The organism is Streptomyces sp. NPDC032091 (assembly GCF_055580265.1).
Window position 1 is genome coordinate 1 of sequence record NZ_JBVILR010000021.1, and the last position, 55,379, is coordinate 55,379.

Consider the following 55,379-nt stretch of genomic DNA (forward strand, 5'->3'; position numbering starts at 1 on the left):
CTGATCGCCTACGACCACTGACCAGGACTTCGGACTTACTCGTCTAGGGGGTGTCCGCAAAGTAGCGTCGTCCGCCCGCAGGGCGGGCCCCGCGGCGTCCGGTGCGGCGAGAGTGCGTGCCGGGCGTCGCGGGGCAGGCGGGACTTTGCGGACACCCCCTAGAAGCGGGCCCCTTGCGGGCTACTCCGGGGCCCGGCGGGTGCGGGTCCAGTCCAGGAGGGCGTCGGCGGGCCAGGTGTTGACCACGCGCTCCGGCGGGACCCCGCACTCCACGGCCCGTCCGCAGCCCAGGATCTGCCAGTCGAGCTGGCCCGGGGCGTGGGCGTCGGTGTCGATCGCGAAGAGGACCCCCGCCTCCACCGCCAGGCGCAGCAGCCGGCGGGGCGGGTCCAGGCGCTCGGGGCGGCTGTTGACCTCCACCGCCGTACCGGACTCCGCGCAGGCCGCGAACACGGCCTCCGCGTCGAACGTGGACTCCGGACGGGTCCGGCCGGTCACCAGCCGGCCCGTACAGTGCCCGAGGACGTCCATCAGCGGGTTGCGGACCGCCGCCAGCAGCCGCCGGGTCATCGCCGGCGACTCCATCCGCAGCTTGGAGTGCACGGACCCCACCACCACGTCGAGCCGCTCCAGCAGTTCCGGCTCCTGGTCGAGCGAGCCGTCGAGGAGGATGTCGCACTCGATCCCGGTGAGCAGCCGGAACGGCGCCCACCGCTGGTTCAGCTCCGCCACCACCTCCAGCTGCTCGCGCAGCCGCTGCGGCGTCAGGCCCCGGGCGACCGTCAGGCTCGGCGAATGGTCCGTCAGTACCGCCCACTCGTGCCCGAGCCCGGCGGCGGCCCGGCCCATCGCCTCGATCGGGCTCCCGCCGTCCGACCAGTCCGAGTGCAGGTGGCAGTCCCCGCGCAGGGCCGCGCGCAGCGCGACGGCGGCGGGGCCGGGCGGCGGCCCCGCGGGCAGCGCCGCCGCCTCGTCCTCCAGCGTCCGCAGGTACTGCGGGACCTCCCCGCGCAGCGCCTCCCGCACCACCTGGGCGGTCTTCGGCCCGATGCCCTTGACCGCCTCCAGCGTGCCGGCGGCGGCCCGCTCGGCCGCCTCCCCCTCACCCATGCGGGTCAGCGCCGAGGCGGCCGTACGGAAGGCGCGGACCCGGTACGTGGGGGCCTGCGCGCGCTCCAGCAGGAAGGCGATCCGGTCCAGCGCCGCCACGGGGTCCATGGGCGCACCTCCTCACGGAGTCAGTGTCCCCACTGACCCGCGCGGCGGCGAGCGCGCGGCGCCGCGCGGGCGGGTGCGCGATCATGGACCCCATGTCCGACCGATTCACCACCCGGATCCTCGACCTGACGACCGGCCGCGCCGAGACCGTCACCGACCTCACCCGCGCCTGCGAGCGCTTCCTCGCCGAGGAGGCGGCCGGCCGCGACGGGCTGCTCAACGTCTTCGTCCCGCACGCCACCGCGGGCATCGCCGTGATCGAGACGGGCGCCGGCAGCGACGACGACCTCCTGGAGGCGCTGCGCGCCCTGCTCCCGGCCGACGACCGCTGGCAGCACCGGCACGGCTCCCCGGGCCACGGCCGCGACCACGTCCTGCCCGCCTTCGTCCCCCCGCACGCCACCCTGCCGGTGGTCGGCGGCCGGCTCATGCTGGGGACCTGGCAGTCGGTCTGCCTGGTCGACACGAACAGGGACAACCCCGACCGGCAGGTGCGGCTGAGCTTCCTCGGCTGAGGAGGGCGGGCCGGGGAGTCAGGCCGTCGGGCCGGCTTCCGGGTCCGTGACCCGTTCGGTGAGGGTGAACAGCGCCCCGTCCGGGTCGCGCAGCATGACCGAGCGCTCCCTGCCGTCCGAGGTGACCACCGAGACGGTCCGGCCGCCGAGGTCCAGCGCCGCCTCGACGGCGGGGTCCAGCTCCGGGACGCGGAAGTGGACGTGCCAGCGCGGCCGGGTGTGCGGGGTGTAGGCGCCGACCTCCACGGGGCCGCTGTTCAGCCGGGCGACCGGTTCCCCGCCCTGCCGCAGGACGACCTGCTCCTCCTCGTAACCGACCTCGCAGCACCCGGCGCGGCCCGTGGCCCACTCCAGCACCTCCCCGTAGAACAGGGCCGCGTCGAAGGCGTTGCGGGTGCGCAGCTCCAGCCAGGCGGGTGCCGGGCCCAGCCCCACCCGCCAGCCCGCGGAGACCGGCCCCTGCCAGATGCCGAACACCGCCCCGTCGGGGTCGGCGACCAGGGCCGCCCGTCCGCCGCCGGGGAAGGACACCGGGCCCACCGCCACCGTGCCGACGCGCTCGCGGATCCGGGCCGCCGCCACGTCGACGTCGTCGACGGCGAAGTACGGGGTCCAGGCGACCGCCACGGCCAGGTCTCCGGCCAGCGCCCCGATCCCCGCGACCGGTACGCCGTCCAGCACGGCCACCGAGAAGGCCGACCCGAACCGGGCCGGACGGAAGGTCCAGCCGACGACCGCCCCGTAGAAACGCTGGGACCCCTCCAGGTCGCGGGCCATCAGACTGACCCAGCAGGGGGCCCCGAACACGTCCTTCGTCGAAATCTCCACGGACTAGGAGTAGCGCCCGGGCCCCCTCGGTGCGGCGCAGGCGCGCCAGCGGGTCATCACCACCAGTAGGCGGGGTACCTCGGGGCGGTGCGGCGGATGCGGGACCCGGCGTACCCGGTGAGCACCAGGAGCACGGTCGAGCCGAAGAGCAGCGGGACGAACCGCGCCGGCGCCGGGGCCTGGAGGACGGTGACGACGGCCGTGGCCACGGCGGGGGAGTGCGGGGTGCGGGCGAGGGTCAGCAGGGCCAGCGTGAGCCCGGCGGCCACGGCGGCGGCCCAGGCGGAACTGCCCGCGGCCGCCAGCACGGCGTAGCCGCAGGCAACCCCGATCAGGTGGCCGACGATCACCCCGCGCGGCTGGGCCAGGGGCAGGGTGGGGGCGCTGTGCACCAGCGCGGCGCTGGCGGCGAGCGGAGGTATCAGCACCGGCTCGTGGATCGCCGCGCCGATGGCGACGAGGGCCAGCAGCACCGTCGTGGCGGCGCTGACGCTGTGGAACGCCGCGAGGGCACTGGGCCGGGGCGGGGCACCGGGCGCGCCGACGGACGGGGAGACGGGCGCGGCGGGTGCGGCGGTGGGCGTACTGGTGGTGGCGGCAGGCATGCGGAGGCGGGGTTTCGGTGCGGGGCCGGGGACGCGGAGGGCGGGCGGCCGCACCCGTCGCGGTGGTCGACCGGAGGGCGGGGCCGCGCGGCCGGCGCGTGTGCGGCCGACGCAATCCGGACATGAGTGTATCGGCCACGCGTGCCCGGCCCGGCACCGGGGGGTAGGTGCAACCCCGGAGGGGCCGGCGCGGCGAGCCCCGGCCGGGCGCCGGACGGGCGGAGGACGGCGGCGGCACGCCGACGGCCAGGGAAGGAGCAGCCCGCATGACGACCCACCCCCGCCCCGACGGGGCCCCGGCGGACCTCGACGCGGTGATCGCCGAAGGCCCCGAGGACGCGACCGGAGCCCTGTGGCGGCTGACCGGGGCCGGGCGCGGCCTCGATTCCCGCCTGGTCCGGCTGCGTCCCGGCGCCGTCGCGGAGCACACCGAGCCCGCCCTCGACGTCCTGCTCGTGGTCCTGGCGGGCGGCGGCCGGCTCGACACCCCGGACGGCGCGCACCTCCTGCGGCCCCACGCGGCGTGCCGGCTCCCGCGCGGCAGCCGGCGCTCGCTGACCGCGGGGCCCGACGGCCTCGTGTACCTGACGGTGCACACCCGCCGCCCGGGCCTGGGCACCGCCCCGGCCCCCACCCCCGCCCCGGCCCGCGTCGCCGCCGAGGGCGGTGAGCCGGCCTGCCTCCTGCACCGGGTCTGCCCCGACTGCGGCCGCCTGGCCACCGAGGCCGCTGCCGCCTACTGCTCCCGCTGCGGCTCGGAGCTCCCCGAGTAGGCCGCCGTCCCGTCCCGTCCCGCCGGTCGGCGGGACGGGACGGGACGGGCGGCAGGGGTGCGGCGGGTCAGAAGCCGCAGTTCGTGACCCACTTGTGGGAGGAGATGCGGTCGTTCCACTCCCACGGGATGTTCCCCGCGGAGCCGTTCGGGGCACAGGTGGAGGCGCCGCCGTAGTTGATGTCCTCGTAGACGCGGACGTCGCCCAGCGCGCCCGAGTAGCCGTTGTTCCACCAGGACGAGGCCCGGTCGTTCATGTTGTAGCTGTTCCCGGCGCCACAGGTGCGCCAGTCCGGGTCGTTGCCGCTCCAGCCGCAGCGCGGGCCGCCCTGGTTGGTGTCCGCCCAGACCCAGTAGTTGCCGTCGGCGGCCACGCCGGCCGGGTCCGCCGGGGCGGCGGTGGCGGGCAGGGCGCCGGGGAAGGCCAGCAGCGGCAGCGCGAGCGCGCAGGCCAGCATCGTCGTACGGAACTTATCCACGGGAACCTCCGGAAGGTGTCGGTCGGTCGTACTGGGACACGACGCGCTCCGCGAGCGGGAGCGCGGCGTTCTGGAGCCGGTGGCCGAGGTCGATGTCCGCGCGGTGGCGCGCGCGGACCTCCTCCCCGTAGTCCCGGTCCAGGGCTCGGGAGACCCGGCCCAGCGGGGTGCTGGTCGCGCAGGTCGCTTCGGTGACGGCGAGGGCGGTCTCGGCCGCGTCGGCCCGGTCGGGCGCCTGCCCCTCGCCGAGGGCGGCCGCCGCCTGCCGGGACTCGGCGGGGGAGGCGTACGGCCGGCCCGCCTCCTTCATGCAGGCGGCCCACCGGCCGACCGCCTCCGCGTAGCGGGCGTCGCGGCGCACGCGCTCCTCCTGGACGGGGCGCAGGTTCATCGTGACGACCTTGACGCGGAACCAGGAAGCCAGATCCCCATAGAGGGTGCGCTGCGCCCCGGCGATGCACCCGTCGGTGCTGGCGGTGAGGGTCATGCCGGTGGGGGCGGTGGCCGACAGGCCCGTCGGGGAGGCGCCCATCAGCGCGCTGCGGGCGGCCGCGCGCTGAGGGGCCGCCAGCCCGTGGAACCAGCGCTGGTTGGGATCGGCCGCCCGGGCCGCGGCCGCGGCCCGCTCCGCCCGGCCGCCGTAGCCGTGGGCACGGGCCCACGCCACGTCGTCCAGCCCGTACGGGAAGGACCGCTCGGCCCCCTCCTCCCGCACGGGCTCGGTCACGGCGTACGCGAAGCCCCGCGCGGACATGCAGCGGCTGATCAGGATCTGCTCGGCCCGGGCCAGGACGCGGGACTGGCCGGCGGTCGGCTCCGCGACCTCGCCGGCGGTCGGCTCCGCCGCCGGGGCCACGGCGCGCTCCCGCTCCGGCGTGCCGCCCGTGCCGCAGCCGGCCGCCGCCAGGACCAGCGCCGCCGCCAGGGCGGCCGCCGCCGGGACCGTTCGTCCTCGCCTCATCCGTCCGGACCTCCTTCGACCGTGTGTGCGCCGCGCCCCCCCGCCCGCGGCCCGCCGTCCGGACACAGGTGTAGCCGCCGGACGTTGTTCGCCGTCGGCGCCCTGGAACTGAACAAACAATTGCTGAACAATCCACCCCGGCAGGTCGAAAACGGGCCCGGGGGAAAGGGACGCCGCATGGCACGCAAGGAACGTCCGCTGGAAGGCGAGGACGGACCCCTGCTGGCATTCGCCACCGCCCTGCGCCGGCTGCGCCACGAGGCCGGCTCACCCCCGTACCGCGACATGTCCGCCCGTGCCCACTACTCCGTCGCGACCCTCTCGGGCGCCGCCGCCGGGCGGCGGCTGCCCAGCCTGGACGTGACCCTCTCCTACGTCCGCGCCTGCGGCGGGGACCCGGGGGAGTGGGAGCGCCGCTGGCACGCCGCGGCGGCGGAACTCGCCGGCGCCGGCGCCGGATCCGGGCCCCCGGAGGGCGGCCCGCCCGGGGCGGGGGCCGCGCAGGGGCTCCCGTACGTCGGCCTCGCACCCTTCCGCACCGAGGACGCCGGCCTCTTCTTCGGCCGCGAACGGCTCGTCGAGGACCTCTTCACCGCCCTGACCCGGCACCGGGTGGTCGCCCTCGTCGGCGCCTCCGGGGCCGGCAAGTCCTCCCTCCTGCACGCCGGACTGCTGCCCCGGCTGCGCGCCGACACCCGGCCCCCCTCCGTCACCGTCCTCACCCCCGGCCCGCACCCCCTGGACCGGGCCCGCGCCGCCCTCGCCGAGGACGCCGGCACCGGCGCCGTGACGGCGGCCGAACGGGTGCTGGTCGTCGACCAGTTCGAGGAGGTCTTCACCGTCTGCGCCGACCCCGGCGAACGCTCCCGCTTCGTCACCGAGCTGGTGGGCGCCGCCCGGCGCCCCGGCTCCGGCCACCGGGTGGTCCTCGGCGTGCGCGCCGACTTCTACGCCCACTGCACCCGCCATCCCGAACTCGTCGACGTGCTCCGCGAGGCCCAGGTCGTCGTCGGCCCGATGAGCGCCGCCGAACTGCGCCGGGCCGTCGTGGAACCCGCCCGCCGGGCCGGGCTCACCGTCGAGGGCGGCCTCCAGGCCACCCTCGTCGCCCACGCGCACGGCCAGGTCGGCGTCCTGCCCCTGCTCTCGCACTCCCTGCTGGAGACCTGGCGCCGGCGCCGGGGCGCCGCCCTCACCCTCGACGGGTTCCACGCCGCCGGCGGCTTCGAGGGCGCCCTCGCCCAGTCCGCCGAAGCCCTGTACGACTCCCTCTCGGCGCCCCAGCAGCGCCTCGCCCGACAGGTGTTCGTCCACCTCATCGCCCTCGGGGAGGGCACCGAGGACACCAAACGGCCCGTCGCCCGCGAGGAACTCGGCCAGGACGCCGACACCCGCACCGTCCTCGCCCGGGCGGCCGCCCTGCGGCTGCTCACCCTCGACCACGGGGCCGTCGAACTCACCCACGAGGCCCTCATCCGGGCCTGGCCCCGGCTGCGCGGCTGGCTCGGCGACGACCGCGAGCGGCTGCGCCGCCACCGGCAGCTCGCCGAGGCCGCCCGCGCCTGGGAGGCGGTGGGGCGCGACCCCGGGGCCCTGCTGCGCGGGGCCCCGCTCGCCCTGGCCCGCGAGCTCACCGCCGGCGCCGGCGACGTCCCCGTCCTCACCGCCGGGGAAGCGCGGTTCCTGGCCGCCTGCACCGCGGCCGAGACCGCCGCCGGGGACGCCGCCCGCCGCCGCACCCGCCGGCTGCGCCTGCTGGTCGGCGCGCTCGCCGCCCTCGTCGTGGTGGCCGCCGTCGCCACCGGCAGCGCGGTGCGCGCCGAGGACGAGGTCACCCGGCAGCGCAACGACGCGGTCGCCCTGAACCTCGCCGAGACCTCCGCGGACGTGGCCGCCGCCGAGCCCGGCCTGGCCGTGCAGCTGGGCCTGACGGCCTACCGGCTCTCGCCCACCGCCCGGACCCGCGACGGCCTGCTGTCCGCGCTGATGACCTCGCTCCCCGCGCACGACAAGGAGGTCGTCGCGGTCGCCTACCGCCCCGACGGCGGCCAGCTCGCCACCGCGAGCGGAGACCGCACCGCCCGGCTGTGGCGGCCCCGGGGGACCGGCCGCCCCACCCCGGTGGCCACCCTCACCGGGCACGGCGCCCCCCTGCGCGCCCTGGCCTACCGGCCGGACGGCCGCACCCTGGCCACCGCCGCGGCCGACGGCGGGGTCCGGCTGTGGGACGTCTCCGACCCGGCCCGGGCGGCCGTCGCGGCCGAACTGCCCGCGCGGGAGACGGACGTCCGCGCCCTCGCCTTCAGCCCCGACGGCCGCACCCTCGCCACCGCCGGATCGTCCGGCGGCGTCCACCTGTGGGACGTCACCCCCGACACCGACGCCCCGGCCCTGCGGGTCGTCGACGCCGGGGTGGTCCCCGGGCACCGGGACACCGTCCGCGCGGTGGCCTTCAGCCCCGACGGGCGGGTCCTCGCCACCGGCGGGGAGGACGCCACCGTCCGGCTGACCGATGTGAGCGACCGCGCCCGCCCGGCCCCGCTCGCGGTGCTGGGGGGTCACGACCCCGCCGCGTTCTCCGTCGCCTTCGCCCCCGACGGCCGCACCCTCGCCACCGCCTCCGGCGGCCGCACCCCCGTCCGGCTGTGGGACCTGGCCGATCCGCGCCGGCCCGCGCCGCTCGCGACCCTGACCGGGCACACCGACGTCGTCGGCGCGGTGGCCTTCAGCCCGGACGGCCGCTCCCTGGCCAGCGCGAGCGACGACCGCACCGTCCGGCTGTGGGACGTGGCCCGCGGCGCCCGCCCCGCCCCGCTCGCCACCCTGGCCGGGCACGTCACCGCCGTCGGCTCCGTGGCCTTCAGCCCCGACGGCGCGGTGCTGGCCTCCGGGGGCTACGACACCACCCTCCGGCTGGCGGACACCGGCCTCGACCGGGCCCTCGCGGGAGCCTGCGCGCACACCGGCCCGCGGATCACCCGCGCGCAGTGGGCCTCGTACCTGCCCTACCTGGACTACGCGCCGCCCTGCAGCGGCCTCGAACGCACCCCCGGCCCCGCACCCACCCCCTGATGTCGCGACTCCCTTTTTGAAAGGCAGGCCCCCATGGCGAGCTCCCGTTCCCAGGTACCCGTCATCGATCTCGCGCCGTGGCGCTCCGGCGGCCCCGCGGAACGCGCCCGGATCGCCGGCCGGGTCGACGAGGCCCTCCAGGCGGCCGGGTTCCTGCTGGTCACCGGCCACGGGGTGGACCCGTCCCTGCCGGCCCGGATCCGGGAGGCGGCCCGCTCCTTCTTCCGGCTGCCGCCCGAGGCCAAACAGCCGTACGCGGTCGGCGTCGGCGGACGCGGCTGGCTCGGCCCCGGCGCCGAGGCGAACGCCTACGCCGAGGGGACACCCTCGCCGCCGGACCTCAAGGAGTCCTGGTCCTTCGCGGCCGACGAGCCCACCGGCGTGCCCTCGGTGGACGCCGAATGGTTCCGGCCGAACGCCTGGCCCGCCGAAGTACCGGGCCTGCGGGAGCCGGTGACCGCGTACCTGGGGGCGATGCGGGCCCTCTCCGACGAGCTGCTGGAGCTGCTCGCGGTGGCCCTGACCCTGTCCGAGGACCACTTCACCCGCCACACCGGCCACCCCACCTGGGGGTTCAACCTCAACTGGTACCCGGGCGCCGAGCGCGTGGGGGAGCCCCTGCCCGGACAGTTCCGCATCGGGCCGCACACCGACTTCGGTACGGTCACCGTCCTGGACCGCGAGCCGGGCGCGGGCGGCCTCCAGATCCACACCGACGCCGACGGCTGGCAGGACGCCCCCTGGGATCCGGCCGCGCTCACCGTCAACATCGGCGACCTGCTGGCCCGCTGGACCGGTGACCGCTGGCGGGCCGGCCGCCACCGGGTCCTGCCGCCGCCCGCGCACGCCCCGGCGGAGGAGCTCGTGTCGCTGGTCTACTTCTACGAGTGCGACGCCCACACCCGCGTCGAGCCGCTGCCCGCCCCGGTCGGCCGGGTGGCGCACGACCCGGTGGACTCGCACGCCTACCTGCGCGCGAAGCTGGACCAGATCACCGTCGCCTGACCCCGCCCACCGGTCCCGGCGCCGCCCCGATTACCCCTGGTCGGGCCCGGTTCGGCAGGATGGGGGCATGACCGAGATCCGCACCCCCCGCCTCCTCCTGCGCCGCTGGACCGACGACGACCTCGTACCCCTGTCCGAGATCACCTCGGACCCGGACGTGATGCGCTGGATCGGCGATGGTTCCGTGCTCGACATCGACGGGGCCGCCGAGGCCATCGAGCTGTGGGAGGAGGAGTGGGACGACGAGGGCTTCGGCGTCTTCGCCGTCGAGCTCCTCGCCTCCGGCGAGCTGATCGGGGCCGTCGGCCTGTCCGCCGCCGACGAGCTGCCCGAGACGCGGCACCAGGTACAGATCGTGTGGCGCCTCGGCCGGCCCTTCTGGGGCCAGGGCTACGCCTCCGAAGCGGCCCAGGCCACCCTGGAGTTCGCCCTCCAGGACCGCGGTCTCGACCGGGTCGTCGCCATCAACCGGGTCGGCAACGAGGAATCCGCCAACGTGCTCCGCAAGCTCGGGATGGAGCGGATGGGCGACGCCGTCGACCCCGAGAGCGGGGCCCCCGTCACCCTCCACGGCATCGACCTCACCGAGTACGCGGCCTGAGTGTCGACCCAGAAGCACGGCTTTGGCATGTCATAAGACTGCCTTATGGGGGCATAAACAGGAGGCGGGTACGGGGTTAGGGTGGCCTTAGTTTAGGGTTTCCGTGATCAGTCCGATTTTCGGTCGAAGGGAACCCATTCATGCCTCGCCCTCTGCGGGTAGCAATCGTCGGTGCCGGCCCCGCCGGTATCTACGCGGCCGACGCGCTGCTGAAGTCCGAGGCGGCCGCCGACCCCGGCGTCTCCATCGACGTCTTCGAGCGCATGCCCGCCCCCTTCGGCCTGATCCGCTACGGGGTCGCCCCCGACCACCCCCGCATCAAGGGCATCATCACCGCCCTGCACCAGGTCCTCGACAAGCCGCAGGTCCGCCTCTTCGGCAACGTCGACTACCCCGGCGACATCTCCCTGGACGAGCTGCGCTCCTTCTACGACGCCGTGGTCTTCTCCACCGGCGCCACCGCCGACCGCGCCCTCGGCATCCCCGGCGTCGAGCTCGACGGCTCCTACGGTGCCGCCGACTTCGTCTCCTGGTACGACGGCCACCCGGACGTGCCGCGCACCTGGCCGCTGGAGGCGGAGAAGGTCGCCGTCCTCGGCGTCGGCAACGTCGCCCTCGACGTCGCCCGGATCCTCGCCAAGACCGCCGACGAGCTCCTGCCCACCGAGATCCCGCCGAACGTCTACGACGGCCTCAAGGCCAACAAGGCCCTGGAGGTCCACGTCTTCGGCCGCCGCGGCCCGGCGCAGGCGAAGTTCAGCCCGATGGAGCTGCGCGAGCTCGACCACTCGCCCACCATCGAGGTCATCGTCAACCCCGAGGACATCGACTACGACGAGGGCTCGATCGCCACCCGCCGCTCCAACAAGCAGGCGGACATGGTCGCCAAGACCCTGGAGAACTGGGCGATCCGGGACACCGGCGACCGCCCGCACAAGCTGTTCCTGCACTTCTTCGAGTCCCCGGCCGAGATCCTCGGTGAGGACGGCAAGGTCGTCGGTCTGCGCACCGAGCGCACCGAGCTGGACGGCACGGGCAACGTCAGGGGCACCGGCGAGTTCACCACCTGGGACGTCCAGTCCGTCTACCGGGCCGTCGGCTACCTCTCCGACGAGCTGCCCAAGCTGCCCTGGGACGTCGAGTCGGGCACGGTGCCGGACGAGGGCGGCCGCGTCATGGAGGCCGGGGAGCACATGGCCTCGACGTACGTGACGGGCTGGATCCGGCGCGGCCCCATCGGTCTGATCGGCCACACCAAGGGCGACGCCAACGAGACCGTGGCCAACCTCCTCGAAGACCACGCCCAGGGACGGCTGCTCACCCCCGCCGCACCCGAGCCGGAGGCGGTCGAGGCCTTCCTCGCCGAGCGGCAGGTCCGCTACACCACCTGGGAGGGCTGGTACCGGCTGGACGCCGCCGAGAAGGCGCTGGGCGAGCCGCAGGGCCGCGAACGCGTGAAGATCGTGGAGCGCGAGGAGATGCTCGGGGCCAGCGGCGCCTGAGACACCGAGGGGGCCCGCCGGCGGCGGGCCCCCTCGCGTGCCCGGGGTCAGTCCCGGATCGCGGTGATCTTCCTGGTCGCCAGGTCGGCCTGCACGTGGACGGTGGTCGTGGTGTCTCCGCTCCAGGTGAGGGTGACCGCGGCGTTGGTCTTGCCCATCCCGCTGTCGACGGAGGTCACCTTCCACTTCAGCGGTACGTTCTGGGCGCGCAGCACCCCGTTCGCGTGATTGGCCGCCTCCCACTGCGCCAGCTCCCGGCGGAGGGGCTCCGAGAGGTAGAACGCGCGCAGCTGGTCCGCGGTCCGGCCGTCGCCGTCGTAGACCGCGTCGATGTACGCGCCGTAGAAGTCGGCGATCCGGGTGAACGCCCCCTCCGGGCTGCCGGAGACGGACGGCGGCGCGACGGCCGTGGCCGAGGTGCCGGAGACGAGGGCGAAGGAGAGGGCGGCCGCGCCCGCCGTGGCCGCGAGGGCGACGGACGTGGCGCGCCTGGTCGGGAACTGGAGCATCGGTCGGTACCTTTCCCCTGATCACGTACGGCCGGTACGGTCCCCGGCTGCCCCGGAAGACGGCTGGTCACCGCCAAGAGGTTCTCCTTGTCCGGGAAATGGCGAGATTTCGCTCGTACGGGTGATCTGTGCGCCCGGGTCCGGGCGGCGGCGGAATGCGGCGGAGCGCACGGAGGTTGCGAGGGACGCGACATCCCACTCCGCACGCACTGGAGAGCTCATGAAGATCGGCATCATCGGCGCCGGCAACATCGGCGGCAACCTCGCGCGCCGGCTCACCGCCCTCGGACACGAGGTCCGCGTCGCCAACTCCCGCGGCCCGCACACGCTCACCGCCCTCGCCGAGGAGACCGGGGCCGTCCCCGTGACGGTCGCGGAGGCGGCCCTCGGCGCCGAGGTCGTCGTGGTCACCGTCCCCTTCAAGAACGTGCCCGACCTGCCCGCGGGGCTCTTCGACGGAGCCGCCGGGGGCTTCGCCGTCATCGACACCAACAACTACTACCCGCGCGAGCGCGACGGCCGCATCGCCGCCGTCGAGGACGAGGGCCTCACCGAGAGCCGCTGGATCGAACGGCAGCTGGGGCACCCGGTGGTGAAGGCCTTCAACGGCACCTACGCCGCCGACATCCTCGACCGGCCCCGCCCGGCCGGCGCCCCGGACCGCCTGGCGCTGCCCGTCGCCGGCGACGACGAGGCGGCGAAGAAGACCGTCCGCGCCCTGATCGACGAGCTCGGGTTCGACACCGTCGACGCGGGCGGCATCGACGAGTCCTGGCGCCAGCAGCCCGCCACCCCCGTCTACGGGCTGCGCGCGGGCGTCGAGGCGGTCACCCGCGCCCTGGCCGAGGCCTCGCCCGAGCGCACTCCGGAGTTCCGCGGCTGAGCGCGCGACGGCGGCCCGGACCGGGGTACGGCGCTCCGGGCCGCCGCCGACCGCGTTCGGCTGCCCGAGGCGGCGTCCACCGGGCAGACTGTCCGGCGTGACGACAATGAGCAAAGGCGCGAACCTGCCGGTCGGGGCGTCCTCCGTGAGAGCCGTGCTCGGCTGGTCCGCCGGACCGGGCGTGCCCGACGTGGACGCCTCCGCCCTGCTGCTGGCCGGCGGCGGACGGGTGCGCTCCGACGGCGACTTCGTCTTCTACAACCAGCCCCGGCACGCCTCCGGCGCCGTACGCCACCTCGGCAAGCGGCCCGGCGCCGACACGCTCGACGTCGACCTCGCCGCCCTGGAGCCCGGCATCGAACGGGTCCTGCTCTGCGCCTCCGCCGACGGCGGCCCCTTCGGGCAGGTCCCCGGACTGCACCTGCGGCTGCTCGACGCGGTGTCGGGGGCGGAGGTGGCCCACTTCCCCATGGAGGCCGGGCCGGAGACCGCCCTGGTGGGTGGGGAGCTCTACCGGCGGGCCGGCGTCTGGAAGTTCCGTGCCGTGGGCCAGGGGTACGCGAGCGGGCTGGCCGGACTGGCCACGGACTACGGCATCACCGTGGACGACGCCCCAGCACCCGCCCCCGCCCCGCAGCCCGCCCCCGCCCCATGGCCCGTCCCCGCGCCGGCACCCGTCCCCGCGTCGGCGCCCGTCCCCGTTCCCGCGCCTGTCCCCGCCCCCGCCCCGCAGCCCGCTCCCGCCGAGGCGGTCGTACGCCTGGTCAAGGGCGAGGAGTGGCTGCCCCCGGAGATGCGCGGGCGCCTGTCGCTGCGCAAGGAACAGGTGGCCGTCAGCCTGCGCAAGGCCGGCGCCTCCGACGTCACGGCCCGCGTCGTCCTCGTCCTCGACGCCTCCGGCTCGATGAGCACCCTCTACGCCCGCGGCACGGTGGCCGGCGTGGTGGAGCGGATGGCCGCCGTCGCCGCGCAGTTGGACGACGACGGCGAGATGCAGGCCTGGACCTTCGCCACCCACCCCGCCCGGCTCCCCGACCTCGCCGTCGGCGACCTGCCCGAGTGGCTGCGGCTGCACGTGCGGGTCGGCCAGATGAGCGTCCTCAGCCGCAAGAAGCCGCCCAGGGGCCTGCTCCCCGGCCAGGTCGACATGCGGCGGGTGGGCTTCCAGAACGAGGAGCAGAAGGTCATCGCCGAGGTGCGCGCCTTCGTACGGGCCAACCCGGTGCCCGCGCCCACCCTCGTCCTGTTCTTCTCCGACGGCGGGGTCTACCGCAACGCCGAGATCGAGCGGGAGCTGCGGGAAGCCGTCGAGGAGCCGGTGTTCTGGCAGTTCGTCGGTCTCGGCCGGGCCGGGTTCGGGGTGTTGGAGCGCTTCGACACCATGCCCGGCCGCCGGGTCGACAACGTCGGCTTCTTCGCCGTCGACGACATCGACCGGATCTCGGACCCCGACCTCTACGACCGGCTCCTGTCGGAGTTCCCCTCCTGGATCCGCGCCGCCCGGCAGGCGGGCATCCTGCGCTGAGCCTGCGGCCCGCGGTGGCGCGGGCACCGGACGGCCCCCTTGACCCGGGGCTGGTCCAGACCAATCATGAGGCGTCCGCCCGTTCGCTCGCGCCCCACCGGGAGCCTTCGTTGAGACTGCGTCAGCATGCCCTCCGCCGCTTGAGCGCGGCCTGCGCCACCCTCGTCACCTCCGCCGGACTGCTGGCCGCCGCCGGCGCCGGGCCCGCCCAGGCGGCCACCCCCTCCGCGGCCACCCCACTGCCCGCGCACGTCTTCGCCCCCTACTTCGAGGCGTACTCCTCCGACAGCCCCGCCGACCTCGCCCAGAAGTCCGGCGCGAAGTACCTCACGATGGCCTTCGTGCAGACCGAGGCCAAGGGCTCCTGCACCCCGTACTGGAACGGCTCCACCCAGCAGCCCGTCTCCGGCTCCGTCTTCGGCGCCGACTTCGCCGCCATCCGGGCGCGCGGCGGCGACGTCATCCCCTCCTTCGGCGGCTACGCGGCCGACAGCGGGGGCACCGAGATCGCCGACAGCTGCACCAGCGTCGACTCGATCGCCGCCGCCTACGAGAAGCTCGTCACCACCTACGACGTCAGCCGCCTCGACATGGACATCGAGGACAAGTCCCTGACGAACAAGGCGGGTGTCGACCGCCGCAACCAGGCGATCAAGAAGCTCCAGGACTGGGCCGCCGCCTCCGGACGCCCCCTCCAGATCTCCTACACCCTCCCGACCACCACGAGCGGACTCGCGAGCAGCGGACTGGCGGTCCTCAAGAGCGCCAAGGCCGCCGGAGCCAGGGTCGACGTGGTGAACCTGATGACCTTCGACTACTACGACGGCGCCACCCACGACATGGCCGCCGACACCCGCACCGCCGCCACCGGCCTCTACGACCAGCTGGCCGCCCTCTACCCGGACCGGACCCCCGCCCAGCTCTGGGGCATGATCGGCGTCACCGAGATGCCGGGCATCGACGACTACGGGGCCGCCGAGACCTTCACCACCGCCAACGCCACCGCCGTCTACGACTGGGCGGTCTCCAAGGGCATCAACACCCTCTCCTTCTGGGCCCTCCAGCGCGACAACGGCGGCTGCCCCGGCACCGGCGGCTCCGACACCTGCTCCGGCATCGCCCAGGACCCCTGGTACTTCACCCACACCTTCGCGCCGTTCACCGGCGGCGGGGGGCCGGCCGCCGACGACTTCTCGGTCTCCGTGGCCCCCGGCTCCGCCTCCGTCGCCCCCGGTGGAACCGCCACCGCCACCGTCTCCACCCAGGTCACCTCCGGCGCGGCCCAGCCCCTCACCCTGACGGTCTCCGGCGCCCCCGCCGGTGTCACGGCCGCCCTCACCCCCGACGCGGTCACCGCCGGCGCCACCGCGAAGCTCACGGTCGCGGCCTCGGCCGGCGCCGCGCCCGGCACCTACCCGCTCACCGTCACCGCGGCCGGCACCTCCCGCCACACCACCGGCTTCACCCTGACGGTCTCCGGCCCGGGCGGCGACAGCGGCGCCCTGGTCAACGGCGGCTTCGAGAGCGGCACCCTGGCCCCCTGGGCCTGTGAGAACGGCGGCTCGGTCGTCACGGCGCCGGTCCACGCGGGCACGTACGCCGTCTCGGCCAACCCGGACTCCGCCCACACCGGCGAATGCGCCCAGACCCTCACCCTGGCCCCCAACACCGCCTACACCCTCAGCGGCTGGGTCCAGGGCAGCTACGCCTACCTCGGTGTCCGGGGCGGCGCGAGCGCCAGTACGTGGACCAGCTCCACCGGCTGGACCAGGCTGACGGTGCCCTTCACCACCGGAGGCTCCGGAACCGTCACCGTCTACCTGCACGGCTGGTACGGGCAGGGCCCCGTCCGCGGTGACGACTTCGCCGTGAGCCGGCCGGCGGCGGCCGGTTAGGCTCGGCCCACCGCCCGGGGGCACAGCGCCCCGCCGGACGGGACGCACCCGAGGAGAGGAACCCCGCATGCCCGGCCCCGCCGCCCTCCGGATCCTGCGCGCCGCCGACCGTACGGCGGTGCCCTGGAAGAACGGCGGCGGGGTCACCCGCGAGATCGCCGCCCGGCCCGAGGACGCGGGGACGGAGGACTTCGGCTGGCGGGTCAGCCTCGCCGAAGTCGCCGCCGACGGGCCCTTCTCGGAGTTCCCGGGCGTCGACCGCACCCTGACCCTCGCCGAGGGCGCCGGCATGGACCTCACGGTCGCGGGCCGGCCCCGGCGCGTCGACGAGCGGTACGCGCCCTGCGACTTCCCCGGCGACGAGCCGACCGGCTGCCGGCTGCTGGACGGGCCCGTCGTGAACTTCAACGTGATGTACCGGCGCGGCCGGGTCGAAGCGAACACCGCCGTCGTCCGGGGCGCGCTGGCCCTCGCCGCCCCGCCCGGGACGACGCTCCTGGTCGTCGCCCTGGACGGGCCGGCCCGCGTCGACCACCCCGGCGGGAGCGTCGGACTCGGCCCGTACGACGCCGCCTTGCTGGAGGCCCCGACGACGTCCTGCCGGCTCCGCACCGCAGGCCGGACAGCCGTCGTCGCACTGCGGACCGCCACCCCACGGGATTGAGCCGGTCACCCGGATGTTTCGGACAACCGTCCGAGCGGGTCTGGGTCAAGGGCGGGTAAAGCGCCATGCTGGCGCGCATGTTGTCGAACACGCGCACGTCGCACACCGATCCGGTACGTGAGGGGGCCGCGCCCAGCCGGCGCGCCCTGCTGCGGACCGCCGTCGCCGGCACGGCCGCCGCCGGCTCCGTCCTCGCCCTCGGCTCGGCCTTCCCCGCCTCCGCCGCCCCGCCCGCGCCCGGCGGCGCCGACCGCCCCGCCACGCCCGAGCAGGCCCGGCGCGCACTGGAAGCCGGCAACCGCCGCTGGCGCACCTTCCGCCAGCAGCACCCGCACGAGTCGCCCTCGACCCGGCTCCGGCTGGCCACCGCCCAGCACCCCTTCGCCGTCGTCCTGGGCTGCGTGGACTCCCGGGTCCCGCCCGAGCTCGTCTTCGACCAGGGGCTCGGCGACCTGCTCACCGTCCGCTCGGCCGGCGAGGTACTGGACGAGGCCGTGCTCGGGAGCATCGCGTACGGGGTCCTGGAACTCGCGATCCCCCTGGTGCTGGTCCTCGGCCACCAGTCCTGCGGAGCCGTCGGCGCGGCCGTCCACGCCGACGAGACCGGCGAGCGGCTCCCGGCCCACATCCAGTACCTCGCCGACCAGATACGCCCGTCCATCGACCGCACCGGGCACGGCGACGCCCGCATCAGCGCCACCATCGACGCCCACGCCCGCCGCACCCGCGACCGGCTCGCCGCCGAACCCGACCTGGCCCGCGCCGTGTCCGCCGGCAGACTGGCCGTCGCGGCCGCCCGCTACGACCTCCGCGACCAGCGCGTCCGCGTCCTCCCGTAGGCCCGGCTCCCCACCGCCGCAAGACCTCCGGGCAGAATCGAGCGGTGACCACGACCGAACCCGAGACGGACCCCTTCGACGAGCACCGAAGGCTCCTCTTCGCCACCGCCTACCGCATGCTGGGCAGCGTCAGCGACGCCGAGGACATCGTCCAGGACGCCTGGCTCACCTGGAACAAAGCCGACCGCTCGGAGGTGCGCCACCCCAAGGCGTACCTCGTGCGCACGATCACCAACCTCTCCCTCAACCGGCTCACCTCCGCCCGCGCGACCCGCGAGCGGTACGTCGGTCCCTGGCTCCCGGAACCCCTGCTCACCTCACCCGACGTGGCGCAGGAACGGGAGCTCGCCGAGAGCGTCTCCACGGCGATGCTCGTCGTTCTGGAGACCCTCTCGCCCGTGGAGCGCGCCGTGTTCGTGCTGCGCGAGGTCTTCGGCTTCTCGCACGCGGAGATCGCCGGCTTCCTGGACCGCGAGGAGCCGGCCGTGCGGCAGATCTCCTCCCGCGCGCGCAAGCACGTCGCGGCCCGCCGGCCCCGCTTCGACACCGACACCGCCCAGCGCGAGCGCGTCACGGAACGCTTCCTGGCCGCCTGCGCCGGCGGCGACATCAACGCCGTGCTGGAGATGCTCGCCCCCGACGTCACCGCCTGGTCGGACGGCGGCGGCAAGGTGAGCGCCGCCCGCCGCCCGCTGTACGGCCCCGACCACGTCGCCCGCTGGCTCTTCGGCGTCCTCGCCAAGCCCGCCAACGCCGGGGCCCTCGTCACCCCGGTCGTCATCAACGGGGAACTCGGCGTCCTCGCCGAGCTGGACGGCAGCCCGATCGCCGCCCTCACCTACGACCTGGAGAACGGACTCCTGCGCAACCTCCGCGTCCAGGTCAACCCGGACAAGCTCGCCGGCGTCCGCCGCTGACGCGCGGCTCCGCAGGTGGGACGGAGAAATCTCCGTCCCACCTGTCACATCCGCGGCGCGCCGCGGGTCAGGAGGGTGTGAACAAGAACAAGATCGCCCTCGCCGCCCCGCTGGCCGCCGCCCTCCTGGCCGCGGCCGTCACCACCGCCACCCCCGCCGCCGCGTCGCACGCGAGCCCCTGGCACAGCGCCTGGAGCGCCTCACCGCAGACCGCCACCCACACCGACTGGTTCCCCAACTGGTCCGAGGAGGGCTTCCGCAACCAGTCCGTGCGCCAGGTGGTCCGGGCCGGAGCCCAGGGCGGCGAGCTGCGCGTACGCCTCACCAACGCCTACGGGAAGACCCCGCTGCGGCTCACCGGCGCGACCGTCGCCAAGAGCGCCGGCGGCGCCGCCGTCCGGCCCGAGACCATACGCCCGCTGCGCTTCGCGGGCGCCGGCTCGGTGACCGTCCCGGCCGGCGGGGCACTGGCCAGCGACGCCGTCCCGCTGCCCGTCCGGGCCTTCGAACAGCTCACCGTCACCCTCTACTTCCAGGGCCCCACCGGCCCCGCCACCTTTCACAACGTCGCCATGGCCACCTCGTTCCGCGCCGACGGCGACCACCGCCGTGACGCCGCCGGCGAGGCCTTCTCCGCCCCGGGCGACCAGAGCTTCTCCTGGTACCACCTGGCCGGGATCGACGTGTCGGGCCCCGCCGCCCCCGGCCCGCGCCGGAGTGCGGTCGTCACCTTCGGCGACTCCCTCACGGACGGCTTCGGCGCCACCCCCGGCGCGGACCGCCGCTACTCCGACGCCCTCGCCGCCCGCCTCGCCGACCGGGGCCCGGCCCGCCCGGTCCTCAACGCCGGCATCGGCGGGAACAAGGTCCTCACCGACTCGCCCTGCTTCGGGGAGAGCGCCCTGAACCGCTTCCGGCGCGACGCCCTCGGCCGCCCCGACACCGGCACGGTGATCGTGCTGGAGGGCACCAACGACATCGTCCAGCCCGACGGGCCCCAGGACCGCTGCACCACCGGCCCCCGCGTCACCGCGGAGCAGATCATCGCCGGCTACCGGGAGCTGATCCGCGAGGCCCACGCCCGCGGCGTCAGGATCGTGGGCGGCACGATCCCCCCGTACGGCGACTCCGGCTACTGGACCGCGCACGGCGAGGAGGTGCGGGCCGAGGTCAACCGGTGGATCCGCACCGGCGGCGCGTACGACGCCGTCGTGGACTTCGACCGCGCGGTCGCCGACCCGCAGGACCCCCACAGGCTCAAGACCGAACTCGCCTTCGCCGACCGCCTCCACCTCAACGACGCCGGCTACCGGGCCATGGCCGACGCAGTGGACCTCAACACCTTCTAGCGGCAGTCGATGCGGCGGCCGGTCACCGCCGTGCGGGGTGCGCGAGCGGGGCTCAAGTCGCCTTCGAGCCGGGCACCACGCGCGCACCACCTCGGCTGGCTACCTTTCGGAAGACCGACCGCACGTCCAGCACCAAAGGGGGAGCCTCGTGAACAACGCGCTCACCACCGGCCGCATCGCGTCATCGTTCGAGGATCTCGTCGGCGACACACCGCTGCTCCAGCTCCGGCTCGACGGGCTGCCCGCCACCGCCCGGGTCCTCGCCAAGCTGGAGGCGGCCAACCCGCTGTCCAGCGTCAAGGACCGGGCCGCGCTCTTCATGCTGCGCGCCGCGGAGGAGTCCGGCGCGCTCCTGCCCGGCGCCACCGTCATCGAGTCGACCTCCGGCAACACCGGCATCGCCCTGGCCGCGCTCGCCGCCTCCCGCGGCTACCGCTGCCTGATCGTCCTGCCCTCCAACGCCTCCCGCGAGCGCGTCCTCACCCTGGGCATGCTGGGCGCCGAGGTCGAGTTCACCGACCACACCCTCGGCTTCCGGGCCTGCGTCGACCGGGCCGAAGAGCTGCACGCGGCGATGCCCGGCTCCTGGTACGCCCGCCAGCACGAGAACCCCGACAACGTCCGCGCCCACTACACGACGACCGGCCCCGAGATCTGGCGCGACGCCGGCGGCCGCGTCGACTACCTGGTCTGCGGGATCGGGACCGGCGGCACCCTCACCGGCACCGCCCGCTACCTGCGCGAGCGCAACCCCGACCTGAGGGTCGTCGCCGTCGAGCCCGCCGGTTCCGCGCTGCTCTCCGGCGGCGAGCCCGGCCCCCACCGCGTCCCCGGCCTCAACGGCGGCTTCATCAGCCCCGTCACCGACGTCCACCTCATCGACGAGGTCATCGCGGTCGAGGACGCGGACGCCGCCGCCACCACCCGGGCCATCGCCACGACCTCCGGACTCCTCGTCGGGATCTCCGCGGGCGCGGCCGCCTACGGCTGCCTGGAACTCGCCCGCCGCCACGACCTGTCCGGCGCGGTCGTGGCCACCGTGTTCCCCGACAGCGGCGAGCGCTACCTCAGCTGGTGGCCGGAGGCCGGCACCGACGACCGGCACTGAACGCGAACCGGGCCCCACACCACGGCGACCCCGGGCCCGCCCCCTCCTTCCCCACCCCCACGCCTGCCCGAGTACGAGCCTGAAATTCCCTGCCGCCGCAGGGGGAGAAGAGAGCGAATGAACCCCGAGCGCACCCTGCTGCTCGTCGGTGGAACCGACGAGACCGTGCAGAAGGCCCACGACCTGGGGCTGAACGTGCTGCTCCTCCAGCACCCGACCAAGGTGAGCGAGGCGCAGAACCGGCTCGCCGCGGCCGTCGAGGTCGTCGACTTCACCGACTGGTCCCTCGTCGAGCCCCTCGTGCGGGCCTGGCACGAGAGCCCCGGCTTCGCCGCCGTCGTCTCCCTCACAGAGCCGGGACTGGAGAACGCGGGCCGGATCAACGACCTGTACGGGCTCGGGGGCACCGGCTACGAGGTCACCGCCCGGATCCGGGACAAGGCCGCCATGCGCCGCTACGTCGCCGAACACGACCCGGAGCACGCGGTCGGGGCCCGCTCCCTGAAGACCCGTGAGGACCTGGACGCCTTCGGCGCCTCCTACGGGTTCCCCTTCATCGTCAAGCCCGTCGACGCCACCGCCAGCATCGGCGTCATGCGCGTCGAGGGACCGCAGGACGCCGACCGGGTCTGGGGCGAGGTCACCCGGCTCTCCGGCACCCGCACCGACCGGGTCTCCTCCCTCTTCGTCCTGAAGGACTTCCTCATGGAGGAGTTCCTCGACGGCCCCGAGTTCAGCGTCGAGTCCTTCAGCTTCGCCGGCCGCCACGTGATCGTCACCATCACCGAGAAGTTCACCTCGGACGGCCACTTCGCCGAACTGGGCCACGCGGTCCCGGCCCGGCTCTCCGAGGCCGACGACGCGGCGATACGCGAGGGCATACGCGGCTTCCTCGACGTGATGGGCATGCGCGACGGCGTCTGCCACACCGAGGTCCGCCTCACCGCCAAGGGCCCGCGCGTCATCGAGGGCCACAACCGCATCGGCGGCGACTCCATCCCCGAACTGGTGCGCAGCGCCTTCGGCGTCGACCTGGTCACCCTCGCCGTCGGCCACCCGTTCGGCCTGGTCGAGGAGCTGCCCGACCGGCCGCGGGCGCACGGCGGCGCCGCCGTCCGCGCCCTGGTCGGCACCCCCGGCACCACCGTGGAGTCGGTCGCCGGCCTCGACGACGCCCGCGCCGCCGAGGGCGTCATCTCCGTCACCGTGGGCGCCAAGCCCGGCGACGGCGTGCGCGTGCTCACGGACAACTGGGACCGGCTCGGCCTGATCGCCGTCTCCGCCGAGGACACCACCGCCGCGATCCGCCGCGGCGCCGAGGTGATCCGCGAGCACGTCCGCATCACCCTCGCCCACCCGGACGGCGCCACCGTCCTCGCGCAGCCCTCCGAGATCGCCCCCCGCGAGAACCTGCTGATCATCCACCGCAACCCGCTGGAGCCGTTCCCGTACCGCTCCTGGCTGCCGGACCACACCGGCGACATCGTGGTCCTCGCCAACCGCGAGAAGATCGAGCTCGCCGGCGAGAAGGTCCCCGACGGCGACCTCGGCTACACCCGCCTGGAGGTCCACGACGACTTCGACTCCCCGGAGTTCGAGGCCCGCGCCCTCGAACTGATGGCGGAGCACCACATCACCGGCGTGACCGTGCTGCACGAGGGCGACATGGACCTGGCCGCCCGGCTGCGCCAGCGCTTCGGGCTGCGGGGCCCCTGGTCGGACGACGTCAAGCCGTTCCGCGACAAGGCGCTGATGAAGACCCGCGCCCAGGCCTCCGGCATCGAGGTCGCCCCCTGGGTCCAGCCCCGCACCGCCGCAGAAGCCCGGGCCTTCGCCGCCGCCGAGGGCTTCCCGCTGGTCTTCAAGGAGCGCAGCGGCTTCAACGCGATCGGCCTGCGCGTCCTGCGCGACGAGGCCTCCTTCGAGGAGTCCCTCGCCGAGGTCTACGCCGCCGGCGAGCGGGACGACGTCCTGCTGGAGGGCTTCGTCCCGGGCCGCATGTGCCACGTCGACGGCGTGGTGCGCGACGGCCGCGTCGCGATGGCCTGGCCCTCCCAGTACCAGTACGACCTGTCCTCCTTCGCCTCCGACCCCGGCCCGCGCATCGACCTCACCCTCGACGAGGACGACCCGGTCACCCCGCGCCTGCTCGACCTCGCCGAGCGGGTCCTCGCCGCCCTGGCCCCCGAGGGCTCCCGGCTGCGCGACCACGCCTTCCACATGGAGGTCTTCCTCACCCCCGACGGCCGTCTGGTGCTGTGCGAGATCGCCTGCCGCCCCGGCGGCGCCAAGATCCGCGAGGTCTTCCACAGCCTGTTCGGGGTGCACCTCGGCGAGTACGCCGTCCGCGCCGACGCCGGCCACCCGCTCCACGAGGAGGTGCGCAAGGGCGACGACCCCGCCGGGCTGCCGAAGCCGCGTCACATGGCGGGCCAGCTCCTGATGATGAAGCGCCCCGGTCTGGTGCGCGAGCTGCCGGCCGTCCCCGACGAGCCCTGGCTCGACGGGTTCTGGCTCTACGCCGAGGAGGGCCAGGTCATCGCCCCGGCCTCCGGCTCCTCCGACTTCCTCGCCGCCGCCGTGGGCACCGCGCCCAACCGCACCGAGTGCGAGCGCCGGCTGCGCGAGCTCGGTGAGTGGGTGCGCGAACACAGCGTGATCGGGGACGCGTCATGAGGGCGGCCCGCCTGTCGGCGAAGACGCGGTACATGCTGGGCATGGTCGTCGACGCCACCGGCGCCGGCATGTACCTGCCGCTGTCGCTGCTGTACTTCCACCACGTGACGGGACTGCCGCTGACCCAGGTGGGCACCCTGATGACGGCCGCCGCCGTGATCGGCCTGATCAGCAACCCGGCGGCGGGCGTCCTCATCGACCGGTTCGGCGCCAAGGCCGTCGTCACCGGCGGCTACCTGCTGCGGGCCGCGGGCTTCTGCACGTACCCGCTGGTGGACAACGGTTACACGATGTTCTGCGTGATCCTGCTGGTGGCCCTGGGCGACACCTCGTTCCCGCCGGCGATCCAGTCGTTCATCGCCGAGTTCGTCCAGGGCACCGAGCGGGACAAGCTGCTCGCCGCGCAGCGCAGCCTGCGCAACGCGGGCCTCGGCGTGGGCGGTCTGATCGCGGGCGGGGTCCTGGCCCTGGGCAGCGACGCGTTCTACTACGTGATCGTGTTCTGCACCGCCGCCGGATACGTGCTGGCCGCCGTCTGCTTCGGGTCCATCCCGATCCCGCGGACGGCCCCCGGCGAGGCCGCCCCCCGGGTCTCCCGCAAGGGCGGCTACCGGCTGGTCGCGCGCAACCGGCCCTTCCTGGCCCTGACCCTGCTCAACGTGCCGACCGCGTTCGGCTACACGGTGCTCGCCGTCGGCATCCCGGCGTACGTCACCCAGGATCTGGGCGCGTCGACCTCGCTGGTCGGCGTCCTGTACGCCGTGAACACGGTCGGGATCGCGCTGCTCCAGATCCCGGTCACCCGGGCGCTCGTCGCGTTCCGCCGCTCCCGGGCGGTGGCCCTGGGCGCGGCGGTGTTCGCGGCCTCGTTCCTGGTGTTCGCCGCCCTCGCCGCGGTGGGGGAGAAGTCCGTCATCCTGGTCGGCGTCTTCGCCGCGACGGTCCTGTTCACGGCGGGCGAGCTACTGCACGGGGCCACGGCGTCGGCGCTGTGCGCGCAGGCCGCGCCGGAGGAGACGCGGGGCCGCCACCTGGCGGTCTACCAGCTCTCCTGGGCCGTGCCCAGCGCGCTGGCCCCGGCCGTCCTGACGGCGCTGCTCACCCTGTCGCCGACGGCGATGTGGCTGGTCCTGGCGGCGGGCGCGACGGTGTCGGCGCTGGGCGTGCTGCGCCTGGAGCCCAGGCTGCCGTACGAGGCGGTCCACCCGGCGCCGAGGCCGGTGCAGAGCGCCCCGGCCGAACCGGCACGCGCGCAGCCGGCCTGATCCGCGGCGGCGCCGCCCCGGTGTCGCGAGCCGATGCCGTCAGCCCCCTGCCCGGCCGTGTTCCCGCGGCCGGGCAGGGGGCTCGGGCATGCGGGGGGGGGGCGGGTCAGGACGGGAGGCCGGTCGGGAGGGGGGTCTCCGTCGGCGGGCCGGTCTCGGCGGGCGGCGCGCTGCCGCCCGGCGTGGAAGTACCCGAGGGCGTGAGGGTGCCCGCGGGTGTTCCGGAGGGTTCCGGCGTGGTGCTGTGGGTGGCGCCCGGTGAGGCGGCGGGCAGGGCCCCGGTGAGGACCTCCACCTTGCCGGTGTCGAGGGAGTAGTAGGCGCCGACCACCGCGAGGGAGCCCTTCCTCACCAGGGGTGCGAGGTCGGCGTTGCCGCGCAGCTCGTCCGCGGTCAGCCGGATCTGGGCGCGGATCATCCGGTCCACCGGGTCGGGGCCGCCTTCCCGGACCGTCCGCTCGTACGCCGGCCGCAGCGCCTTCGCGAGCGCCTCCAGGTTCCCCGGCAGGGGCTTGCCGTCGCGGGCCGCCTTGTACGCGGCGTCGATCGCCCCGCAGCGCTGGTGTCCGAGCACCAGGACCAGCGGGGTCGCGGAGGTCATCGGGCCGTATTCGACGGAGCCGGTGACCACCGGGCCGAGCGCCTGCCCGCCCGTGCGCAGGACGTACATGTCCCCGAGCCCGGTGTCGAAGAGCAGCTCCGGCGGCACCCGGGAGTCGATGCAGGACAGGACCACCGCGAACGGCGTCTGGCTCTGGGCGACCAGCTGGCGGCGCGTGGGGTCACGGTCGGGGTGCTGGAGGGTGCCGTCCACCCAGCGCTTGTTGCCCTCCATCAGCCGCGCGTAGGCCGCCGCCGGGGTGGCCGTCCCCGGCGGGGGAGCGGCGGGTTCGGGCCGGCCCCGGACGCCGCCGGCCGGGGTGGTCGCCGTCGCGGTGCAGGCGGACAGCGTGCCCACGGCGAACGCCGCGAGGCCGCCGGCCAGCAGGGCCGTGCGGCGCGGGAGTCCTGCGCTGTCCATCGCTCGTACCTCCGGGGTCGCCGTGCGCGGTGACACGTGGTGACACGTGGTGACCCTGGCGACTATCGGACGGGCCGCGGGCGTGTCGGCCGCAGGCGCGAGCGGGAGGGGCCGGGTTTCGCACCGTCGGCCCACAGCGCGGGGGCGCGATCAGGGGCCGGGCAGCGGGCGCGCCGTCACCCCATGGGAGGGCGCCTGGTGGACGCTCGTGGCCAGCATGCGCACCTCGCCCCGGTCGCTGATCTCCGCGCGGACGATGCCGGTGGCGTCGGCGTAGACCGGATGTCCTCCGGGGCCGGTCGACTCCGTACGGTCCACGACCACGGTGTCCCCGCCGTTTCCGGCGCTGCCGGGGAAGATCAGCTCGTAGCGTCCCGCGCTCATGTCTCCATCGTGGGCCGCCCCGGCCCGTCCCGCCTTCCGGCTTTGCCTCCCCTTTGCCGGCCGGCCCGGCCCCCGGCCCCCGCCCCCGCCCCGGCCGGCTATACGGGCGCGGTGCAGATCACGTCGTACGGGCGTCCGATCGACAGGGTCAGCTCCATCGGCTCGGTGGTGCCGGCCGGGCACTGGCCCTTGTCCTTGACCAGGTCGAGCACCTTGAAGGCGTCGTGCCCGGCGGACGCGCAGGCCACCTCCTGCGCCGAGGAGGACACGCAGTCGCCCTTCACCAGCTGCCCGCCGCCGGCCCCCGCGTCCCCGGGGTGGTCGCCGGAGAGGTTGCGCCCGCAGACCGTGTGGGTGGGGATCCCGCCGCCCTTGGACTTGTCCTTGGAGGTCCCGTACGACACGGACACGCGGATCATCAGGTCCGTCCCGGCCGGGCACTGGACCGACCCGGGCAGGATCCCGGCCGAGGTGACCTCCAGGGCTTTGAAGGTGGCGCCGGACTCGTCGCAGCCCATCGCCCGGTACCCGTCGGGTGCCTGCTTGGGGTCGGGGCCGCCGCAGTCGCCGGCCTGCCAGGAGCCGCTGCCGCCCTTCGAGGACGAGGAGGACCCGGAACCGCCGTCCTTGCCGCTGCACGCCGCGGTGAGCGCGAGGCTCAGGCCGAGCACCGCCACGAGGCCGGCCCGCCGTGCGGCGGTGCGCCGGGTACTGCCGTGCTGGAACATCGTTCTCCCTATCGCTTCGGTGCTTCCGGTGCCGCCGGACGGTAGGCGAAGCGGTCGGCGCCCCCGCGCCCGCGCTTCTCCAGCGGCAGCACCCCCGTGGCCGCCGCCAGCCCGTACGGGGGCATGTCGAAGTAGATCGCCTCGTACCCGCCCTGCGGCGCGACGTAGGTCTCGTGCCAGAGCCCCACGTGCCGGCGCATCCTGCCGGCCCGGTCCTTGCGGTTGATCGCGGCCCACATCCGGTGGTGCAGGGCGTCGGGCGCCGCCGCGTAGGCGTAGAGCTTCTCCTTGGACTCCCAGTACTGGACCACGTAGTACGTGCGCGGCGAGGCCGTCAGCAGGACGTGGTGGAGGAGTCCGCGCGCCCTGTCCCTCTTCAGTTCGCGCAGCATCCGGGGCATGCCCGTGAAGACGGGGAGCCAGGAGTGCACGGCCCAGAAGTGGTTGATGCGCATCCCGATCAGCAGGACCACGGCGTCCCCTTCGAGGGCGGCCGTGGTGCGGCCCGGAATCGGCTTGGCGGGCACGGTGCCTCCGGATCGTGGGGTGTTGGATAGCGCCACTGCCCGACAGGGCATGATGAGATAGTGGCGCTATCCAAGGAAAGGCGCAAGGGATGCGGCTGTCGGAGTTGAGCGAACGCAGTGGCGTCTCCATCGCGACCATCAAGTACTACCTGCGCGAAGGCCTGTTGGCGCCCGGCCGCCGGATCACCGCCACCACCGCCGACTACGGTGAGGCCCACCTGCGCCGGCTGCGCCTCGTCCGCACCCTGCTCCAGGTCGGCGGCCTCTCGGTGGCGGCGGCGGGGAAGGTGCTGAGGCACGTGGACGACGAGTCCCTGGGCCGCACGATCCGCCTGGGCGCGGCCATCTGGGCGCTGCCGCACCCACCCGCGCCGGACGCGCAGGAGGGCGACGAGGCCCAGCTGACGGCGCGCCGGGAGGTCGACCGGCTGCTGGAGGAGGTGGGCTGGGAGAGCGCCCGCGAGCTCGCGCCGCTCAACCCGGACCACACCGCGCTGGTCGAGGCGGTCGCCTCGCTGATCCGGATGGGCTACCCGTGGAACGCGGAGATGATGACCCCCTACGCCCGGATGATGCGTCAGGTCGCCGTCCACGACCTCGACTTCACGGAGACCTACCCCTCCGAGACCGAGCAGGTGGAGGCGGCCGTGGCCGCCACCATCCTCCTCGAACCGATCCTCCGGGCCATGCACCGCATCGCGCAGCAGGAGGAGACGGTCCGCCGCTACGGGATCACCTGACGGGGCCGGGCCCGGCGCCCGGCCGCTCCCGCTACTCGAAGCGGTCGGTGTCGCCGGCGCCCCGGCGGACGATCTCGGCCTCGCCGGTCGAGAAGTCGATGACGGTGGTCGGCCGGGTACCGCAGTCCCCGGAGTCGACGACCGCGTCCACCACGTGGTCGAGCCGCTCCTTGATCTCCCAGCCCTGGGTCATCGGCTCGTCCTCGCCCGGCAGCAGCAGCGTGCTGGAGAGCAGCGGCTCGCCCAGTTCCTCCAGCAGCGCCTGGGTGACCACGTGGTCGGGGATCCGCACGCCGACCGTCTTCTTCTTCGGGTGCAGCAGCTGGCGCGGCACCTCCGACGTGGCCTTGAGGATGAACGTGTAGGCGCCCGGGGTGGACGCCTTGATCGCGCGGAACACGTCGTTGTCCACGTGCACGAACTGCCCCAACTGCGCGAAGTTCTGGCACACGAGGGTGAAGTGGTGCTTGTCGTCGAGCTCGCGGATCTGCCGGATCCGCGCCAGGCCCTCCCGGTTGCCGAGCTGGCAGCCCAGCGCGAAACAGGAGTCCGTGGGATACGCGATGAGCGCGCCGGAGCGGATGCTGTCGGCCACGCCGCTGATGGTGCGCCGCTGAGGGTTCTCGGGGTGCACGTCGAAGTACTTCGCCATCCGCCGAGCCTACGGGACGCGGGACCGGCCCGTTCCGCTCCGCCCCCCTGCTCCGTCCGGGTTCACTTGCGGTGCCCGTTCGGCCGCAGGGCCGAGCGTACGATCATCGGTTCGGCTTCTCGTCGCCTTTGATGCTCCCATCCGGACGCACGACAACTGGGAGGGTCGCGTGGCTATGTCGCGGACGAAGGCGTGGAGCACGGCGGCCGCGGTGACGGGAGCCCTGCTGGCCGTCGCCGCAGCACCCGCACGCACCGCGGGGACCGCCGGCCCCGGGGGCGGGGACGGGCCCGCCGCGAGGGACGCGGCGGTCACCCTGCTCGTCGGACGCGTCCTCGACGCACGGGCCCTGGACCGCGCCCCGGCCCCGGCCGCCCGCTGGTGCGCCGCCCCCGCCTTCGCCGGCGGGCCGTGCGGGGCCTGGCGGGAAGAGCGCGTACGGGCCACCGCCCACGGCACCGCAGACCTCCTCTGGAACCCGTCCCCCGGCGGCACCGGCACGCTCCCCACCGCCGCCGGCGGACCGCTGGAGGTCGCCCTCGCCCACGCCGAGGCGGGCCGCCTCACCGACGTGACCGTCCGCGACGGCCACGGCCGCCTGCTGGCCGGGGGGATCGCCCAGGACAGCGGCCGCTGGCGCAACACCGAACCCCTGCGCGCGGGGGAGACCTACACCCTGCAGGTCGGCGCCCAGGACGGCGACGGCCGCCCCGTCGGGGTGACCCTCGCCTTCCGCACCGCCCGCCCCGCCGCCGAAGGAGGCCGCCTCACCGCCGAGTTCGGGCCCCGCCCCGGTACGTACGGCGCCGGCGAGATCGTCACCGCCGAACTCAGCCGCCCCGTGCCCGCCGACGCCCCCGACGTCCGCGCCCGCGTGGAACAGGCCCTCCAGGTCACCTCCGAACCCCACGTGGAGGGCGCCTGGCACTGGGTCGACGACGCGACCCTGCACTTCCGCCCCCGCACCTACTGGCCCGCCCACACCGTCGTCCGCGTCCGCAGCGGCCTCGACGGCGTCGCCCTCGGCGACCTGGGCTACGGAGGCCCCTCCGACCCGCTGGAGTTCACCGTCGCCGACCGGATCGAGGCCGTCACCGACTCCGCCGCCCACGAGATGACCGTCCGGCGCAACGGACGCGTCATCCGCACCATCCCGGTCACCACCGGCAAGGCGGGATTCCTCACCCGCAGCGGGATCAAGGTCGTCCTCGGCAAGGAGGCCAAGGTCCGCATGCGCGGGGACACCGTCGGCATCCAGAAGGGCACCAAGGAGTTCTACGACCTGCCCGTCCTCTACGCGACCCGGGTCACCTGGAGCGGCGAGTACGTGCACGCCGCCCCCTGGTCGGTCGAGGCGCAGGGCGAGGAGAACGTCAGCCACGGCTGCACCGGCATGTCCACCGAGGACGCCGCCTGGTTCTACGAGACCGTCCGCGAGGGGGACATCGTCGAGGTCGTCAACAGCGGCGGCGACCGGATGTCCCCCTTCGACAACGGCTTCGGCGACTGGAACGTGGACTGGCGCACCTGGCTGGCCGGCAGCGCCCTGACCCCCGCCGCCGCACCGCCCGCCCCGGACGCCGCCGCCTCCCGGCTCGACCCGACGACGTGACCCGCGCCCAGCCGCGCCGGGTGCTGCTCGCGGGCGCGGCGGGGAACTTCGTGGAGTGGTACGAGTTCGGGGTCTACGGCTGCTTCGCCACCGTCCTGGCCGGCCTCTTCTTCACCCCCGCCCCCGAGGCCGGCCCGGTGGGCGCCGGCCCGCTGCTCGCCACGTACGCCTCCTTCGCGGTCGCCTTCTTCCTGCGCCCCGCCGGAGCCCTGCTCTTCGGCCGCCTCGGCGACCGCCTCGGCCGCCGCTCCGCCCTCGTGCTCGTCGTGGGCCTGATGACCCTCGCCACCACCCTGATCGGCCTGCTCCCCACCCGGGCCACGGCGGGGGCCGCCGCGCCGTGGCTGCTCACCCTGCTGCGCGCCCTGCAAGGGCTCAGCGCGGGAGGCGAGTTCGGCGGGGCGGTCGCGCTGATGACCGAGCAGGCACCGCCCGGCCGGCGCGGCCGCGACGGTGCCTGGCAGTCCTTCACCGTCGCCCTCGGCCTCCTCGCCGGCGCCGGCACCGCCGCCCTCCTGGCCGCGCTCCTGTCGCCCCGGGCCCTGACGGCCTGGGGGTGGCGCATCCCCTTCCTCCTCGCCCTCCCCCTGGGCCTGACGGCCCTGGCCCTGCGCCGCGCCCTGCCCCCGGAGCCCGCCCCGGCCGGCGGGCCCCCGCCCCCGGACGCCGTCTCCGCCCCGGACGGGGCGCCGGCCCCCGTCCCGGCCCCGCCGCCGGCCATGGTCGGCGCCCCGGCCCGGGCGGTGTCCGGCTCGGGCGGGCACGCCGGGCTCGCCCCGGCCCGCACCACGGGCCGGGACCCCGGCGCCGCCCCCGGTGCGGGCGGACCCGGGGCGGACCCCTGTGGGGGCGGCGGTGTCGGGTGGGCCGTGGTCCTCGGGGTCGGGAGGGTCATGGGGTGGTCCGCCGCCGGGTACACGTTCCTCGTCGTGCTGCCCTCCCACCTCCAGGCCGCCCTCGGCGCGTCCCTCCGGGAGGCCCTGGCCGCCACCGCCCTCGCCAACCTCGGCTTCGCCGCCTCGATCCTGCCCGCCGGGATCCTCAGCGACCGCGTCGGCCGCCGCCCCGTCATGCTCGGCGGGGCCCTCACCGTCACCCTGCTCGCCCTGCCGCTCCTGCACCTGCTCCAGGACCCCGCCGCACCGGCCCCCGCGAAGGCCGCCGCCGTCTGCGCCGCCGGCGCCACCGTCGGGCTGCTCGCCGGGCCCGGGCCCGCGATGCTCGCCGAGATGTTCCCCGCCCACGTCCGCTGCACCGCCCTCGGCGTCGCCTACGCCCTCGCCAACGCGGTGTTCTCCGGCTGCGCGGGCCTCGTCATCACCGCCCTGACCGCCGCCACCGGCAACGGCGACGTCCCCGCCTACTACGCCGCCGGCGCCTGCGCCCTCAGCGCCCTCGCCCTGGCGGGCCTGCGCGGCGACGACCACCGCCGGGCCCTGCGGTGAAGGTCGTCGGCCTGATGTCGGGCACCTCGTACGACGCCGTCGACGCGGCGGCGGCCCGGCTCACCCTGGAGGACGGCGGCGAGACCCTGCGCCTGGTCCCGCTCGGCATGGTCAGCGCCCCGTACGAGGACACCCTGCGGGCCGCGCTCGCGGCCGCCCTGCCGCCCGCGCCCACCACCCTGGCCGACGTGTGCCGCCTCGACACCCTGATCGGCCGCGCCTTCGCCCGGCTCGCCGCCCGCGCCGACCGCGAACTGTGCGCGGGCCGTACCGCGCTGATCGCCTCCCACGGCCAGACCGTCTACCACTGGAGCACCGCCAGCCGCGTGCACGGCACCCTCCAGCTGGGCCGCCCCGCCTGGATCGCCGAGGCCACCGGACGCCCCGTGGTCTCCGACTTCCGCCCCGGCGACGTCGCGGCCGGCGGCCAGGGCGCCCCCCTCGTCGGCCTGGTCGACCGGATGCTGCTGCACGGCCGCCCCGGCGCCCCCGCCGCCCTGAACATCGGCGGCATCGCCAACGTCACCGCCCTGCCCCCGGCCGGCCCGCCGACGGCCTTCGACACCGGCCCCGGCAACGCCCTGCTCGACGCCGCCGTCACCGAACTCACCGGCGGGCGGCGCGCGTACGACGAGGACGGCGCCCTCGCCGCCGCCGGCCGGGTCCACGAACCGCTCCTGCGGCACCTGCTCGCCGAGCCGTACTACCGGCTGCCCGCCCCCAAGACCACCGGCAAGGAGCTCTTCCACCCCGGCCACCTGCGTGCCGCGCTCGACGGCCTCGCCCCCCTCGCCCCGCAGGACCTCCTGGCCACCCTCACCCGGCTCACCGCCCGCACCGTCGCCGACGCCCTGCGCCCGCTGCGCGTCACCGAGGTCATCGCCTCCGGCGGCGGCACCCGCAACCCGGTGCTCATGCGGATGCTCCGCGAGGAACTCCCCCCGGCCACCGCCCTGCTGGGCTCCGACGCGCTGGGCCTGCCCGCCGCCGCGAAGGAGGCGTACGCCTTCGCCGTGCTCGGCTTCCTCACCCTGCACGGTCTGCCCGGCAACGCCCCCGAGTGCACCGGGGCCCGGGGGCCCCGGGTGCTGGGCTCCCTCACCCCGGGCCGCCACCCCCTGCGCCTGCCGCCCGCCCCGGCCCGTCCCCCGCTCCGGCTGGCCGTCGGTCCGCCGGGGGCGTGAGCGCCGCCGAGGGGGGCCGGGAGGTCCTGTCGTCCGGCACCGGCCGGATCACCGCCGGCGACCGGCCGGTCGCTGTTAGTGTCAGCATGTGCACGAAGATGACCGGAACGTCCCCCGTGTCTTGATCGTCGACGACCACCCCCTCTTCCGTGAGGGCCTGCGGGCCGCCCTGGAGAGCACCGGCGGCGCGGTCGTCGTCGCCGAGGCCGAGACGGGCGGCGAGGTCCCGGACGCCGTGGACGGCCACCACCCCGACGTGGTCGTGATGGACCTGTCCCTGCCGGACGTGTCCGGGATCGAGGCCACCCGCCGCCTCGCGGCCAGCCACCCGGGCCTGCCGGTCCTCATGCTCACCATGTCCGACGACGACGGCAGCCTGCTGGCAGCCCTCCAGGCCGGCGCCCGCGGGTACGTGGTCAAGGGCGCGGGCTCCGAGGAGGTGCTGCACGCCCTGCGCACGGTCGCCGCCGGCGGCGCCGTCTTCGGTTCGGAAGTCGCCGCCCGGCTCTCCGCGCTCCTGACGGGCGGCCACCGGCGCGACGCGGGCCGGCTCTTCCCCGCCCTGACCTCCCGCGAGGTCGAGGTGCTCGAACTGATCGCCCGGGGGCACGACAACCGGCGCATCGCCCGCGAGCTGGTCCTCTCCGAGAAGACCGTCCGCAACCACATCACCCACGTCTTCGAGAAGCTCCAGGTCACCTCCCGGGCCGAAGCCGTCGCCCGGGCCCGGGACGCGGGCCTGGGCGACGAGGGCACGGCCTGACCCGCCGTCCCGGGGCGGACCCGGGACGAGCGCCCCATGCGCCCGGGACCCGGGGCGCACCAGGCTGGAATCCAACGCACCGGGCGGCCGGGGAGGCCGACATGCGCACAGCGGACCGGACCACGGCGAGCACGCCCCGCTCGGGGCCCGAGATGCTGCCCGCGTACACGATCTGCGTCCTCACCATGATCTCCGCGATCACCTGGGGCGGGGTCACCCTCACCCACCTCGACCACCCCGCGCTGGAACACCTCAGGCTCCACCTGGCCGCGGACCACGTCCTCGTGGGCCTGGGCATCGCCCTGACCGGCATGGTCTTCGCCGCCCGCCGCACCGCGCGGCTCCTGGGCTCCCTGATGCTCTGCTCCGGCTGGCTGCTGACCCTGGCGCAGGTGGTGCCGCTGATCGCCGTGATCCGCGGGGTCGGCCCCGGCGTGCTCACCGCCGTGTTCGTCCTGGTCATGGTCGCGTTCACGCTGATCAACAGCATCATCTACCCGATGCCGCTGTGGCTGCCCACCGGCCGCTTCCCCCGCGGCTGGGGGCCGCCGTACGCGGCGTTCACCGCCCTCTTCAGCGCCGTCCAGCAGTACCACGCCTTCACCCATCCCGGCTTCGTCTACTACGGCGTCCCCAGCCCCCTCGCCGACTCCGGCTGGGCCGACCTGGAGGGGATGCTCACGCCGTGGATGGACACCGCGGCCCGCTGGGTGCCGCCCGTCATCGCGGGCCTGGGCATCCTCGTCATGCTCGTCCGCTGGCCGCGCGCCCCGAAGTCCGAGCGCCCCTACGCGATCCTGGCGGTGCCCTACGTCCTGTGGCTCGTGGTGATCGGCCTCAACGAGTACGGGGACCCCCCGATGGGCTTCGAGGTGGTCCTCGTCTACCTCGCCGCCGCCTCCTGGCCGGCGACCGTGGGCTACGTCCACATCCGGGACCGCACCTGGGCCCTGGACCGGGCGGGGCGGCGGATCCTGACGGCCTTCGTGCTCACCTTCGCCCTCTTCATGGCGTACGCGGGCGGCGCCTTCGTCCTCGACTACTTCGCGCCCGGCTCGCTGAGCCCCGAGGCCGGGCTGATGGCCTGCCTCACCCTGATGGTGGGCGCCCTGCTGCGGCCGACCGCCCGCTGGTCCGCCCGGCTCGTCGACCGCTACTACTACGGCGAACGCGCCCAGCCCTACCAGGCCGTACGGGCGCTGGCCGACCGCCTCGGCCAGGCCCTCGACCCGGGCGACATGCCCAGGCTGCTCTGCGACACCGTCGTGCACACCCTCCGGCTGCCCGCCGCCCGTCTGGTGGTCCACACCCGCCGCGGCGACCGCGAACTGGTCCGGCTGGGCACCCCCGGCGGCCTCGACGAGGCCTTCCCCCTGGTCCACCGGGGCAACGCCATCGGTCACCTGTACGTCCCGCCGCGCGCCGGGGAACTCGCCCTCGACCAGCAGGACCGCGAGGCCGTCCGGATCCTGGCCGGCCACAGCGCCCCGGCCGTCGCCTCCCTCCAGTTGTACGAGGAGCTCCAGTCGAGCCGCGAACAGATCGTCCTGGCCCGCGAGGAGGAGCGGCGCCGGCTGCGCCACGACCTCCACGACGGACTGGGACCGGCCCTGTCGGGGCTGCGGCTCCAGGTCGACGCGGCCCGTACGGCCATACCGCCCGGCAGCCGGGCCGGCGCCTCCCTGGCCACCGTCTCCGAGGGCATCGGCCGGGCCATCGACGAACTGCGCGCCATCACCGGGGGCCTGGCCCCCGCGGCCCTGGACGGCGCCGACCTCCCGCGCGCCCTGCGCCAGCTCGCCGAGCACCTGGGCCGCACCCTGCGCATCACCGTCAGCCTCGCCCCGGAGCCCTTCCCGGGGCTGCCGGCGGCGGTGGAGGTGGCCCTGTACCGGATCGCGGCGGAGGCCCTCAACAACGTGGTCCGGCACGCCCGGGCCGGTCACGCGCACGCCGCGGTGGTGCTGACCCCCGAGTCGGTGACGGTGGAGGTGCGCGACGACGGCGCGGGCCTGCCCCGCGGCGGGTGCGGCGACGGCGGCGTGGGCCTGCGTTCGATGGCCGAGCGCGCCGAGGAACTGGGCGGCAGCTTCACCCTGACGAGCTCGGGTGCCGGGACCGTCGTCAGGGCGGTGCTCCCGCGGACGGCCGGGACCTGAGCGGGACCTGCGGACCATGTGCCCGGGACCCGGGCGTCCGTACGTTGATGGTCCGGAGCTCGAACGGGCCCCGGACCCACCGGAAAGAAGGTACCCCTCATGAACGCGAAGCTCTCCCGTATCGCACCGGTCGCACTCGTGGCCGCCGGTGTGATCCTCTCCGGCCCGGTGGCGCTGGCGGCGCCGCAGCACGAGGCGTCCTCGGCCGCCTCGGTCGTGGACCACCGGTCGTCCGGGAAGAAGGGCCCCTACTCCAGCCGGGGAGCCTGTGAATCGGCCGGCCGGTCGGGCCACTACAAGAGCTACCACTGCTCCTACGAGCACTACAAGTGGTGGCTGTACTACTCCTCCTGACCGGGAGGCCACCCCATATCGCCGGGGCCCGGGACATCCGTCCCGGGCCCCGGCTCCGTGTGCGGGACGGGCGTCAGACCGTCTTGACCATCCCGCCGTCGACGACCCAGTCCGCGCCCGTGACGTTGCCGGCGACGCCGGACAGCAGGAACACGACGACCGAGGCCACCTCCCGCGCCTCGGTCATCCGGCCGGTGGTGAGGCCGAAGTCCGCCGGCAGCCGCTCCAGGAGGGCCGCCTGGCCGACCCCGGAGGCCTCGGCCACCAGGGCCCCGAAATTGTCCGGGGCCTCCCAGACGGCGGTACGGGTCGGACCGGGGGAGACGGTGTTGACGCGCACTCCCCGCGGCCCGAACTCCTCGGCCAGGGACTTGGTCACGGCGCCCAGCGCCGCCTTGGCCGCGCTGTAGGCCACCGGGCCGGTCGCGGGCAGGCGGGAGCAGACGGAGGAGACGTTGACGACGGCGCCCCGGCGCTCGACCAGTCCCGGCAGGACGGCGCGGGTCAGGCGCACCGCGCTCATCAGGTTCAGGTCCAGGTACCGGGCCCACTGGGCGTCGTCGCTGTCCAGGAACCCGGTGAGGCCGCCCTCCGGGTCGCCGCCGCCCACGTTGTTCACGAGCAGGTCGACCCCGCCCAGTTCGGCGTGGGCGGCCTCCGCGAGGGCGGCCACCCCGGCGGCGGTGGCGAGGTCGGCGGCGACGCCCACCGCGCCGGAGGCGGCGAGTTCGGGCGTGATGGTACGGGCGGCGCCGACGACGCGCACGCCCTCCTCGACCAGCGCCCGCACGGTCGCGAGGCCGATGCCGCGGCCGGCGCCGGTGACGACGGCGGTCTTGTCGTGCAGTCCGAGCTTCATGAGGTCCCCAGTTCTTGAGCTACAGGTACAAAACATGGGCATGCCGGAGCCGCCCCTCGCGGGGCGGTTCGCAACGGTCCTACAGGGAGTCGACGGTGGCCTCGACCACCAGCGAGAGGCGCTCGGGCCCCTCGGCGACGCGGGCCAGCAGCCGCAGGCCGACGGCGGTGCTCAGCAGCATGCTGCCGACGGCGCGGGCGTCCCGTGCCGCGGAGATCTCCCCCGAGCGCCGGCCCTCCTCGACCAGCGCCCGCAGCGCCTCCTCCGTGCGGTCGAACATCCTGCGCACCAGGTCGGCGGCCACCTCGTCGGCCCCGGCCAGCTCCGCGGCGGTGTTGACGGCCATGCAGCCCCGCCGGTCCGGATCGGTGAGGTCCATCTCGACGAGCATCCGCAGGGCGGCCCGCAGCCGGTCCTTCACGGGACCGTCCCCGCCGAGCAGCTCGATCACGGCCAGCGCCTGGCTGTCGCGGTAGCGGCGCAGGGCCAGCTCGAACAGGGCGTGCTTGCTGCCGAAGGCGTGGTACAGGCTGCCCTTGCCGATGCCGAGGGCGTCGACCAGGTCCTGCGGCGTGGTGGCGGCGTAACCCTGGCGCCAGAACACCTGCATGGCCTGCTCGACGGCGGCTTCAGGATCGAACTGCTTCGGCCTTCCCATGATCGTCATCCAACATCATTGTGGACCCACGGGTCAAGTACGGGCCTTCGGCGGGGCCTCCGGCCCCGCGCCGTCCTGTCCGGCCAGGGTCAGCAGCACCAGCGCGTCCGTCCAGCCCAGCGGTACGACGGCCTTCGGGAGCCCCTGCGCGTCCACCGTCTCCGGCAGCTCGCCCAGCAGGTTCCGCTGCGCCAGCACCCAGTCGAGCACCGCTCCGCCCTTCGCCCGTTCGCCCGAGCCCGTCCAGGCCAGGGCGAAGAACGAGGTGCTCGCCGTCCAGGTGACGTTCCCCCACCGGGTGCCCGGGTCACTGCCCGGGACCACCCCGCCGTTGGGCCGCCGCAGCTCCCGGAAGGTGTCGTCGAGCGCCCGGGACAGCCCCGCGGGCGCCGTGTTGAACGGGGGCGCCATGAACGCCGCCGCGCTGTCGCGCCCGTGCAGCCCGTCGGCCGTCCGCCCGTAGCCCTGCGGCGCGAACCGCTTCGCGATCCCCGCCTCCAGCCGCCCGGAGGCCCGCGCCCAGCGCGCGGCGTCCGCGTCCCGGCCCAGTTCCCGGGCGAGGTCGGAGGCGGCGTTCAGTCCGGCCAGCAGCGGGGCGGCCGTCCCGATGTTCGCCGTCGTGGTGGGCAGTTCCCAGTAGTCCGGCGAGGCGGGCGGCAGCCCCTCCGCGTCCAGCGAGCCCGCGGTGAAGTCGGCCGCCTTCGCGAGCGCCGGGTACAGCGCCCGCAGCCGCTCCGTCCGGTCCCCGGCGGGCGCGGTGCGGTACCACTGCCAGGCGGCCCACGGCACCCAGCCGTTCGCGTCGAGCTGCCACTGCCGGTCGTCGGGCGGACCCGACCCGTCCAGGCGGGTCCGGGCCTCCCAGGTGCCGTTCGCCCGCTGGGTCCGGGCGTTGTAGCGCAGGATCCGGTACGCCTCCTCGTCGTGGCCCGTGTGCGCGAACGCCGCCGCGGCGAAGGCAGAGTCCCGCGGCCAGGAGAAGTCCCAGAACGGGTACCAGGCCGCGGCGAGGGCCCCGTTCGGCCGCAGCAGCGCCCGCATCGACAGCAGCGCCCGCTCGGCGGCCTCGCGCCGGGCCCCCGCGGCGCCCGGGACGGTCCCCGAGGCCAGCCAGCGCCGGGACTCCGCGATCTGCGCGAGGGCCCCGGGGTCCTCCGCCGCGACGACCCGGGACTTCGCGGCGCCCGCCGGCAGGTAGCGCCACCGCCCGGACGGCAGCTCCAGCACGTTGCTGCCCGGCACGTAGCGGGCGCCCACGGCGAAGGCCGGTTCGACCGCCTCCACCGCGCCGGCCCCGTCGGCCAGCAGCCCCGCCGTCCGGGCCGGCTTCAGCGACGCGGGGACGTAGCAGGCCTCCACCTCCCCGCACCGCTCCGCGCCCGACGGGTTCACGTAGAACGCGAACCGCCCCCCGTCCTCCCGCCAGCCGCCCCCGGCCTCGTCGTACCGGGCCCCGGCCGGCGCCCCGGCCCCGTCCCCGCGCGTGCCGTGCCAGACGACCGGCTTGTCCTCCGCCGTCGTGGCCTGCGCGAACAGCCAGTAGCGGGCGCCCGGGCGCACGGCCGCCGCCAGCGGCACCTCCACCCAGCCCGCTCCCGCCCCGCCCAGCCCGGCCAGGTCGACGGCGGCGTCCGCGACCGCGGAACCGGGATCGTCGCGGACGGTACGGACCTGCACGCGCACGCTCCCGGTGCCCGCGCCGCTGCTCAGGTACAGGCTCACCCGATCCAGCCGGCCGGCCCCGGTGCTGAACTCCTGGGCCCCGGCGTACCCGCCGCCCCTGATCCCGGCCAGCGCCGCGTCGTGCCCGGCCTGGCGGTCCGGGGCCGCCCGCCGGGCCTGGGCGGGGGGCCCGCTCGCGGCGGCCGCCCCGGCCGTGGCGTCCGCGGCGTGCAGCAGCGTCGTGAGCAGGGCGGTGGCCGCCAGCGCGGACCGTGTGCGCATCACGCATTGCCTCCACTGTGATGAACCGTCAAAAAGCCTGGCAGAGCGCGTGGACGGCGCTATTCATCCAATATCCCCGGCCGGAGCGCCGCGTCGGCCGCGAATGCGCACACCACGCGCGGGACACTCCGCGAAGTCGCCCGTTCGGGCGCACGCCTTCACCGCTCCTCCACAGCCGCACCAGCGGGGCACCACCGGCGTCGCGCACTCTCTCCTCGTTCACCACCGCACACCAGTACGCCCACCAGTCCGACCGGCACTCGAGGCGCCGGGCCAGTACCCACCGGGGGAACAGTGATCACTCGACGGACCGCACTCAAGGCAGGCGTGGCGGCCACCAGCATCGTCGGCACCGGCGGCATGCTGCTGCCCGTCGTGAACGCCAACGCGAAGGAGGCCGCTCCCGCCGCCGCCGCGGCCGAGCTCGACGCGGCCGGCATAGCCAAGTTCGCGCAGAAGATGCCGCTGCCTCCGGTCCTCGCGCCCTACTTCAGCACCAGCAGCACCAGCTACTACCGCATGACCCTCAAGGAGGCCACGAAGGAGATCGTGCCGGGGCTGCAGACCCCCCTGCGCACCTTCAACGGCTCCTTCCCCGGCCCCGTCATCAAGGCCGAGTCCAACCGACGGGTCGTGATCAAGCAGACCAACAACCTCGCCGTCCCCACCTCGATCCACCTCCACGGGGCCCACGTCCCGCAGGACAGCGACGGCTCCCCGATGGACCTGATCCCCGCCGGCGGCGGCACCAAGACGTACACGTACCCCAACACCCAGCCGCACGCGAACCTGTGGTTCCACGACCACGCCCACCACATGGAGTCGGAGAACGTCTTCCGCGGGATGACGGGCACCTACCTCCTCACCGACGACGTCGAGCGCCGCCTGGGCCTGCCCTCCGGCCAGTACGACGTCCCGGTCTCGCTGCGCGACGCCCGCTTCCTGGAGAACGGCGAACTCGTCTACGCCATGGGCGACTTCATGAAGCGCAACGTCATCCTCGCCAACGGCAAGGCCTGGCCCTACTTCGAGGTGGCCTCCCGCAAGTACCGCTTCCGCCTCACCAACACCTCCAACCAGCGCTTCTTCGACCTCTCCCTCGCCGACGACTCCGAGCTGGTGCAGATCGGCACCGACGGCGGCCTGCTGCCCGCCCCGCACCGCACGAACGTGGTCAAGATCAGCCCCGGTGAGCGCGCCGACGTGGTCATCGACTTCTCCCGCTACCCGGTCGGCACCGTCATCGAGCTGCGCAACAAGGACATCGCCCCCTTCGAGTCCTCGGACGTGGTCGGCAAGGTGCTCCAGTTCCGGGTCACCCGCACCGCCCCGGACCGCAGCGTCGTCCCGGAGAAGCTGCGCACCCTGCCCCCGCTGGGCGCGGCCACCGTCAACCGCGAGTTCGACATGCGCATGGACGAGGCCCCCGGCGGCAGCGCGTACATCAACGGCAAGACCTACGACATGGACCGCATCGACACCGAGATCGCCTACGGTGCCACCGAGATCTGGACCGTGCGCAACTCGAACAAGATCGCCCCGCACAACTTCCACATGCACCTGGTGCAGTTCCGGGTGCTGGAGCGCAACGGCCAGCCGGTCACCTCCGGCCCCGAGACCGGCCTGAAGGACACCGTCCCGCTCAAGCCGGGCGAGACCGTCAAGCTCCAGGCCACCTTCACCGGCTACCGCGGCACGTACGTCTACCACTGCCACCTGTTCGACCACGGCGCCATGGGCATGATGGCCAATATGCGCATCTCCTGACGCCCGCCCCCCTGCGTATCCTCACCCCGGCGGCAGCGGCCCGCCGGGGTGAGCCCGCGTCCGGGCCCGTTGCCCGGGCGGCCCCCGCTCGTTCGGCTGTCCGACGGGACCGGCGGGCGGGACCGGCGGACAGGGGAGGGACGCTCGGGATGCGGATGGCGCGCAGGACGGTACTGGGGGCGGCTTCGGCGGGGGCGCTGGCGGCGCTCCTCGGACACCCCCCGGCCGAGGCGGCGGCCCCGGGCCCCGCACCCGGCCCGGCACCCGCCCCGGGCCCGGGGCCCGCCGGGCCGACGGCGCCCGTGCGACTGCGGTTCACCCGTACGACCAACGGCGCCGTCACGGCCACCGCCTCCGGGGACCGGGTGATCGCCGAGGTCCAGGGCGTGCTGTGGTCCCTGCCGCCCGACGGCTCCCCGGCGACCCGGCTCACCCCTCCCGACCTGGAACCCGGCCGCCCCGTGCTCTCCCCGGACGGCGGCCGCGTCGCCCTGAGCGCCTACCGCGGCGGGAACTTCCACATCTGGGTGATGCGCGCCGACGGCACCGGACTGCGCCGGCTCACCGACGGCCCCTTCGACCACCGCGCCCCCGCCTGGTCACCCGACGGCCGCACCCTCGCCTTCTGCTCCGAACGCGGCGGCGACCCCGTGGCCGGCAGCCCGTACCGGATCTGGACCGTGGCCCTCGGGGACGGCGGCCTGCGCCGCCTGACCGGCGCACCCGGCCAGGACGGCCCCGAACAGGGCGGCGCCTGGGAGGACTTCGACCCCGTCTTCACCCCCGACGGCTCCCGCGTGCTCTTCGTCCGTGCCACCCCCGCCGCCGACGGCACCCTCACCGCCCGCACCCTCGCCTCCGCGGCCGCCGACGGCACCGGACCCGTCCGCGCCGAACACACCGCCACCGAGGGCAGCCTGCTGGCCCCCGCCCTCTCCCCGGCCGGACGCACCGCCTGGCTCTGCGCCACCCCCGGCCCCCGCAAGGCCGAACACCTGACCCTCTGGGCCGACGGCCGCCCCGTCGCCCTCGACGGAGACCTCGCCCCCGCGCCCCCGCGCTGGCTCGGCGACGACCGCCTCCTGATCACCCTCGACGGACGCTTCCGCACCGTCCGCCCCCACCGCGACCGCACCGGCGAGGAGATCCCCCTCGACGCCACCCTCGAAGTGGCCCGCCCCCGCCACCGGTTCAAGGAGTACGTCCTGGAGGCCGAACGGCCCCTGCCCGTCCGCGGGATCCACCTGCCCGCCCTGGCGCCCGACGGCCGCCGCGTGGCCTTCGCCGCCCTCGGCGCCCTCTGGGTCGCGGACGTCACCGGCGGCGCCCCGCGCCGGATCCTCCAGGCGAAGACGACCGCCTACCCCCAGAACCCGGTCTGGACCCCGGACGGCCGGGCCCTGCTCTACACCGACGACCGCGACGGGCTGAACACCGTACGCCGCCGGGAGCTCGCCGACGGCCGGGAGAGCGTCCTGTCCCCGCCCGGCCGGGTCTACGGATCCCTCTCCCCGGACGGCACCCGCCTCGCCGCACTCGACCTCTCCGGCCGGCTCTCCGTCCGCGACCTCGCCACCGGCACGGAGACCCCCCTGGTCACCGCCCTCGGCGGCGGCGGACTGCCGAGCCCGCCCAGCTGGTCGCCCGACGGGCGCCACCTCGCCCTCTGCGACCGCAACCGGCTCAGCCGCCGCTTCCGCGAGGGCTACAACCTGATCCGGATCGTCGACACCGCCACCGGCACCGCCCGCCTCCAGGCCCTCGCCCCGCACGCCTCGCTCTCCGACCGCTACGCCTCGGGCCCCGTCTGGTCGCCCGACGGCCGCTTCCTCGCCTGCGTCGGCGAGTCCGCGCTGTGGCTGCTGCCCGTCACCCCCGACGGCACCCCCACCGGGGCGGCCCGCCGCCTCACCGACGAGAGCGCCGACCACCCCTCCTGGTCCGGGGACTCCCGCACCCTGCTCTACCAGTCCGCCGGCCGCCTGCGCCTGCTCGCCCTCGACGCCGACGGCCGCCCCGCCGGAGCCCCGCGCACCGTCCCCGTCGCCCTCAACCACCGCCGCCCCACGCCCGTCGACACCGTCGTCCACGCCGGACTGCTGTGGGACGCCACCGGCACCCCGCCCCGCTCCGACGTCGACGTCCTCGTCAGCGGCGGCCGGGTCACCGCCGTCGAACCCCACCGCGCCGGCCGCCGCACCGCCCGCACCGTCGACCACTCCCACGGCACCGTCCTGCCCGGCCTGTGGGACTCCCACGTCCACCCGTACCCGTACACCTACGGGGCCCGCCAGGGCGTCCTCCACCTCGCCTACGGGGTCACCACCGCCGTCTCCCTCGGCGGCTCCGCCTACGAACAGGCCCGCCTGCGCGAGGACATCAGGGCCGAGCGGCTCGCCGCGCCCCGGCTGCTGGCCGGCGGGGAACTCCTCGACGGCTCCCGCGTCGCCTACAGCATGGGCCGCGCCCACCGCACCCCCGAGGGCTTCACCCGCTCCCTGGCCCGCGCCGCCGCCCTGGACTGGGACTTCGTCAAGACCTACGTCCGCGCCCCCTACGCCGCCATGGAGGAGGCCGCCCGCTTCGCCCACGAACGGCTCGGCGTCCTGTGCGGCTCCCACCTGTGCGCCCCCGGCATCCAGTCCGGCCAGGACCTGACCACCCACCTGATCGCCACCGAACGCGCCGAGTACGGCCACGGGGCAACCCCCGGCGGCCACACCGAGGAGGACACCCTGGAGGTGTACACGCACGGCCGCTTCGATCTGATCGCCACCCCCTTCACGGCCTTCCCCCTCATCGGGGCCGATCCCTCCCTGGCCGCCGAGGCCCGCGTCACCGCCCTGATGCCGCCCTGGGACGCCGCCGCCGTCAAGGCCGCGGCGGCCCAGCCGCCCACCGCCGAACAACTCACCGCCATGGAACGGGAAGTGGCCGTCTACCGGGCCGTCCTCGACGGCGGCGGCCGCATCGTCCTGGGCACCGACGCCCCCCTCACCCCCGTCGGCCTCCACCTCCACCTCGCCCTGCGCGCCCTGCACCGCCACGGCCTGTCCCCGGCCGAGGCCCTCACCACCGCCACCCGCACCCCGGCCCGCGTCTTCGGCGCCGACGCCCACCTGGGCACCGTCGAACCCGGCAAGTACGCCGACCTCACGCTCGTCGACGGCGACCCCTTCACCGACTTCGCCGACCTGGTCCGCGTCCGCGCGGTCCTGCGCGCCGGCACCCTCCACGAACGCGGCACCCTGGAAGCCGCCTTCCCCGCACCCGCCGCCCCACCCGCCCCGGCCGCCTGGCACCCGGTCCTGAGCCAGATGCGGCGCGACTCCTGCTGCAACACCCCCTCCCTCCACGGGGGTTAGCCCCACCAGACGGCCACCGGGCCGCCGGATGGGACCCCGCCCCCGGGTCGGCGAGGCTTGCGCCATGACGACCCACCGGACCACGTCCCTCCTGCTCGCACTCGCCACCGCGACCGCGCTCACCGCGGCCGCCGTCCCCGCCGCCTCCGCGGCGGCGGCCGACGGCCCCCGCTCCGGGGCACCCCGCCTCGACTGGCGCCCCTGTGCCAAGCCCGGCGGCCCCGCCACCCAGGAGTGCGCCGACCTCCCCGTCCCGCTCGACTACGCCGACCCGGACGGCCCGCGGCTCACCCTGGCCGTCTCCCGCATCCGCAGCGACCGCCCCGAGGCCCGCCGGGGCACCCTCGCCGTCATCCCCGGCGGCCCCGGCGGCTCCGGCGTCCAGCGCCTGACGCAGAAGGGCGCCGCCCTGCAGAAGGAGCTCGCCGGCGCCTACGACCTCGTCGCCTTCGACCCCCGCGGCGTCGGCGGCAGCACCACCGCGGCCTGCGGCCTCGCCCCCGAGGACCGCTACCTCACCACCCTGCGCTCCTGGCCCGGCCCGGGCGGCGACATCACCGGCAACCTCGCCCGCTCCCAGCGCTTCGCCGAGGCCTGCGCCACGAACGGCGGAGCGGTCCTGCAGAGCTTCACCACCGCCAACCAGGTCCGCGACCTGGACCGCCTGCGCGCGGCGCTCGGCGAGCGCAAGCTCTCCGCCTGGGGCGTCTCGTACGGCACCTACGTCGGCGCCGTGTACGCGCAGACCCACCCCGGACGCACCGACCGCTGGGTCCTCGACAGCAGCGGCGACCCCGACCCGGAGCGGGTTGCCCGGGGCTGGCTCGCCAACATGGGCAAGGGCGCCGACGACCGCTTCCCCGACTTCGCCGCCTGGGCCGCCCACCCCGACCGGGACCGCGAGGGCCTGCGCCTGGCCGGGCGCCCCGAGGAGGTGGAGCCCCTCGTGCTCTCCCTCGCCGCCTCCCTGGACGGCGCCCCGCGCCCGTCCACCACCCCCGGCGTGCCCCTGACCGGCAACGGCCTGCGCCAAGCCCTGCAGAACGCCCTCTACGGGGACTCCGCCTTCCCCGGCCTCGCCCGCCTCCTGCTCGCCCTGCGGGACCCGCAGGCCACCCCCGTCCTCCCGCCCGAGTTGGCCCAGCCCCTGCGCGACCAGGACGCCTCGCAGATGGCCGCCGTCATCTGCAACGACGTCGCCTGGCCCCGGACGCCCGCCGCCGACCGGCAGCGCGCCGTCGACGAGGACCGGGCCCGCCACCCCCTGACGGCGGGCATGCCCGTCAACGTCACCCCCTGCGCCTACTGGAAGACCCCGCCGGCCACGCCGCCGACGCGGATCACCGACCGGGGCCCGTCGAACATCCTCATGGTCCAGAGCCTCAAGGACCCCGCGACCCCGCACTCCGAGAGCCTGAAGATGCGCGAGGCGCTGGGCGACCGGGCGGTGATGGTCACCGTCGAACAGGGCGGCCACGGCATGTACCTCGGCAACGGCAACGCCTGCGGCGACCGCGCCGTCACCCGCTTCCTGACCACCGGCACCCGCCCCGCCCGGGACACCGACTGCCCGAACTGACCCCGGTCCCGCTCCCGCCCCCCGCCCGGTGGTTGACTGGCCCCATGCCGCTCGACTCCTACGGCGTGCTGTCGGGGACGCTGTACCGCCACTGCCGCGACCGGCCCGACACCGCCGGGCGCCGGTTCCACATCGGCCTGGAGGTCGACGCGCCCGCCGGCCGCTACCGCTGCTCCGTCGACGTGGACGGCGAACGCGCCGCCTCGGGCGTCCAGTGGAAGGTGTTCACCCTGGCCCCCTCGATCCTCGACCCGGTCCCGGCCATGGGCCCCGGCTACCACGAACTGTCCATGTCCTCCGGCTCCGGCGCCCTCGACCACCAGCGCCACCCGGCCCTCGTGGATCGTCCGGGCCTCCTGTTCCTGCGCCGCCCGCCCGCGTGGCTCCAGGGCCTCCTGGACCGGCTGCACCCGCCGCGCCCGTGGGTGTCGGGCTCCCGCCTCGACGCCGCCGCGGCCCTGGAGTCCGTCCTCGTACCCGGCCGGGAGGTGCTGGTGTTCGGCGCGCCCGTCGAGGACGGCCTCGGGATGCACGACGTCCACCAGAACCAGGGAGCCCCGTACGGCAGCCGCTGGTGGTCCGAGAACGGCACCTGGCAGGACGGAGCCGTCCTCACCCGGCGGCCGGACGGCTGGTACGACGTCTTCCTGAACCGGTTCTCCGGCCAGGCGGAGCCCACCGACGCCGACGGCCGTCCGCTGCGGGACGGCTGACGGCCCCGGTCCGTCAGCCGGGCGCGGGGGCGGTCCAGGGGCGGAGCTTCTCCGGGTTGCGGACCGCCCAGATGCGGGCGATGCGGCCCTCGGCGAGGTGGAAGGCCGCCACCGTCACCGTATGGCCGTCGCGCTGGGCCACCAGGCCCGGCAGGCCGTTGACCGTGCGCTCCAGGAGGGTGAGGCCGGGGGAGAGGCCCGCGATGTGCGCCAGGTAGGCCGCGATGTCCGCGCTGCCCTCGATCGTGCGCCGGACCGCGCTGACCAGTCCGCCGCCGTCGGCGACCATCGTGGCGCCCGGGTCCAGCAGGGTGACCAGGGCGGGGATGTCGCCGGACTCCCACGCCTCCTTGAAGTCCCTCAGCAGCGAGGCCTGTTCGCGGACGGAGGCGGTGGGCGCGCGGTCCGGCCCGACGCGGCGGCGGGCCGCCGAGGCCAGCTGCCGGCAGGCCGCCGGGGTCCGGCCGACGATGGCCGCCGTCTCGGGGAAGGGGTAGCGGAAGACGTCGTGCAGGATGAACACCACGCGTTCGGCCGGCGTCATGGACTCGAGGACGACGAGGAAGGCCATGTGCACCGAATGGTCGGCGACGACCCGGTCCGCCGGGTCGGCCGCGGCGTCGGACCCGCCGGGCCATTCGGTGCGGTCGGGCAGCGGTTCGGGGACCCATGCGCCCACGTAGCGTTCGCGGCGGACGCGCGCCGAGCCGAGCACGTCCAGGCAGATCCGGCTGACCACCGTCGTCAGCCAGGCGCCCGGGGTCCTGACGGCCGCCCGCCGACGCGGCTCCATCGCGTACCAGCGCGCGTACGCCTCCTGGACCGCGTCCTCGGCCTCCGTGAGCGAACCCAGCATCCGGTAGGCGAGGTTGGTCAGATGGCGCCGCTCGCCCGCGATCACGTCCGGCTCCGGCTCGGGGATGGTGCTCATGGCCTCGACCGCTCCTCGGTTCCGCTCGGCTGTTCCCCCTGCTCCGGCTCCGCCCCCGCCCCGCACCTCACACTTCGGGGGGCCGCGTCGTCGGACCAGCGAGACAGTACCGACCACCGCCGCGAGGCAGAGACGGGGCCCTTCCATGGCGACCACCGAGACGACGACGACCCATCGGCGCGCGACGGCGTACCTGCGGGCCGCGACGGCCCTCCAGACCCTGGCGGTCTTCTTCCAGGCCGTCACCGCGGGACTGCTGCTGTCCACCTCGTACGGGGAGGTGCTGCACGGCGTCGGGGCGCGCGTGATGTACGGCGCGACGATGCTCTACGTGCTCGCGGCGGTCCTGGCCTGGCGGCCGGGCGGCGGGTCACCCCGGCCGGTCCTGCACGCGTCCGGGTTCCTCGTGCTCGCCTCGGTCCAGGTGGTGCTGGGCGTCGCGCACGTCCCCTCGGTCCACGTACCGCTGGGGGTCGCCCTGTTCGGGCTGAGCGTGCTGGACCTGGCGCACCACCGGCGGGGCCCGGCGGGGCAGCGCAAGATAACGGAAGGATAACGGGCAGATAACGGCTCCGGTCTACGGTGGCGGCGGCCTCGGATCCCCCGAGCGCTCAGCCCAGCGTTCAGCAGAACGTGCAGCAGAAGGAGAACCATGCGTCATCTCCGCCGCCGTGTCCCCGCTCTCGCGGCCCTGTCCGCGGCCGCCCTGCTCGCCGGCACCGGCGTCGCCCAGGCCGCCACCGGGACCATCGACCTCTTCTCGGGGACGCACCTCACCAACCCGGTCGACGGCGAGTGCTACGACACGACGAAGGCCTCCAGCGTGGGGGAGCGCCAGGTGGTCAACCACACCGACCGGAAGCTGAAGGTGTTCGTCGTCGCTGAGTGTGCCGAGGGCAGGGAGGCGACGGTGCTGGAGCCGGGCCAGAGTTACCGGGCGAGCAGCACCTGGTTCCCCGTCGTCGCCGTACGGCGGGTGCAGATCGTCTGAGCCCGGGCGACGGCCAGTCCCCGGGGTCAGGCCGGGAGGTGGCCGAGGCCGGGGAGAAGGCCGGTGAGCGGGTCCGCGGCCCGGGCACGGAGCTCGGGGAGCTGCCCGTAGAGGGCGGTCCCGGGGCACTCGGTGGCGAACACGTCGCGGTGGCCGGAGACGCGGTCCACGGTGACCCGCTCGCCGCGCCGGAAGCGGCCGTTGTCGACGGTGGAGGTCAGGGTGACGACGCCCCGCGGGTCGTGCCCGTAGCGGCGCAGGACCCAGGACGCGAGCCGGGCGACGGCCTCCAGGGCGGCGGGCGGGGCCCCCTCGTCCGTGTACCGGCCGATCACGGCGACGCCCAGGGTGTCGACGTTGAAGCCGAGGGTGTGGGCACCGGTCACGGGCTGGTCCGAGCCGCCGGCCCGGCCCTCGAAGACCGTCCCGCACTTGTCGACCACGTAGTTGTAGCCCAGGTCCTTCCAGCCGTTGGTCCGCTGGTGGAGGACCTGGAGCCCGCGCACGATCGCGGGGGAGTCCGCGCAGTCGTAGGCGTTGGTCTGGGCGGTGTGGTGGACGAACACCGCCTCGACCTCCCGGTTGTGGACCACCGGGGAGCGGTCGTCCTCCGCCGCGCCCCAGTCGGCGCGGGGTACGACCCGGGGCCGGTGCGGGGCCGTGCCCGCCCCCTTGTACACCGCCGCCACGGGCCCGGACGCCGGGCCGGGGCCGGGGTCGGCCAGGTCCAGACGCAGTCCGGGCGCCAGGGCGGCGCCGGTGCCGGCCGGCCGGACCTCGACGCCGGTGGAGGGCCCGGCCCACCAGGGCTCCCCGGGCTGCAGCACCGTCCAGCCGGACCAGGAGCCGGTGGAACGGGCCCGTGTCCGGACCAGGTACCCACCCGGTGCCGGGGTCCGGCCTGCGGGTTCGGTGACGGCCAGCATGCTGAAGCCCGCCGTGTGCGCGGCGGTGAGGGCGGGAGCGGCGCCGCCGGCGGTGAGCGTGAAGGCCCGGGCGGCGGCAGGGGGAGCGGCGGGCTGGTCCCCGGTCGCGGTGGTGGCGGTGAGCGCGCAGACCAGGGCGGCGGTCACGGTCACGGTGGCGGTCATGTGCCGTGATCGGCGGCTTCGCACGCGGTACTTCTCCCTCGTCGACGCAATGCGCCGGCCGGGCTCGGGGAGCCCGGCCGGCGCATCACCACTTCGCTGACCGGTTGTTCCAACGAGGGGGCCGGCGAGGGGTTACGGGCGTCCGCCGGCGGATGCCGCCTCCGCTCAGTTCGCGGCGTAGACGCGGACGGCGAACTCCGCGATCTCCGCGTCCGAGAGGTTCTTCGCCAGGTTGGCCTCGGTGATCATCCCGATCAGCCGGTGGCCGCCGGCCACGTCGATGACGGGCAGCCGCTTGATCTGGTGGACCTCCATGATGTCCACCGCCTCCGCGGCGTTGCCGTCGGCGTCCACCCAGTGGAGCGTCCCGGCGAGCTCCCCGGCCTTCACGGCGGCCGGGTCCTTCCCCTCGGCGCAGCACTTGACGACGATGTCGCGGTCGGTGATCAGCCCCTGGAGGCGCTGGTCGTCACCGCAGATGGGCAGGCAGCCGACGTTCAGGTCGCGCATCATGCGCGACGCGTCCAGCAGGGTCTGGTCCTCCCGGACGCACTGCACGCCCCCGGTCATGATGTCCCGGGCCCGCAGGTTCCTGGCCATGGTTCCTCCTTGGCTCTCCGAGTTGGGTCCGCGGCCTTGTGCACCCTTCCCTACGAGCACAGCACGGATGGGCCCGCCCGGCGCGCCGACGGCGGTCCCGGCACGCGTATTTTCTTGACCGTTCGTTCCGGAAAGACTTATGATCTTCGACGTGGCCAGGACCAAGGAATTCGATCCGGACGCCGCGCTCCAGTCGGCCCTCGAACTGTTCTGGAGCCGCGGCTACGAGGCGACGTCGGTCGCGGACCTCGTCGAGCACCTCGGCATCGGGCGCGCCAGCATCTACGCGACCTTCGGCAGCAAGCACGAGCTCTACCTGAAGGCACTGGACCGCTACGCCGAGACGCACGACCCGCCGCTCCTGTCGGAGCTGTCCCGGCCGGGGCCGGCGCTGCCCGCCGTGCGGGAGGTGGTCCGCCGCTTCGCCGCGGAGGCGGCCGCCCCGCACCGGCGGCTGACGGGGTGTTTCGTCACCAACACCGCCGCCGAACTGGGCGCGCGCGACGCGGCAGCCGCCCGCCGGGTCGAGGCGAGCTGGGACCGCTTCGAGACGCTGCTGCACTCCGCGCTCCTGCGGGCCCAGGGCCAGGGCGAGCTGCCCGTGGAGCGCGACCCGCGCGGCCTCGCCCGGATGCTGCTGGTCCTGCTCCAGGGCGTCCGGGTCGTCGGCAAGGCCTCGGAGGACCCGGCCCGGGTCCGGGACGCGGCCGAACAGGCCCTGGCCCTGCTGGACTGACCGCACCCCCCGCGCCGCACCCCCGCGCGGGAGCGCCCCGGCGCTCTCTTCCGCATGCCTTCTTTCTGAACCGTTCGTTCAAATATGGGCCCCGTGGCCCCAGAGGAGTCACCGCAGATGAACCGCTTCACCGGCAAGACCGTCCTGGTGACCGGCGCCGGCTCCGGCATCGGCCGCGCCATCGCCCTCGCCTTCGCCGCCGAGGGCGCCCGCGTGGTCGCCGCCGGACGCACCCCGGCCCCGCTGGAGGAGACCGCGGCCCTCATAGCGGCCGCGGGCGGCACCGCCGCCGCCGTCCCCGCCGACGTCACCGACTCGGGCCGGCTCGCCGCCCTCGTCCGCGAGAGCGCCGACCGCTTCGGCGGGCTCGACATCGCCGTCAACAACGCCGGGATCCTGCGGGGCACCGTGCCCGCCGCCGACATCGCCGAAGAGGACTGGGACGCGGTGCTGCGCACCAACGTCACCGGCGTCTGGCTGGCGATGAAGCACGAGATCGCCCACATGCGCGCCAACGGCGGCGGTGTCATCGTCAACGTCTCCTCCAACCTGGGGGCACACCTGCGCATCCCGAACGCCGCCGCCTACGTCACCTCGAAGGCGGCCGTCGCCGCCCTCACCCGCGCGGCCGCCCTCGACCACATCCGCGAGGGCGTCCGCATCAACGCGGTCAGCCCCGGCGCCACGGCCGCGCCCATGTCGCTGCGCCCGGGCGAGACCGAGGCCGACCGCGTCGAGCGGATCAAGGGGGAGAACCCCCTCGGCCGGCTCGCGGAGGCCGAGGAGGTGGCCGCGGCGGTGCTCTACCTGGCCTCGCCGGAGGCCGGCGCCGTCGTCGGCACCGACCTCGTGGTCGACAGCGGTTCCGCGGCCTGACCCACGGGGGCCTACCGGCCGGCGGCCGGGCCGGGCAGCGGCTTCCCCTCGCAGGAGGCGTCCGCGGCCGGCATCCGGCCGTCGACCAGGAATCCCTCGACGTACGCGTCCACGCAGGCGTTGTGCGACTGGTAGACGCCGTGGTCGCCGCCGCCGACGGTGATCAGCCGGGTCCCGGCGGTCTCCCGGTGCGCCTTCAGCGCGCCCTCGTAGTACGTGGCCGGGTCGTGCAGCGAGTTGAGCATCAGCACCGGCGGCAGGCCCCGCCCGGTGACCCGCACCCGGGGCGCCAGGGAGCGGGGCCAGGCGGCGCAGACCGACGCGAAGGTCAGCTCGCGGGCCCCGGCCATCGGGTACGCGCCGCTGTCGGCGGCGCTCCTGCGCACCCAGTACGCGCCGTCGTGGTTCCAGGGGGTGTCCTGGCAGATGACGGAGAAGAAGTCCGCGGCGAACTGCGCCCCCAGCGGGTGCTCCAGCTTCTCGGCCAGGGCCTTGCGGGCGGCCGGCGGAGCCGCCTCGGGGTGCTCCAGGACGCCGAGCAGCGTCGCCAGGTCGGGGAAGCGGTCCCCGCTGTAGATGACGGACGTGGCGGCGGCGTCCAGGTGGTTGGGGGTGACCTTCGTCCCCTCCAGATCGAGCGGGTGCTCGCCCAGCGCGCCGCGCAGCCGCTCGTACGAGGCCTTCGCCTCCTCGGCGGTCCGCCCCTGGTGGTAGGTGGCGTCGTTCGCGGCGAGCCAGGGCAGGAAGTCCTGCTCGAACCGGCGCTGGAAGCTCATCGGCTGGCCCGTCAGGAACTCCTGCCAGCTGCCGGTGAAGCCGATGTTGCTGTCGAGCACCACCCGGTCGACCCGGCGCGGGAACTCCGTGGCGTAGTAGGCGCCGAGGAAGGTGGCGTACGAGGGACCGTAGTAGGACACCTTCGCCTCGCCGAGCAGGGCCCGGAACAGGTCCATGTCGTGCACGGCCTGGTCGGTGGTGATGTACGGGAGCAGCCCGCCCGACCGCCGCTCGCAGTCCCGGACGAAGCCCCGCGCCCGCTCCACGGTGGCGTCCACGGCCTCGGGCGCGCGGTCGCGCAGGTCGCCGCTGGTGAACAGGGCGTCCACCGTGTCCTGGTCGGAGCAGACCACCTGCGTGCTCGCCCCGACCCCGCGCTGGTCGAAGCCGACGATGTCGTACGCGGCCGCCAGCCGCTGCGAGTACGCCGCCAGCCCGGCGGGCCGGCCCAGACCCGAGGCGCCCGGCCCGCCGGCCGCCATCATCAGCACGCCGCGCCGCGCGGCCGGGTCCGCGGCCCGGTGCCGGGACACCGCGACGGTGAGGTCCGCGCCCGTGCCCGGGTGGTACCAGTCGCGCGGCACCGTCATGGAGGCGCACTCCAGGGCGCCGGACTGGCACGGCTGCCAGTCCAGCCGCTGCTGCGCGTAGCGGGCCGGCACGGCGGCCGCGGGCGCTCCGGCCCCCGCCTCGGCGGCGGCGGCCGGGGCCGCGGGCAGGGCGGCGAGGGCGAGCAGCCCGCACGCGGCGGCCGTGGCCCAGCGCGCGGGCTTCGTGAAGAGGTGCATCCGGGTGTTCCCCCCGTAGGAGCGGTTCGGTACAACCCCGATCCTCCGGGAGCGCGCCCCGCCGGACGATCCCCCCACTGCCCGCATCCGGGGTGGTGCCAGCACCACCCCCCGGCCGGTGCGGTCCGCGGCTAGCCGACGAATTCCTCGTCGCCGTAACGGACTTCGGCCTTCTTCCAGTCGACCCCCAGGCCTGCGGTGAACCGCCGCGCGAGGGGCAGGTCGGCGACCGGCGCGACCAGGATCAGCTGCCCCCCGAGGGTGACGGACCCGCCGCCGAGCTCCTCCCGGGCCCGGGGATCGGCGGCCAGCGCCTCGCGCAGCCGGGTGGCGCTGACGCCGGAGGCCCGGATCTCGACGGCGTCCGTCTCCGGGTGGTCGCGCGGCAGGCAGCGGAAGGTCAGCACCGACTCCTGGTGGTACTGCTTGGCGATGACGCCCGCGATGTGGTGCAGCCCCTCGCGGCTCACCTCGTTCACGTCGAACTCCCGTGAGCGCTCGTACGTCGTCTGCTGGAGGTCCCCGGACCAGAACACCCCGTCCAGGAGGGTCGAACGCCCCGCCACGGCGCCGTTCGCCCCGATGATCCGGCGCACCTCGTGGTCGAAGCGGATCAGGCGTGTGGAGAGCCGCGGATCGTCGGGATCGGTGATGACGGCGGTGTTGTCGGTGGCGAAGACCTCCCCGGCCGGGCAGTGCGAAGCCACCGCCGGCGCCACGGGGCTCGCCTGGGCGGTGCCCGCCCCCGCCGTCCCCAGCGCCAGCACCCCGGCGACGACCAGCACACGCAACCGCTTCATGCTCAACTCCCTGAATGTGGGCCCCCGCTGTCTCGCACCGGGGCCGCGGCGGCCCCATCCTAGGAGCCGGACCGGCCGGTTCGTTCCGCGTTACGGCATATGGCGGATACCGGGCGGTCCGGTTTCGTTCCACCCCCGTCCGGCGCG

The 55,379-nt window shown here is 75.2% G+C and carries 50 protein-coding genes; 31 read left to right on the plus strand and 19 right to left on the minus strand.

Going from position 1 to position 55,379, the window contains the following annotated elements; translation table 11 throughout:
- Positions 1 to 180 precede the first annotated feature (180 nt).
- Positions 181 to 1,218 (minus strand): PHP domain-containing protein, encoded by a 1,038-nt coding sequence (locus ACZ5NJ_RS28485; RefSeq protein WP_468768402.1) that lies wholly within the window; start codon positions 1,216 to 1,218, stop codon positions 181 to 183.
- A 92-nt stretch (positions 1,219 to 1,310) separates the two neighbouring features.
- Here ACZ5NJ_RS28485 and ACZ5NJ_RS28490 point away from each other — a divergent pair, with 92 nt between their 5' ends.
- Complete coding sequence (locus ACZ5NJ_RS28490) at positions 1,311 to 1,733, plus strand: YjbQ family protein (RefSeq protein WP_468768404.1); 423 nt, start codon at positions 1,311 to 1,313, stop codon at positions 1,731 to 1,733.
- Positions 1,734 to 1,751: 18 nt separating this feature from the next.
- Here the strand turns inward: ACZ5NJ_RS28490 and ACZ5NJ_RS28495 are convergent, their stop codons facing one another.
- Positions 1,752 to 2,510 (minus strand): VOC family protein, encoded by a 759-nt coding sequence (locus ACZ5NJ_RS28495; protein ID WP_468768643.1) that lies wholly within the window; start codon positions 2,508 to 2,510, stop codon positions 1,752 to 1,754.
- Positions 2,511 to 2,617: 107 nt separating this feature from the next.
- The gene (locus tag ACZ5NJ_RS28500) at positions 2,618 to 3,166 is read right to left on the minus strand and encodes an HPP family protein (protein WP_468768405.1); all 549 of its coding nucleotides are present in this window, start codon (positions 3,164 to 3,166) and stop codon (positions 2,618 to 2,620) included.
- A gap of 266 nt (positions 3,167 to 3,432) precedes the next feature.
- Between ACZ5NJ_RS28500 and ACZ5NJ_RS28505 the strand changes: the two genes are divergently transcribed.
- A complete protein-coding gene (locus ACZ5NJ_RS28505; protein ID WP_468768407.1) occupies positions 3,433 to 3,939 on the plus strand; it encodes a cupin domain-containing protein in 507 nt (168 codons plus the stop codon).
- A 67-nt stretch (positions 3,940 to 4,006) separates the two neighbouring features.
- On the opposite strand, the gene ACZ5NJ_RS28510 is transcribed toward ACZ5NJ_RS28505, so the two are convergent.
- Positions 4,007 to 4,417 carry a peptidase inhibitor family I36 protein gene (locus ACZ5NJ_RS28510; RefSeq protein ID WP_468768409.1) on the minus strand — a complete coding sequence of 137 codons (411 nt, stop codon included), beginning with the start codon at positions 4,415 to 4,417 and terminating at the stop codon, positions 4,007 to 4,009.
- A complete protein-coding gene (locus ACZ5NJ_RS28515) occupies positions 4,410 to 5,378 on the minus strand; it encodes a hypothetical protein (protein WP_468768411.1) in 969 nt (322 codons plus the stop codon). The genes ACZ5NJ_RS28510 and ACZ5NJ_RS28515 overlap by 8 nt, the downstream gene beginning before the upstream one ends.
- A gap of 177 nt (positions 5,379 to 5,555) precedes the next feature.
- On the opposite strand from ACZ5NJ_RS28515, the gene ACZ5NJ_RS28520 reads away from it, so the two are divergent.
- The 4 genes from ACZ5NJ_RS28520 to ACZ5NJ_RS28535 all read left to right on the plus strand — a co-directional run bounded on the left by ACZ5NJ_RS28520 (position 5,556) and on the right by ACZ5NJ_RS28535 (position 11,558).
- Positions 5,556 to 8,450: an nSTAND1 domain-containing NTPase gene (locus ACZ5NJ_RS28520; RefSeq protein ID WP_468768412.1), complete on the plus strand. Its 2,895-nt coding sequence runs from the start codon at positions 5,556 to 5,558 to the stop codon at positions 8,448 to 8,450.
- A gap of 33 nt (positions 8,451 to 8,483) precedes the next feature.
- Positions 8,484 to 9,455, plus strand: coding sequence for an isopenicillin N synthase family dioxygenase (locus ACZ5NJ_RS28525; protein ID WP_468768413.1), 972 nt, complete (start codon positions 8,484 to 8,486; stop codon positions 9,453 to 9,455).
- 67 nt (positions 9,456 to 9,522) lie between these two features.
- The gene (locus tag ACZ5NJ_RS28530) at positions 9,523 to 10,056 is read left to right on the plus strand and encodes a GNAT family N-acetyltransferase (protein WP_468768415.1); all 534 of its coding nucleotides are present in this window, start codon (positions 9,523 to 9,525) and stop codon (positions 10,054 to 10,056) included.
- Between the two features lie 140 nt (positions 10,057 to 10,196).
- Positions 10,197 to 11,558 (plus strand): FAD-dependent oxidoreductase, encoded by a 1,362-nt coding sequence (locus ACZ5NJ_RS28535; RefSeq protein ID WP_468768417.1) that lies wholly within the window; start codon positions 10,197 to 10,199, stop codon positions 11,556 to 11,558.
- Between the two features lie 47 nt (positions 11,559 to 11,605).
- Here the strand turns inward: ACZ5NJ_RS28535 and ACZ5NJ_RS28540 are convergent, their stop codons facing one another.
- On the minus strand, positions 11,606 to 12,067 hold the full coding sequence (locus ACZ5NJ_RS28540; RefSeq protein WP_468768419.1) for a hypothetical protein: 462 nt from the start codon (positions 12,065 to 12,067) through the stop codon (positions 11,606 to 11,608).
- A 121-nt stretch (positions 12,068 to 12,188) separates the two neighbouring features.
- Between ACZ5NJ_RS28540 and ACZ5NJ_RS28545 the strand changes: the two genes are divergently transcribed.
- The 10 genes from ACZ5NJ_RS28545 to ACZ5NJ_RS28590 all read left to right on the plus strand — a co-directional run bounded on the left by ACZ5NJ_RS28545 (position 12,189) and on the right by ACZ5NJ_RS28590 (position 25,188).
- Positions 12,189 to 12,950 (plus strand): NADPH-dependent F420 reductase, encoded by a 762-nt coding sequence (locus ACZ5NJ_RS28545; protein ID WP_468768420.1) that lies wholly within the window; start codon positions 12,189 to 12,191, stop codon positions 12,948 to 12,950.
- Between the two features lie 106 nt (positions 12,951 to 13,056).
- Positions 13,057 to 14,475: a VWA domain-containing protein gene (locus tag ACZ5NJ_RS28550; protein ID WP_468768645.1), complete on the plus strand. Its 1,419-nt coding sequence runs from the start codon at positions 13,057 to 13,059 to the stop codon at positions 14,473 to 14,475.
- Positions 14,476 to 14,615: 140 nt separating this feature from the next.
- Positions 14,616 to 16,370 (plus strand): glycosyl hydrolase family 18 protein, encoded by a 1,755-nt coding sequence (locus ACZ5NJ_RS28555; protein ID WP_468768422.1) that lies wholly within the window; start codon positions 14,616 to 14,618, stop codon positions 16,368 to 16,370.
- A gap of 67 nt (positions 16,371 to 16,437) precedes the next feature.
- Positions 16,438 to 17,034, plus strand: a complete 597-nt coding sequence (locus ACZ5NJ_RS28560) for a HutD/Ves family protein (RefSeq protein ID WP_468768423.1) — start codon at positions 16,438 to 16,440, stop codon at positions 17,032 to 17,034.
- 77 nt (positions 17,035 to 17,111) lie between these two features.
- Positions 17,112 to 17,873, plus strand: coding sequence for a carbonic anhydrase (locus ACZ5NJ_RS28565; RefSeq protein WP_468768426.1), 762 nt, complete (start codon positions 17,112 to 17,114; stop codon positions 17,871 to 17,873).
- Between the two features lie 116 nt (positions 17,874 to 17,989).
- Positions 17,990 to 18,790: an RNA polymerase sigma-70 factor gene (locus ACZ5NJ_RS28570; RefSeq protein ID WP_468768646.1), complete on the plus strand. Its 801-nt coding sequence runs from the start codon at positions 17,990 to 17,992 to the stop codon at positions 18,788 to 18,790.
- A gap of 77 nt (positions 18,791 to 18,867) precedes the next feature.
- Entirely contained in the window at positions 18,868 to 20,139 is a 1,272-nt protein-coding gene (locus tag ACZ5NJ_RS28575) for an SGNH/GDSL hydrolase family protein (protein WP_468768427.1), read from the plus strand.
- A 148-nt stretch (positions 20,140 to 20,287) separates the two neighbouring features.
- Positions 20,288 to 21,247 carry a PLP-dependent cysteine synthase family protein gene (locus ACZ5NJ_RS28580; protein ID WP_468768429.1) on the plus strand — a complete coding sequence of 320 codons (960 nt, stop codon included), beginning with the start codon at positions 20,288 to 20,290 and terminating at the stop codon, positions 21,245 to 21,247.
- 117 nt (positions 21,248 to 21,364) lie between these two features.
- Positions 21,365 to 23,923 carry an ATP-grasp domain-containing protein gene (locus tag ACZ5NJ_RS28585; protein WP_468768431.1) on the plus strand — a complete coding sequence of 853 codons (2,559 nt, stop codon included), beginning with the start codon at positions 21,365 to 21,367 and terminating at the stop codon, positions 23,921 to 23,923.
- Positions 23,920 to 25,188: an MFS transporter gene (locus ACZ5NJ_RS28590; RefSeq protein ID WP_468768432.1), complete on the plus strand. Its 1,269-nt coding sequence runs from the start codon at positions 23,920 to 23,922 to the stop codon at positions 25,186 to 25,188. Before ACZ5NJ_RS28585 ends, ACZ5NJ_RS28590 begins: the two co-directional genes overlap by 4 nt.
- Before the next feature lie 106 nt (positions 25,189 to 25,294).
- Here ACZ5NJ_RS28590 and ACZ5NJ_RS28595 read toward each other — a convergent pair whose 3' ends face one another.
- The 4 genes from ACZ5NJ_RS28595 to ACZ5NJ_RS28610 form a co-directional block, all read right to left on the minus strand.
- Entirely contained in the window at positions 25,295 to 26,209 is a 915-nt protein-coding gene (locus ACZ5NJ_RS28595) for a carbonic anhydrase (RefSeq protein ID WP_468768433.1), read from the minus strand.
- A gap of 150 nt (positions 26,210 to 26,359) precedes the next feature.
- Positions 26,360 to 26,593 (minus strand): DUF6296 family protein, encoded by a 234-nt coding sequence (locus ACZ5NJ_RS28600; protein ID WP_468768435.1) that lies wholly within the window; start codon positions 26,591 to 26,593, stop codon positions 26,360 to 26,362.
- Between the two features lie 98 nt (positions 26,594 to 26,691).
- Positions 26,692 to 27,321, minus strand: coding sequence for a hypothetical protein (locus ACZ5NJ_RS28605; protein ID WP_468768437.1), 630 nt, complete (start codon positions 27,319 to 27,321; stop codon positions 26,692 to 26,694).
- A gap of 8 nt (positions 27,322 to 27,329) precedes the next feature.
- Positions 27,330 to 27,848, minus strand: coding sequence for a DUF4188 domain-containing protein (locus ACZ5NJ_RS28610; protein WP_468768438.1), 519 nt, complete (start codon positions 27,846 to 27,848; stop codon positions 27,330 to 27,332).
- An 89-nt stretch (positions 27,849 to 27,937) separates the two neighbouring features.
- On the opposite strand from ACZ5NJ_RS28610, the gene ACZ5NJ_RS28615 reads away from it, so the two are divergent.
- Positions 27,938 to 28,588, plus strand: coding sequence for a MerR family transcriptional regulator (locus ACZ5NJ_RS28615; RefSeq protein ID WP_468768439.1), 651 nt, complete (start codon positions 27,938 to 27,940; stop codon positions 28,586 to 28,588).
- Between the two features lie 31 nt (positions 28,589 to 28,619).
- Here the strand turns inward: ACZ5NJ_RS28615 and ACZ5NJ_RS28620 are convergent, their stop codons facing one another.
- Complete coding sequence (locus ACZ5NJ_RS28620) at positions 28,620 to 29,240, minus strand: L-threonylcarbamoyladenylate synthase (RefSeq protein ID WP_344158138.1); 621 nt, start codon at positions 29,238 to 29,240, stop codon at positions 28,620 to 28,622.
- A gap of 175 nt (positions 29,241 to 29,415) precedes the next feature.
- On the opposite strand from ACZ5NJ_RS28620, the gene ACZ5NJ_RS28625 reads away from it, so the two are divergent.
- From ACZ5NJ_RS28625 to ACZ5NJ_RS28650, 6 genes are all read left to right on the plus strand, one after another.
- A complete protein-coding gene (locus ACZ5NJ_RS28625; RefSeq protein WP_468768441.1) occupies positions 29,416 to 30,852 on the plus strand; it encodes a L,D-transpeptidase in 1,437 nt (478 codons plus the stop codon).
- On the plus strand, positions 30,849 to 32,297 hold the full coding sequence (locus tag ACZ5NJ_RS28630; RefSeq protein WP_468768442.1) for an MFS transporter: 1,449 nt from the start codon (positions 30,849 to 30,851) through the stop codon (positions 32,295 to 32,297). Before ACZ5NJ_RS28625 ends, ACZ5NJ_RS28630 begins: the two co-directional genes overlap by 4 nt.
- A complete protein-coding gene (locus ACZ5NJ_RS28635) occupies positions 32,294 to 33,481 on the plus strand; it encodes an anhydro-N-acetylmuramic acid kinase (protein WP_468768443.1) in 1,188 nt (395 codons plus the stop codon). The genes ACZ5NJ_RS28630 and ACZ5NJ_RS28635 overlap by 4 nt, the downstream gene beginning before the upstream one ends.
- A gap of 88 nt (positions 33,482 to 33,569) precedes the next feature.
- Positions 33,570 to 34,244, plus strand: coding sequence for a response regulator transcription factor (locus ACZ5NJ_RS28640; protein WP_468768445.1), 675 nt, complete (start codon positions 33,570 to 33,572; stop codon positions 34,242 to 34,244).
- Between the two features lie 101 nt (positions 34,245 to 34,345).
- The gene (locus ACZ5NJ_RS28645; RefSeq protein WP_468768447.1) at positions 34,346 to 36,403 is read left to right on the plus strand and encodes a sensor histidine kinase; all 2,058 of its coding nucleotides are present in this window, start codon (positions 34,346 to 34,348) and stop codon (positions 36,401 to 36,403) included.
- Positions 36,404 to 36,502: 99 nt separating this feature from the next.
- Positions 36,503 to 36,757, plus strand: a complete 255-nt coding sequence (locus tag ACZ5NJ_RS28650; protein ID WP_468768449.1) for a hypothetical protein — start codon at positions 36,503 to 36,505, stop codon at positions 36,755 to 36,757.
- 73 nt (positions 36,758 to 36,830) lie between these two features.
- Here ACZ5NJ_RS28650 and ACZ5NJ_RS28655 read toward each other — a convergent pair whose 3' ends face one another.
- The 3 genes from ACZ5NJ_RS28655 to ACZ5NJ_RS28665 form a co-directional block, all read right to left on the minus strand.
- The gene (locus ACZ5NJ_RS28655) at positions 36,831 to 37,616 is read right to left on the minus strand and encodes an SDR family oxidoreductase (RefSeq protein ID WP_468768450.1); all 786 of its coding nucleotides are present in this window, start codon (positions 37,614 to 37,616) and stop codon (positions 36,831 to 36,833) included.
- Between the two features lie 79 nt (positions 37,617 to 37,695).
- Entirely contained in the window at positions 37,696 to 38,274 is a 579-nt protein-coding gene (locus ACZ5NJ_RS28660; protein WP_468768647.1) for a TetR/AcrR family transcriptional regulator, read from the minus strand.
- Positions 38,275 to 38,307: 33 nt separating this feature from the next.
- Positions 38,308 to 40,218 (minus strand): choice-of-anchor R domain-containing protein, encoded by a 1,911-nt coding sequence (locus ACZ5NJ_RS28665; protein WP_468768452.1) that lies wholly within the window; start codon positions 40,216 to 40,218, stop codon positions 38,308 to 38,310.
- A 294-nt stretch (positions 40,219 to 40,512) separates the two neighbouring features.
- On the opposite strand from ACZ5NJ_RS28665, the gene ACZ5NJ_RS28670 reads away from it, so the two are divergent.
- The 4 genes from ACZ5NJ_RS28670 (at position 40,513) to ACZ5NJ_RS28685 (ending at position 47,642) form a co-directional block, all read left to right on the plus strand.
- On the plus strand, positions 40,513 to 41,985 hold the full coding sequence (locus ACZ5NJ_RS28670; RefSeq protein WP_468768454.1) for a multicopper oxidase family protein: 1,473 nt from the start codon (positions 40,513 to 40,515) through the stop codon (positions 41,983 to 41,985).
- A 155-nt stretch (positions 41,986 to 42,140) separates the two neighbouring features.
- On the plus strand, positions 42,141 to 45,350 hold the full coding sequence (locus ACZ5NJ_RS28675) for an amidohydrolase family protein (protein WP_468768456.1): 3,210 nt from the start codon (positions 42,141 to 42,143) through the stop codon (positions 45,348 to 45,350).
- A 64-nt stretch (positions 45,351 to 45,414) separates the two neighbouring features.
- A complete protein-coding gene (locus ACZ5NJ_RS28680) occupies positions 45,415 to 46,929 on the plus strand; it encodes an alpha/beta hydrolase (protein WP_468768458.1) in 1,515 nt (504 codons plus the stop codon).
- Between the two features lie 44 nt (positions 46,930 to 46,973).
- Positions 46,974 to 47,642 carry a DUF2278 family protein gene (locus ACZ5NJ_RS28685; RefSeq protein ID WP_468768460.1) on the plus strand — a complete coding sequence of 223 codons (669 nt, stop codon included), beginning with the start codon at positions 46,974 to 46,976 and terminating at the stop codon, positions 47,640 to 47,642.
- A 13-nt stretch (positions 47,643 to 47,655) separates the two neighbouring features.
- Here the strand turns inward: ACZ5NJ_RS28685 and sigJ are convergent, their stop codons facing one another.
- Positions 47,656 to 48,573, minus strand: coding sequence for an RNA polymerase sigma factor SigJ (sigJ, locus tag ACZ5NJ_RS28690; protein ID WP_468768462.1), 918 nt, complete (start codon positions 48,571 to 48,573; stop codon positions 47,656 to 47,658).
- Positions 48,574 to 48,718: 145 nt separating this feature from the next.
- Between sigJ and ACZ5NJ_RS28695 the strand changes: the two genes are divergently transcribed.
- Both ACZ5NJ_RS28695 and ACZ5NJ_RS28700 read left to right on the plus strand, forming a co-directional pair.
- Positions 48,719 to 49,129 carry a hypothetical protein gene (locus ACZ5NJ_RS28695; protein WP_468768463.1) on the plus strand — a complete coding sequence of 137 codons (411 nt, stop codon included), beginning with the start codon at positions 48,719 to 48,721 and terminating at the stop codon, positions 49,127 to 49,129.
- 96 nt (positions 49,130 to 49,225) lie between these two features.
- Entirely contained in the window at positions 49,226 to 49,564 is a 339-nt protein-coding gene (locus ACZ5NJ_RS28700) for a hypothetical protein (RefSeq protein WP_468768464.1), read from the plus strand.
- Between the two features lie 26 nt (positions 49,565 to 49,590).
- Here ACZ5NJ_RS28700 and ACZ5NJ_RS28705 read toward each other — a convergent pair whose 3' ends face one another.
- Both ACZ5NJ_RS28705 and ACZ5NJ_RS28710 read right to left on the minus strand, forming a co-directional pair.
- On the minus strand, positions 49,591 to 50,655 hold the full coding sequence (locus ACZ5NJ_RS28705; protein WP_468768466.1) for a peptidoglycan recognition protein family protein: 1,065 nt from the start codon (positions 50,653 to 50,655) through the stop codon (positions 49,591 to 49,593).
- Positions 50,656 to 50,820: 165 nt separating this feature from the next.
- A complete protein-coding gene (locus ACZ5NJ_RS28710) occupies positions 50,821 to 51,255 on the minus strand; it encodes a CBS domain-containing protein (protein ID WP_468768468.1) in 435 nt (144 codons plus the stop codon).
- 151 nt (positions 51,256 to 51,406) lie between these two features.
- Here ACZ5NJ_RS28710 and ACZ5NJ_RS28715 point away from each other — a divergent pair, with 151 nt between their 5' ends.
- Both ACZ5NJ_RS28715 and ACZ5NJ_RS28720 read left to right on the plus strand, forming a co-directional pair.
- Positions 51,407 to 51,991, plus strand: coding sequence for a TetR/AcrR family transcriptional regulator (locus ACZ5NJ_RS28715; protein ID WP_468768470.1), 585 nt, complete (start codon positions 51,407 to 51,409; stop codon positions 51,989 to 51,991).
- 117 nt (positions 51,992 to 52,108) lie between these two features.
- On the plus strand, positions 52,109 to 52,867 hold the full coding sequence (locus tag ACZ5NJ_RS28720) for an SDR family NAD(P)-dependent oxidoreductase (protein WP_468768472.1): 759 nt from the start codon (positions 52,109 to 52,111) through the stop codon (positions 52,865 to 52,867).
- An 11-nt stretch (positions 52,868 to 52,878) separates the two neighbouring features.
- Here the strand turns inward: ACZ5NJ_RS28720 and ACZ5NJ_RS28725 are convergent, their stop codons facing one another.
- Together ACZ5NJ_RS28725 and ACZ5NJ_RS28730 are read right to left on the minus strand one after the other, a co-directional pair.
- Positions 52,879 to 54,432 carry an alpha/beta hydrolase gene (locus tag ACZ5NJ_RS28725; RefSeq protein WP_468768474.1) on the minus strand — a complete coding sequence of 518 codons (1,554 nt, stop codon included), beginning with the start codon at positions 54,430 to 54,432 and terminating at the stop codon, positions 52,879 to 52,881.
- A 131-nt stretch (positions 54,433 to 54,563) separates the two neighbouring features.
- On the minus strand, positions 54,564 to 55,232 hold the full coding sequence (locus ACZ5NJ_RS28730; protein ID WP_468768476.1) for a hypothetical protein: 669 nt from the start codon (positions 55,230 to 55,232) through the stop codon (positions 54,564 to 54,566).
- Positions 55,233 to 55,379 lie beyond the last annotated feature (147 nt).

What these genes read in the sequence shown, in the direction of transcription:
- ACZ5NJ_RS28485 (WP_468768402.1), bottom strand. Translation starts at nt 1,218, where the DNA reads ATGGACCCCGTGGCGGCGCTGGACCGGATCGCCTTCCTGCTGGAGCGC.
- ACZ5NJ_RS28650 (WP_468768449.1), top strand. Translation starts at nt 36,503, where the DNA reads ATGAACGCGAAGCTCTCCCGTATCGCACCGGTCGCACTCGTGGCCGCC.
- ACZ5NJ_RS28560 (WP_468768423.1), top strand. Translation starts at nt 16,438, where the DNA reads ATGCCCGGCCCCGCCGCCCTCCGGATCCTGCGCGCCGCCGACCGTACG.
- ACZ5NJ_RS28515 (WP_468768411.1), bottom strand. Translation starts at nt 5,378, where the DNA reads ATGAGGCGAGGACGAACGGTCCCGGCGGCGGCCGCCCTGGCGGCGGCG.
- ACZ5NJ_RS28605 (WP_468768437.1), bottom strand. Translation starts at nt 27,321, where the DNA reads ATGTTCCAGCACGGCAGTACCCGGCGCACCGCCGCACGGCGGGCCGGC.
- ACZ5NJ_RS28505 (WP_468768407.1), top strand. Translation starts at nt 3,433, where the DNA reads ATGACGACCCACCCCCGCCCCGACGGGGCCCCGGCGGACCTCGACGCG.
- ACZ5NJ_RS28705 (WP_468768466.1), bottom strand. Translation starts at nt 50,655, where the DNA reads ATGACCGCCACCGTGACCGTGACCGCCGCCCTGGTCTGCGCGCTCACC.
- ACZ5NJ_RS28660 (WP_468768647.1), bottom strand. Translation starts at nt 38,274, where the DNA reads ATGGGAAGGCCGAAGCAGTTCGATCCTGAAGCCGCCGTCGAGCAGGCC.
- ACZ5NJ_RS28535 (WP_468768417.1), top strand. Translation starts at nt 10,197, where the DNA reads ATGCCTCGCCCTCTGCGGGTAGCAATCGTCGGTGCCGGCCCCGCCGGT.
- ACZ5NJ_RS28730 (WP_468768476.1), bottom strand. Translation starts at nt 55,232, where the DNA reads ATGAAGCGGTTGCGTGTGCTGGTCGTCGCCGGGGTGCTGGCGCTGGGG.
- sigJ (WP_468768462.1), bottom strand. Translation starts at nt 48,573, where the DNA reads ATGAGCACCATCCCCGAGCCGGAGCCGGACGTGATCGCGGGCGAGCGG.
- ACZ5NJ_RS28655 (WP_468768450.1), bottom strand. Translation starts at nt 37,616, where the DNA reads ATGAAGCTCGGACTGCACGACAAGACCGCCGTCGTCACCGGCGCCGGC.
- ACZ5NJ_RS28645 (WP_468768447.1), top strand. Translation starts at nt 34,346, where the DNA reads ATGCGCACAGCGGACCGGACCACGGCGAGCACGCCCCGCTCGGGGCCC.
- ACZ5NJ_RS28625 (WP_468768441.1), top strand. Translation starts at nt 29,416, where the DNA reads ATGTCGCGGACGAAGGCGTGGAGCACGGCGGCCGCGGTGACGGGAGCC.
- ACZ5NJ_RS28620 (WP_344158138.1), bottom strand. Translation starts at nt 29,240, where the DNA reads ATGGCGAAGTACTTCGACGTGCACCCCGAGAACCCTCAGCGGCGCACC.
- ACZ5NJ_RS28710 (WP_468768468.1), bottom strand. Translation starts at nt 51,255, where the DNA reads ATGGCCAGGAACCTGCGGGCCCGGGACATCATGACCGGGGGCGTGCAG.
- ACZ5NJ_RS28600 (WP_468768435.1), bottom strand. Translation starts at nt 26,593, where the DNA reads ATGAGCGCGGGACGCTACGAGCTGATCTTCCCCGGCAGCGCCGGAAAC.
- ACZ5NJ_RS28525 (WP_468768413.1), top strand. Translation starts at nt 8,484, where the DNA reads ATGGCGAGCTCCCGTTCCCAGGTACCCGTCATCGATCTCGCGCCGTGG.
- ACZ5NJ_RS28590 (WP_468768432.1), top strand. Translation starts at nt 23,920, where the DNA reads ATGAGGGCGGCCCGCCTGTCGGCGAAGACGCGGTACATGCTGGGCATG.
- ACZ5NJ_RS28725 (WP_468768474.1), bottom strand. Translation starts at nt 54,432, where the DNA reads ATGCACCTCTTCACGAAGCCCGCGCGCTGGGCCACGGCCGCCGCGTGC.
- ACZ5NJ_RS28565 (WP_468768426.1), top strand. Translation starts at nt 17,112, where the DNA reads ATGTTGTCGAACACGCGCACGTCGCACACCGATCCGGTACGTGAGGGG.
- ACZ5NJ_RS28495 (WP_468768643.1), bottom strand. Translation starts at nt 2,510, where the DNA reads ATGGCCCGCGACCTGGAGGGGTCCCAGCGTTTCTACGGGGCGGTCGTC.
- ACZ5NJ_RS28550 (WP_468768645.1), top strand. Translation starts at nt 13,057, where the DNA reads ATGAGCAAAGGCGCGAACCTGCCGGTCGGGGCGTCCTCCGTGAGAGCC.
- ACZ5NJ_RS28680 (WP_468768458.1), top strand. Translation starts at nt 45,415, where the DNA reads ATGACGACCCACCGGACCACGTCCCTCCTGCTCGCACTCGCCACCGCG.
- ACZ5NJ_RS28720 (WP_468768472.1), top strand. Translation starts at nt 52,109, where the DNA reads ATGAACCGCTTCACCGGCAAGACCGTCCTGGTGACCGGCGCCGGCTCC.
- ACZ5NJ_RS28675 (WP_468768456.1), top strand. Translation starts at nt 42,141, where the DNA reads ATGGCGCGCAGGACGGTACTGGGGGCGGCTTCGGCGGGGGCGCTGGCG.
- ACZ5NJ_RS28500 (WP_468768405.1), bottom strand. Translation starts at nt 3,166, where the DNA reads ATGCCTGCCGCCACCACCAGTACGCCCACCGCCGCACCCGCCGCGCCC.
- ACZ5NJ_RS28520 (WP_468768412.1), top strand. Translation starts at nt 5,556, where the DNA reads ATGGCACGCAAGGAACGTCCGCTGGAAGGCGAGGACGGACCCCTGCTG.
- ACZ5NJ_RS28695 (WP_468768463.1), top strand. Translation starts at nt 48,719, where the DNA reads ATGGCGACCACCGAGACGACGACGACCCATCGGCGCGCGACGGCGTAC.
- ACZ5NJ_RS28615 (WP_468768439.1), top strand. Translation starts at nt 27,938, where the DNA reads ATGCGGCTGTCGGAGTTGAGCGAACGCAGTGGCGTCTCCATCGCGACC.
- ACZ5NJ_RS28700 (WP_468768464.1), top strand. Translation starts at nt 49,226, where the DNA reads ATGCGTCATCTCCGCCGCCGTGTCCCCGCTCTCGCGGCCCTGTCCGCG.
- ACZ5NJ_RS28570 (WP_468768646.1), top strand. Translation starts at nt 17,990, where the DNA reads ATGCTGGGCAGCGTCAGCGACGCCGAGGACATCGTCCAGGACGCCTGG.
- ACZ5NJ_RS28595 (WP_468768433.1), bottom strand. Translation starts at nt 26,209, where the DNA reads ATGGACAGCGCAGGACTCCCGCGCCGCACGGCCCTGCTGGCCGGCGGC.
- ACZ5NJ_RS28490 (WP_468768404.1), top strand. Translation starts at nt 1,311, where the DNA reads ATGTCCGACCGATTCACCACCCGGATCCTCGACCTGACGACCGGCCGC.
- ACZ5NJ_RS28540 (WP_468768419.1), bottom strand. Translation starts at nt 12,067, where the DNA reads ATGCTCCAGTTCCCGACCAGGCGCGCCACGTCCGTCGCCCTCGCGGCC.
- ACZ5NJ_RS28665 (WP_468768452.1), bottom strand. Translation starts at nt 40,218, where the DNA reads ATGCGCACACGGTCCGCGCTGGCGGCCACCGCCCTGCTCACGACGCTG.
- ACZ5NJ_RS28685 (WP_468768460.1), top strand. Translation starts at nt 46,974, where the DNA reads ATGCCGCTCGACTCCTACGGCGTGCTGTCGGGGACGCTGTACCGCCAC.
- ACZ5NJ_RS28585 (WP_468768431.1), top strand. Translation starts at nt 21,365, where the DNA reads ATGAACCCCGAGCGCACCCTGCTGCTCGTCGGTGGAACCGACGAGACC.
- ACZ5NJ_RS28530 (WP_468768415.1), top strand. Translation starts at nt 9,523, where the DNA reads ATGACCGAGATCCGCACCCCCCGCCTCCTCCTGCGCCGCTGGACCGAC.